At 60.2% G+C, this 57671-nt stretch carries 52 protein-coding genes and 2 pseudogenes (2 of these 54 running past the window's edge); 31 read left to right on the top strand and 23 right to left on the bottom strand.

Features of this window, described 5'->3' with window-relative positions:
- The 4 genes from MF410_RS24335 to MF410_RS24320 form a co-directional block, all read left to right on the top strand.
- On the top strand, positions 1-190 hold the 3' end of the coding sequence (locus MF410_RS24335; protein ID WP_097627960.1) for a hypothetical protein. Its footprint begins 401 nt before the window's first position; only the last 190 of its 591 coding nucleotides appear in the window; its start codon lies beyond the left edge, outside the window; its stop codon occupies positions 188-190.
- A gap of 101 nt (positions 191-291) precedes the next feature.
- On the top strand, positions 292-456 hold the full coding sequence (locus MF410_RS24330; protein WP_003571841.1) for a DUF1328 domain-containing protein: 165 nt from the start codon (positions 292-294) through the stop codon (positions 454-456).
- Positions 457-873: 417 nt separating this feature from the next.
- Positions 874-1395 (top strand): DUF992 domain-containing protein, encoded by a 522-nt coding sequence (locus tag MF410_RS24325; RefSeq protein WP_097627832.1) that lies wholly within the window; start codon positions 874-876, stop codon positions 1393-1395.
- Between the two features lie 90 nt (positions 1396-1485).
- Positions 1486-1956 carry a GNAT family N-acetyltransferase gene (locus tag MF410_RS24320; RefSeq protein WP_097627959.1) on the top strand — a complete coding sequence of 157 codons (471 nt, stop codon included), beginning with the start codon at positions 1486-1488 and terminating at the stop codon, positions 1954-1956.
- Positions 1957-1971: 15 nt separating this feature from the next.
- Here MF410_RS24320 and MF410_RS24315 read toward each other — a convergent pair whose 3' ends face one another.
- On the bottom strand, positions 1972-2901 hold the full coding sequence (locus MF410_RS24315; RefSeq protein WP_097627831.1) for a LysR family transcriptional regulator: 930 nt from the start codon (positions 2899-2901) through the stop codon (positions 1972-1974).
- Between the two features lie 72 nt (positions 2902-2973).
- Here MF410_RS24315 and MF410_RS24310 point away from each other — a divergent pair, with 72 nt between their 5' ends.
- Positions 2974-3891, top strand: a complete 918-nt coding sequence (locus MF410_RS24310) for a DMT family transporter (RefSeq protein WP_097627958.1) — start codon at positions 2974-2976, stop codon at positions 3889-3891.
- Positions 3892-3932: 41 nt separating this feature from the next.
- On the opposite strand, the pseudogene MF410_RS24305 reads toward MF410_RS24310, so the two are convergent.
- Positions 3933-4568 (bottom strand): annotated as a pseudogene (locus MF410_RS24305) (hypothetical protein).
- Between the two features lie 160 nt (positions 4569-4728).
- On the opposite strand from MF410_RS24305, the gene MF410_RS24300 reads away from it, so the two are divergent.
- The 13 genes from MF410_RS24300 to glpK all read left to right on the top strand — a co-directional run bounded on the left by MF410_RS24300 (position 4729) and on the right by glpK (position 20317).
- Positions 4729-8256: an adenylate/guanylate cyclase domain-containing protein gene (locus MF410_RS24300; RefSeq protein ID WP_097627830.1), complete on the top strand. Its 3528-nt coding sequence runs from the start codon at positions 4729-4731 to the stop codon at positions 8254-8256.
- Between the two features lie 41 nt (positions 8257-8297).
- Positions 8298-8558: a DUF4242 domain-containing protein gene (locus MF410_RS24295; protein ID WP_003595804.1), complete on the top strand. Its 261-nt coding sequence runs from the start codon at positions 8298-8300 to the stop codon at positions 8556-8558.
- A 428-nt stretch (positions 8559-8986) separates the two neighbouring features.
- A complete protein-coding gene (locus MF410_RS24290; RefSeq protein ID WP_097627829.1) occupies positions 8987-9451 on the top strand; it encodes an Hsp20 family protein in 465 nt (154 codons plus the stop codon).
- A 52-nt stretch (positions 9452-9503) separates the two neighbouring features.
- Positions 9504-9737, top strand: coding sequence for a hypothetical protein (locus MF410_RS24285; RefSeq protein ID WP_097627828.1), 234 nt, complete (start codon positions 9504-9506; stop codon positions 9735-9737).
- 411 nt (positions 9738-10148) lie between these two features.
- Positions 10149-10922: a DeoR/GlpR family DNA-binding transcription regulator gene (locus tag MF410_RS24280; RefSeq protein WP_097627827.1), complete on the top strand. Its 774-nt coding sequence runs from the start codon at positions 10149-10151 to the stop codon at positions 10920-10922.
- A 143-nt stretch (positions 10923-11065) separates the two neighbouring features.
- A complete protein-coding gene (gene glpD / locus MF410_RS24275; RefSeq protein WP_097627826.1) occupies positions 11066-12580 on the top strand; it encodes a glycerol-3-phosphate dehydrogenase in 1515 nt (504 codons plus the stop codon).
- 41 nt (positions 12581-12621) lie between these two features.
- Positions 12622-13701: an ABC transporter ATP-binding protein gene (locus MF410_RS24270; protein WP_097627825.1), complete on the top strand. Its 1080-nt coding sequence runs from the start codon at positions 12622-12624 to the stop codon at positions 13699-13701.
- A 9-nt stretch (positions 13702-13710) separates the two neighbouring features.
- Positions 13711-14781 (top strand): ABC transporter ATP-binding protein, encoded by a 1071-nt coding sequence (locus MF410_RS24265; RefSeq protein WP_097627824.1) that lies wholly within the window; start codon positions 13711-13713, stop codon positions 14779-14781.
- A gap of 2 nt (positions 14782-14783) precedes the next feature.
- On the top strand, positions 14784-15650 hold the full coding sequence (locus MF410_RS24260; protein WP_097627823.1) for a sugar ABC transporter permease: 867 nt from the start codon (positions 14784-14786) through the stop codon (positions 15648-15650).
- Position 15651: 1 nt separating this feature from the next.
- A complete protein-coding gene (locus MF410_RS24255; protein ID WP_003595819.1) occupies positions 15652-16563 on the top strand; it encodes a carbohydrate ABC transporter permease in 912 nt (303 codons plus the stop codon).
- On the top strand, positions 16563-16859 hold the full coding sequence (locus MF410_RS24250; RefSeq protein ID WP_054184982.1) for a DUF2160 domain-containing protein: 297 nt from the start codon (positions 16563-16565) through the stop codon (positions 16857-16859). The genes MF410_RS24255 and MF410_RS24250 overlap by 1 nt, the downstream gene beginning before the upstream one ends.
- 81 nt (positions 16860-16940) lie before the next feature.
- Positions 16941-18665: an ABC transporter substrate-binding protein gene (locus MF410_RS24245; RefSeq protein WP_097627822.1), complete on the top strand. Its 1725-nt coding sequence runs from the start codon at positions 16941-16943 to the stop codon at positions 18663-18665.
- 149 nt (positions 18666-18814) lie between these two features.
- The gene (gene glpK / locus MF410_RS24240; RefSeq protein WP_097627821.1) at positions 18815-20317 is read left to right on the top strand and encodes a glycerol kinase GlpK; all 1503 of its coding nucleotides are present in this window, start codon (positions 18815-18817) and stop codon (positions 20315-20317) included.
- A gap of 23 nt (positions 20318-20340) precedes the next feature.
- On the opposite strand, the gene MF410_RS24235 is transcribed toward glpK, so the two are convergent.
- The 5 genes and pseudogenes from MF410_RS24235 to MF410_RS24215 form a co-directional block, all read right to left on the bottom strand.
- Positions 20341-21345: an ABC transporter permease gene (locus MF410_RS24235; RefSeq protein WP_097627820.1), complete on the bottom strand. Its 1005-nt coding sequence runs from the start codon at positions 21343-21345 to the stop codon at positions 20341-20343.
- A 2-nt stretch (positions 21346-21347) separates the two neighbouring features.
- Positions 21348-22367 carry an ABC transporter permease gene (locus MF410_RS24230; protein WP_097627819.1) on the bottom strand — a complete coding sequence of 340 codons (1020 nt, stop codon included), beginning with the start codon at positions 22365-22367 and terminating at the stop codon, positions 21348-21350.
- Complete coding sequence (locus MF410_RS24225) at positions 22357-23907, bottom strand: sugar ABC transporter ATP-binding protein (RefSeq protein WP_097627818.1); 1551 nt, start codon at positions 23905-23907, stop codon at positions 22357-22359. Before MF410_RS24225 ends, MF410_RS24230 begins: the two co-directional genes overlap by 11 nt.
- 62 nt (positions 23908-23969) lie before the next feature.
- A complete protein-coding gene (locus MF410_RS24220) occupies positions 23970-24983 on the bottom strand; it encodes a sugar ABC transporter substrate-binding protein (protein WP_097627817.1) in 1014 nt (337 codons plus the stop codon).
- 243 nt (positions 24984-25226) lie between these two features.
- Positions 25227-26028: pseudogene (locus tag MF410_RS24215) on the bottom strand (alanine--tRNA ligase-related protein).
- A gap of 172 nt (positions 26029-26200) precedes the next feature.
- Here MF410_RS24215 and MF410_RS24210 point away from each other — a divergent pair.
- Both MF410_RS24210 and MF410_RS24205 read left to right on the top strand, forming a co-directional pair.
- The gene (locus tag MF410_RS24210; protein ID WP_097627816.1) at positions 26201-26632 is read left to right on the top strand and encodes an antitoxin Xre-like helix-turn-helix domain-containing protein; all 432 of its coding nucleotides are present in this window, start codon (positions 26201-26203) and stop codon (positions 26630-26632) included.
- Positions 26629-27111: an RES family NAD+ phosphorylase gene (locus tag MF410_RS24205; RefSeq protein WP_097627815.1), complete on the top strand. Its 483-nt coding sequence runs from the start codon at positions 26629-26631 to the stop codon at positions 27109-27111. The genes MF410_RS24210 and MF410_RS24205 overlap by 4 nt, the downstream gene beginning before the upstream one ends.
- A 56-nt stretch (positions 27112-27167) precedes the next feature.
- On the opposite strand, the gene pdxA is transcribed toward MF410_RS24205, so the two are convergent.
- From pdxA to MF410_RS24185, 4 genes are all read right to left on the bottom strand, one after another.
- Positions 27168-28154, bottom strand: a complete 987-nt coding sequence (gene pdxA / locus MF410_RS24200; protein WP_097627814.1) for a 4-hydroxythreonine-4-phosphate dehydrogenase PdxA — start codon at positions 28152-28154, stop codon at positions 27168-27170.
- Between the two features lie 14 nt (positions 28155-28168).
- A complete protein-coding gene (locus MF410_RS24195) occupies positions 28169-29302 on the bottom strand; it encodes an iron-containing alcohol dehydrogenase (protein WP_097627813.1) in 1134 nt (377 codons plus the stop codon).
- Between the two features lie 352 nt (positions 29303-29654).
- Positions 29655-30839 (bottom strand): exo-alpha-sialidase, encoded by a 1185-nt coding sequence (locus MF410_RS24190; RefSeq protein WP_097627812.1) that lies wholly within the window; start codon positions 30837-30839, stop codon positions 29655-29657.
- Positions 30836-31756, bottom strand: a complete 921-nt coding sequence (locus tag MF410_RS24185; protein WP_097627811.1) for a dihydrodipicolinate synthase family protein — start codon at positions 31754-31756, stop codon at positions 30836-30838. The genes MF410_RS24190 and MF410_RS24185 overlap by 4 nt, the downstream gene beginning before the upstream one ends.
- 324 nt (positions 31757-32080) lie before the next feature.
- Between MF410_RS24185 and MF410_RS24180 the strand changes: the two genes are divergently transcribed.
- The 7 genes from MF410_RS24180 to MF410_RS24150 all read left to right on the top strand — a co-directional run bounded on the left by MF410_RS24180 (position 32081) and on the right by MF410_RS24150 (position 39608).
- Entirely contained in the window at positions 32081-33718 is a 1638-nt protein-coding gene (locus MF410_RS24180) for an ABC transporter substrate-binding protein (RefSeq protein WP_097627810.1), read from the top strand.
- Between the two features lie 131 nt (positions 33719-33849).
- Entirely contained in the window at positions 33850-34806 is a 957-nt protein-coding gene (locus MF410_RS24175) for an ABC transporter permease (protein WP_097627809.1), read from the top strand.
- 2 nt (positions 34807-34808) lie between these two features.
- Positions 34809-35768 (top strand): ABC transporter permease, encoded by a 960-nt coding sequence (locus MF410_RS24170; RefSeq protein WP_054184967.1) that lies wholly within the window; start codon positions 34809-34811, stop codon positions 35766-35768.
- Positions 35765-36772, top strand: a complete 1008-nt coding sequence (locus MF410_RS24165) for an ABC transporter ATP-binding protein (protein ID WP_097627808.1) — start codon at positions 35765-35767, stop codon at positions 36770-36772. The genes MF410_RS24170 and MF410_RS24165 overlap by 4 nt, the downstream gene beginning before the upstream one ends.
- Positions 36772-37764, top strand: coding sequence for an oligopeptide/dipeptide ABC transporter ATP-binding protein (locus tag MF410_RS24160; protein ID WP_097627807.1), 993 nt, complete (start codon positions 36772-36774; stop codon positions 37762-37764). Before MF410_RS24165 ends, MF410_RS24160 begins: the two co-directional genes overlap by 1 nt.
- Positions 37761-38822 carry a four-carbon acid sugar kinase family protein gene (locus tag MF410_RS24155; RefSeq protein WP_097627806.1) on the top strand — a complete coding sequence of 354 codons (1062 nt, stop codon included), beginning with the start codon at positions 37761-37763 and terminating at the stop codon, positions 38820-38822. Before MF410_RS24160 ends, MF410_RS24155 begins: the two co-directional genes overlap by 4 nt.
- Before the next feature lie 21 nt (positions 38823-38843).
- Positions 38844-39608: a FadR/GntR family transcriptional regulator gene (locus tag MF410_RS24150; RefSeq protein WP_097627805.1), complete on the top strand. Its 765-nt coding sequence runs from the start codon at positions 38844-38846 to the stop codon at positions 39606-39608.
- A gap of 97 nt (positions 39609-39705) precedes the next feature.
- Here MF410_RS24150 and MF410_RS24145 read toward each other — a convergent pair whose 3' ends face one another.
- From MF410_RS24145 to MF410_RS24130, 4 genes are all read right to left on the bottom strand, one after another.
- Positions 39706-40833, bottom strand: a complete 1128-nt coding sequence (locus MF410_RS24145; RefSeq protein WP_097627804.1) for a PAS domain-containing sensor histidine kinase — start codon at positions 40831-40833, stop codon at positions 39706-39708.
- Between the two features lies 1 nt (position 40834).
- The gene (locus tag MF410_RS24140; protein WP_097627957.1) at positions 40835-41635 is read right to left on the bottom strand and encodes an alpha/beta hydrolase; all 801 of its coding nucleotides are present in this window, start codon (positions 41633-41635) and stop codon (positions 40835-40837) included.
- Between the two features lie 167 nt (positions 41636-41802).
- Complete coding sequence (locus MF410_RS24135; RefSeq protein WP_097627803.1) at positions 41803-42255, bottom strand: YetF domain-containing protein; 453 nt, start codon at positions 42253-42255, stop codon at positions 41803-41805.
- A gap of 10 nt (positions 42256-42265) precedes the next feature.
- Complete coding sequence (locus MF410_RS24130) at positions 42266-43495, bottom strand: protein-L-isoaspartate(D-aspartate) O-methyltransferase (RefSeq protein ID WP_097627802.1); 1230 nt, start codon at positions 43493-43495, stop codon at positions 42266-42268.
- A 266-nt stretch (positions 43496-43761) separates the two neighbouring features.
- On the opposite strand from MF410_RS24130, the gene MF410_RS24125 reads away from it, so the two are divergent.
- Positions 43762-44028: a DUF2277 domain-containing protein gene (locus MF410_RS24125; protein ID WP_012560057.1), complete on the top strand. Its 267-nt coding sequence runs from the start codon at positions 43762-43764 to the stop codon at positions 44026-44028.
- Positions 44029-44456: 428 nt separating this feature from the next.
- Positions 44457-44849, top strand: coding sequence for an SMI1/KNR4 family protein (locus MF410_RS24120; protein WP_097627956.1), 393 nt, complete (start codon positions 44457-44459; stop codon positions 44847-44849).
- A 39-nt stretch (positions 44850-44888) separates the two neighbouring features.
- On the opposite strand, the gene MF410_RS24115 is transcribed toward MF410_RS24120, so the two are convergent.
- From MF410_RS24115 to MF410_RS24080, 8 genes are all read right to left on the bottom strand, one after another.
- Complete coding sequence (locus MF410_RS24115) at positions 44889-46187, bottom strand: mechanosensitive ion channel domain-containing protein (protein ID WP_097627800.1); 1299 nt, start codon at positions 46185-46187, stop codon at positions 44889-44891.
- A 140-nt stretch (positions 46188-46327) separates the two neighbouring features.
- Entirely contained in the window at positions 46328-46816 is a 489-nt protein-coding gene (locus MF410_RS24110; RefSeq protein WP_097627799.1) for a cupin, read from the bottom strand.
- Positions 46817-47250: 434 nt separating this feature from the next.
- Positions 47251-48288 (bottom strand): GDP-L-fucose synthase, encoded by a 1038-nt coding sequence (locus tag MF410_RS24105; RefSeq protein ID WP_097627797.1) that lies wholly within the window; start codon positions 48286-48288, stop codon positions 47251-47253.
- Positions 48281-49384: a GDP-mannose 4,6-dehydratase gene (gene gmd, locus MF410_RS24100; RefSeq protein WP_239620468.1), complete on the bottom strand. Its 1104-nt coding sequence runs from the start codon at positions 49382-49384 to the stop codon at positions 48281-48283. The genes MF410_RS24105 and gmd overlap by 8 nt, the downstream gene beginning before the upstream one ends.
- A gap of 64 nt (positions 49385-49448) precedes the next feature.
- Entirely contained in the window at positions 49449-51653 is a 2205-nt protein-coding gene (locus MF410_RS24095) for a polysaccharide biosynthesis tyrosine autokinase (RefSeq protein ID WP_097627795.1), read from the bottom strand.
- The gene (locus MF410_RS24090) at positions 51650-52792 is read right to left on the bottom strand and encodes a glycosyltransferase family 4 protein (RefSeq protein WP_097627794.1); all 1143 of its coding nucleotides are present in this window, start codon (positions 52790-52792) and stop codon (positions 51650-51652) included. The genes MF410_RS24095 and MF410_RS24090 overlap by 4 nt, the downstream gene beginning before the upstream one ends.
- Entirely contained in the window at positions 52786-53886 is a 1101-nt protein-coding gene (locus tag MF410_RS24085; RefSeq protein ID WP_097627793.1) for a glycosyltransferase family 4 protein, read from the bottom strand. Before MF410_RS24085 ends, MF410_RS24090 begins: the two co-directional genes overlap by 7 nt.
- A complete protein-coding gene (locus MF410_RS24080) occupies positions 53883-54833 on the bottom strand; it encodes a glycosyltransferase (RefSeq protein WP_097627792.1) in 951 nt (316 codons plus the stop codon). Before MF410_RS24080 ends, MF410_RS24085 begins: the two co-directional genes overlap by 4 nt.
- A gap of 618 nt (positions 54834-55451) precedes the next feature.
- On the opposite strand from MF410_RS24080, the gene MF410_RS24075 reads away from it, so the two are divergent.
- Positions 55452-56771 carry an O-antigen ligase family protein gene (locus MF410_RS24075; RefSeq protein ID WP_097627790.1) on the top strand — a complete coding sequence of 440 codons (1320 nt, stop codon included), beginning with the start codon at positions 55452-55454 and terminating at the stop codon, positions 56769-56771.
- Positions 56768-57671, top strand: partial view of a right-handed parallel beta-helix repeat-containing protein gene (locus tag MF410_RS24070; protein WP_097627789.1) — the 5' end (the start) only. The gene runs 1223 nt beyond the window's last position; 904 of the gene's 2127 nt are visible here — the first part of the coding sequence; its start codon is at positions 56768-56770; its stop codon lies off the right edge, out of view. Before MF410_RS24075 ends, MF410_RS24070 begins: the two co-directional genes overlap by 4 nt.

The following is a 57671-nucleotide window of genomic DNA, read 5'->3' as shown; positions in this document are numbered from 1 at the left end:
CGTCCTGTTTTCCTCCGCCTGCCTTCCCTTCATCGCCCGCATCGACGATCCGGCGGGAGCCTGTTTCATGCTGGGGGCGAGCATCTGGTTCGTCCTGACTGGGCCGCTCAAGGCCTATCTCGATGCAGCCGAACCTCCCGAGCCGAATGAAGGCGACCGGATGTTCAGCGGCGCCCTCCATTTCGGCTGAACCGGGCCGATGCGACGTTGCATGCGCCGGCCGTGAGAGGGACAGGGAACCAAATGGGGGCGGCTTCCGTTATGTGAGCAGCAACGTAAAAGGAGATTGCGATGCTTTATTACGCTCTGGTGTTTCTCGTTGTGGCCTTGATTGCCGGCGTCCTCGGATTTGGCGGTATAGCAGGTGCTTCAGCTTCTATTGCCCAGGTTCTGTTCTTTATTTTCCTGGTGCTGTTCGTCGTATCTCTCGTCATGCGCTTTATGCGAAGAGTATAAAGCGGATCGAACAAGTATAAAAACCCGGCGAACACATCGCCGGGTTTTTCTTTGTTGCGCCTTTGACGTCCCCACCACTGATGGTTCCCGGTTGCGGTCGGCCCCTGCAAAATCCGCATGAGCCGCTGCATGAATGCCGTCCGCGAAGTGTCGACGGCGAGCAGGACCGTGCCTTTCCGGCAACCATTCCTGACAACATCATGAAATAACCGGATGGCGTGAATTAGTGCCTTCGAAATGTCCCATTGGGGGCTGAACCGTAAACCTGTTTGTCGCTTGCGCCTCCCAGGCGCTTTGACTTGCGATGCGAAAATGGTGCGGGATCGGATCGTTTTGCGGTCCCGTCCGTTATCTGTTGCCGAATCTGGTGGCGAGTAGCCGGGTATGCTCCCGTCACGATTTGAGAAGGAGAGACTTATGAATAAAATTCTTGCGACGGCGTTTGCCGCGGTATCGTTGACGGTTGTCGGCGCAGGGGCGGTCAATGCCGCCGACCTCGTCACCAGGACATATGAAGAGCCGGACCTGCGCAATGGCGTCAAGATCGGTTACCTCACCTGCGATATCGGCGGCGGGACGGGTTATGTGCTCGGTTCCTCCAAGGAGGCCGATTGCATCTTCCAGTCGACCGTCGGCAATGAGCTTTCGGATCGTTATACCGGCGAAGTGAGAAAGCTCGGCATCGACCTTGGCTTCACCACGCGCAGCCGCCTGATCTGGGCGGTGTTCGCGCCGACGGCCGGTTATCACCGCGGATCGCTCGCCGGCCTTTATGTCGGCGCCACCGCCGAGGCGACGCTCGGCGCCGGTGTCGGCGCCAATCTGCTAGTCGGCGGCACTTCCGGCTCGATCCATCTGCAGACGGTCAGCCTGACCGGCCAGCTCGGCCTCAATGTTGCCGCCGGCAGCGCCTCGATGACGTTGACGGCCGACAATTGATATGCCTTTTTGACGCTCCCTGCCGCGGACGGCAGGGAGCGTCACGTCATTGAGGCCGATTTCGTGTTCGCAGCCCAGCCGGATTACGACATGATCGATATTCGAATGGCAACGCCCGATGAGGACGAGGTCCTTGTGGGGCACTATCTGAAGATCTGGGACAGCTACGGTACGCCACCGGAACATTACAGGCCCGATGCGGCGGCGCGGATCTTGTCTTTCATCAGAAGCGGCCGCGAGGAGCGGCGTCTGACGTCGTTCCTTGCCATCGTCGACGGTGAAATCGCCGGTTCCGCATCCTGTCAACTGCACCAATCGCCATTTCCGGAGGTCATCCGGGAAGAACAGCGGCTGCACGGCTACATCTGGTCCGTCTATGTTGCCGACGCCTTTCGCCGGCGCGGTATCGCATCGGCGCTGACCAACAAGGCCGCTGAGTATCTGAAATCGATCGGCTGCACTACAGCCGTCATCCATGCCTCGGATGCCGGCGAGCCGGTCTATCGGGCCGCCGGTTTCGAACTGGCCAAGGAAATGCGCCTGCAGTTTCCGGCGGAGTAACGAAGAATTCTCCGCTTAAGTTTTCGCCCGGCCGGGTGCGACAAAAGCGGCGATCGTCGCTTCATCATGGCCGGCCTCGCGCAGGAAGCGGCTGGCGAATTCGATGGCTGGGCTTCTGAGCGCATCGTCCGGTCGGATCAGATGAAAGGCCACATGATAATCGAGCGTCCGCGGCGACACGGCGACGACGCGCCCGGATGCCAGCGCGGCATCCGATAGCGGCGGCCGGGCGAGCGCGATGCCGAGCCCTTGCGCACAGGCATCGATCACCAGATTGTAATCCTCGAAGCGGCGGTCATGGCCGCGTGGCGTATAGTCGACGCCCTCGCGGGCGAGCCAGCGGCGCCAGCCTTCGATATTGGAATCGTGCAGGATTGGCAGCTCCAGCAGCGAAAGAGCGTCGGATCGCTGGCCAAGCCGGTCTGCCAACGCCGGGGCGGCGATCGGAAACGACTTTTCCTGCCACAGCGGCAAGGCGCGCACGCCGGCCCAAGGGCCTTTGCCGCAGCGGATGGCAAGGTCCGTGCCTTCGCCGAAATCCGCCAGCCGGTGTTCCAGCGTCAGTTCGACATGCAGCTCGTTTCCTTCGAGCTTCGGCAGACGTTGAAACAGCCACAACGAGGCGACGGAGGGCGTCACCGAAAGACGCACCACCGCCTTGTTGCGGCGAGGCAGCCAGCGCTCGCCGCTATTGCCGAGCAGCGCAAGCGCTTCCTCCGCCCGCGCGAAAAACCGCATGCCCTCCGGCGTCAGGCGCACACCTCTGGCTTCGCGTGCGAAAAGCCGCACCCCCATCCAGCGCTCGAGGCGCGAGACCTGCCGCGACACCGCGCCATGAGTGATGCCGCTTTCCTCGGCCGCGGCGGAAAACGATCCGAGCCGGGCAGCGCGGGCAAAGGTCTCAAGTGTATCGAGCGGCGGAAGAACCGGGGAGCTGTGAACCATAGACACATTTGATCATCGATTGCGATGCTTTTCAAGCACGCGTCGAAGGGCTACTCACTGTCACAGGAACATATGGAGGCGAAAATGAGCATGGCGGCAAGCGCACCGATTTCGACGAAACAGCAAGGTGGGTTGGATCTGGTGGCCTTTGCCGCGATCGTCGTCACCATCCTCTTCTGGGCGTCTTCCTTCGTGGTGATCCGTATCTGCCTCGGACCGCTGACGCCGATCGAGCTGGCGACGGCGCGTTACGTTGCCGCCGGAGTCATCGCTCTGGTCTATCTCGCCATCTATCGGCCGATGCCGGAAAAACGCGATTTCGTCCGTCTTTCCGTTGCCGCCGTGCTATTCATCGCCGCTTATGCGGTTCTGTTGAACACCGGCGAGCAGACTGTTGCAGCAGGGCCGGCGAGCTTCATCATCAACACCATGCCGGTCTTCACCGCCCTTATCGCCACATTCGCGCTCGGCGAGCGCTTCGGCCGCTGGGGCTGGGCGGGCACCGCCATTTCCTTCGGCGGCGTGGCGCTGATCGCGGTCGCCTCAGACAGCGGCTTCAGGCTCGATCCGAATGCCGTCCTCATCCTTGGCGCAGCGCTCTGCTCGGCGATCGCCAGCGTATTGCAGAAGCCGCTGCTCGGTCGGCTGCCGGCGCTAGCAGTCACCGCCTGGATCCTGCTGATCGGTTCCGTGCCGCTGTTTCCGGCTGTCCCGGCAACGGTCCAGGCGTTGGCCGCCGCCCCGGCGGAGGTGAATTGGGGTGTTGCCTATCTCGTCATCTTCCCGACGGCGATCGGCTACCTCACCTGGGCGATCGCGCTGAAGCGACTTACGGCCGCCCGCGCTTCGAATTTCCTCTATGGCGTCCCGCCCGTCGCAACGCTGATCGGGTTCGTCTGGCTGGGCGAGACGCCGACGGCGCTCGGTGCAGCCGGCGGCGTCATGGCGATCCTCGGTGTGCTCGTCGTCAATGTGATGCGGAAGCGATAGGCGCAATTTGCCCCGGAAGGTGATCGGGGTCTCATCCAGACCTAGCGGAGCAGCCCGTCCCGCCCAAACTCTTTCCAGCCCCGCAGCTTTGCGGACGCTTCGTCGGTGACGTCCTGCGATGCCGCAGTCGCCTTGCTGTCCTCCTTCAGGGAACGCGTCAGCTTCGCCTTGTAGGCAGCATTCCGCCTGTTTTCCATGGCAGCCGCGGCATCCTCTTCGCGCCCCTCTTCGACAGCGCCCCGGTCGAGCAGATCCTCGACCATCTGTGGTTCGAAGACGTGGAAGGTGATCTGCCTGGCGCGGCCCCGAAGCTTCACGGTTCGCGTTCCCCCGCTGGGCAGACGGCCGTCCTCTAGCCAGCGACGTCTCTCGGTCGTTCAGATTGTGAGGATGTCCTCGATTTCGCGCGGGATGACCGGCAGGCTTTCGATGCCTTCGAGCGACTTCGCAATGATCGCCGAGGCATGCCGAAACTCGCTCCTTGCGTTTTCAGGCATTGCCAGCGTCAAAAACCTCCCGCTGATATCCAGCGATTTTCGCATGGACGACGGGAGGCGCGCACGGATTTCCAAGAGGATGCCCTTGGCGCGCACGGAAGACCCTAGAGTGGCCGCGGGCGATAGCGTCGTCCACGTTTCGAGCAGAGAAGGTATGTCATTCTTCTTGTTTTTCGCCATGCGCACACAGATGGGATCAAGGCGCGGCCCCGTCAACGATCACCACAATTGATACAGTGAGTCCTCGCTTCCCGCCAAGACGAACAGTTCCTGCGCCACGGCGTGGCACGACACCGGCGTTCGTGGTATTTTTAAAAACGGTGGAGCAGGATCAACGTCGATGCAGACGATTGAGGATTGGCTAGGTCAACTCGGTCTCGGCAAGTACGCCGACACCTTCATCGAGAATGACGTGGATCTGCGAGCGCTCCCTCATCTTGCCGAATCCGACCTCCAGGAGCTCGGTGTCTCGCTGGGGCATCGGAAGATTATTCTAGCTGCCATAAACCAACTTGCGGATCAACGGTCGGACGAACAGCCTCCTGCGTCGGTCGCTACCGAGGCCGTATCCGAAGCTGCGGCCGACCGGCGACTGCTCAGCGTGCTCTTTTGCGACCTGGTCGGGTCGACAGCGCTGTCAGCAGAGCTCGACCCGGAAGACATGCACGAGTTGACCCGCCGTTATCAGGATAGCGTCGCCGGCGCCGTCACCCGCTTCGGGGGCTACGTCGCGAAATATCTCGGCGATGGCGTGCTAGCCTATTTCGGGTGGCCAATGGCTTACGAGGACCATGCCGAGCGCTCAATCCGGGCCGGCCTCGCGGCGATGGCCGCCGTCGACGCCCTGCAGCCGCCGAACGCAGAGCGATTGAAGGCCCGCATCGGCATCGCATCTGGGCGCGTGGTCGTTGGCAACACTGACGGCAGCGCGAAGGAGCGGGCATCGATCGCAGGAGACACTCCCAACCTGGCAGCACGCCTGCAGGCCGCGGCCGCCCCAGGCCAGATCGTGATCTCCGACAGCACCCGCCGCCTCGCCGGGCAGTCGTTTGAAATCGAGAGCCTCGGCGCGCAGGAGCTCAAAGGCTTCGCCTCTCCCATTGCGCTGTTCGAAGTCCGCGGTCAGCGAGAGGTGGATAGCCGTTTCGAAGCCGCGCATGCCAGCGGGCTTTCGAAATTTGTCGGCCGCGTTAGCGAGATCGGCCTGCTGCTCGAACGGTGGGAGTTGGCGAAGGCCGGGCAAGGCCAGGCGGTCTTCCTGTTGGGGGAGGCTGGCATCGGGAAATCCCGGCTTGTCGAGGCTTTCGAAGAACACCTGCGAGAGACACAGCATGAACTCATCCGATTGCAGTGCTCACCCTATCACGCTACCTCGGCCTTTTACCCGATCGTTGAGCGACTGAGCCGGGTTGCATCGTTTACGCCGGCAGATGACCGGAACACGCGCATCGAAAAGTTTCGCACGCTTGTGCGCCGCTACGGCGAAAATCCTTCCGACGTTGGCGCCATCTATGCCGAGCTGCTTTCGCTCGACGTCGGCGACGAGTTCAAGCCGCCGGATCTCTCCGCCCACCAGCGCAAGGAGCTTCTCGTTCGCACATTGGTGAACCGCTTGCTGCTTGCAGCCAGGATCGCACCAGTGCTCATGGTTTTCGAAGACGCGCACTGGATGGATCCATCCACCAGCGAAGTGCTGAGAGAACTCGTCAGCCGGCTGCACGGCGCCGCCGCCCTCGTCGTTGTGACCCACCGACCGGAATGGAGCGCGAACTGGGCAGGCGGACTGGCGCAGGTGACGACGCTCTCCGTTAGCCGCCTGACCAGGCAGCAGATGCGTGAACTGATCGAATCCATGGTGTCCGACATTCCCGAACAGCTCGCCGAAAAGATTGCGGAGCGGACGGACGGGGTGCCGCTGTTCGTCGAGGAGTTGACCCGCTCGGTCGTGGAGAGCGGAAAGCCGTCGTCGCTCAACGCAGAAATCCCGGACAGTCTGCAGGGCTCCCTGATGACACGTCTCGATCATTTAGCGCCGACGGCCAAGGAGATCGCGCAGATTGCCGCCGTAATAGGCAGGGAATTCGATCGCGGCCTTCTTTCGAAGATCGCAGGCGTCGACGACCGAGCGCTCGAGACAGCACTGAACCAGCTCGAGTCCAGCCAGATCGTCGTCGAAGGCGGCGTCTTGCATGATGCGCTCGTTTTTCGACATGCGCTCATTCAGGATGCGGCTTACCAATCGCTCCTCAACCGGCGCCGGCGGCATTTCCACGAGAGGATCGCAAGGGTTCTCGTCGAACATTATGACGATGTCGCTGCCACGCAGCCCGAACTCATCGCTCAGCACTACGAGAAAGCCCAACGGATTGAGCTCGCGCTTCCCTACTGGATGAAGGCTGGAGAGCGCGCCCTCGCACGATCCGCCAACTACGAGGCGGTCGACAATTTCCAGAACGCCTTGGCAATTGCAGAGCAGTTGCCTGAAGGGCCTGAGCGGCAAAGAGACCTGCTCACCGCGATCCTCAAACTCGGCGACGCCCTGTTCGCTGCGGGTCGCATGACGGATTCGCTGGCGAAATATAGGCTGGCCGCGCCATTGGCCCGCAAAGCGGCCGACACACAAGCCTTTATTCGTGCAGTGATTGGTCTAGACGGTACCAAATTCCTCTCCTCGAATTCGCTTGCCGAAACGATGCCGCTTCTCGAGGAAGCCCTCGAGATGGTTGAACCAGCGGATATGAGTTCACGGTGCCAGATTCTCAGCCGCCTTGCGCGGGCATACACCTATCTCAGCGACGGCCAGAAGGCTGCAAAATGCCATGATGAAGGAATAAAGCTGGCTCGACGCGTTGGAGATAAGACTGCGCTTGTGGAGCTTTCCGCTCTGCCATTCCTGACGCCGGCACCGGTCAGGTCCGCCACGGAAAGAAACGACCGAATCGCTCGTATCGATGAAATAAGGCGCCTCGCGGATGAGATCGATGACGACGATGTGCGGAGCCGAGCGCTTTCCGTTGACGCCTATGTCTCCACGGAACTCGGCGATCGCGCGCGAGCCGATCGGGCTGTTGACGCGCTCGACGAACTTGGTACCGCGCGGCAGCATCTCAACGTCCAGTTCTACGCTCGCACCGCAAAAGCGATGATGGCCATCCTCGATGGAAGGTTCACCGTCGCCGAGGAATTTGCAGAGGAAGCGCTAAAGCTGGGTATGCGGATCCTTGGCGCTGCGCCGGAGGGCGTTTACGGCATGCAGATGTTCGCGATCCGACGGGAGCAAAGCCGCCTCTCGGAGGTTGCACCCGTCATCAAGCTGTTGATTGAGGAAAGCCCGGAGGGAACCACCTGGTTGCCGGGTTTTACGTTGGTTGCCTTTGACCTCGGCTATCGCGATGCGGCCCAGCGGAGGTTGAGCGAGCTTGCCCGCACCGGCTTTGCCCTTCCGCTTGACGGAAAGCGAAGTGCGTCCCTCTCGTTCCTGACGGAAGTCGCCGCCGGTCTCGGCGACGCAGATGCTGCCCAGACCCTCTATAAGCTTATGCTCGACTACAAGGAGATGACCGTCACCATCGGTATGGCGACCGTTTGCTTCGGCGCGGCAAGCCGCTATCTGGGCGTGCTGGCAGCGGCGCTGGGTGAATTCGACAGAGCGTCGGAGCACTTTGAGCACGCACTTGAGATGAACGCGGCGATCGGCTCGCGGCCGTGGCTCGCACACACTCAGGCAGATTATGCGGACTTGCTAATGAAAATAGGTAGCCGGGCCGCGATAAAGAGAGCAATGTTGCTATCCGAGAATGCCCGTTCAACCGCGGCCGACCTGGGAATGGTCCGGCTGCAACAGCGACTGAAGCCAACGATTCATTAGAACCAACAGTTCGTTGCTTTTGGTGGGAAGAAGGTCTCGTCATGCCACGCTACATCATTGAAAGAAACTTCGCGGAACAACTCGATCTGTCGAAAGAGGGGGTAGAGCAAATCAACCTGATCAATGACCAGGAAGGAGTGAAGTGGATCTTTTCCTTCCTCAGCGCCGACAGGAAAAAGACTTACTGCCTCTACGAGGCGCCTAGTACGGAAGCCATTCTCGCTGCGGCCCGGAGGAACAATGTCCCCGCGGATGTGATCATAGAAGTCAGCGAGGAGATCGGTCCCAATATGTTTGCGTAGCGCTCCTCGGCCACGCCCGGAGCAAGGCATTGCCGCGCTTCCAGTTAGAAAATTCACCAAACCGTAAGGGCCGCTTCGGTCGGCCGGCGTTGTTGCGACCGCAGGATCTAGGATCCTGCGAATGCCCAGAAGCCATCTCCTTGGCATGCACGCGCTCGTGTCCTGCCAGGGGTCTGCGACAACTGCCCGAGCTTCCTGGATCATAAAAACCTTCGAGGCGGTGCCCGTGAGATTATTCCACATTTTCAGTCTTCACGAGCTGTCCTGTGGTCCAATATGCGAGGTCCAAATTTTTTCAAAAGGGCATCTTGAAACCGAAAATACCGAAAACCAAATCGATATCGTCGGCAGCCCAGAAGGGGGCCGACAGCCGGGGACGCAGGTTTCCGCCGCGTTCCTTTCCATCTCGCTTCTAGGAGGTTTTGGTCATGAGAACTGAGTTTGACTTCGCACCGCTCTACCGCTCCAGCATCGGCTTCGACCGGGTTTTTTCGCTGCTGAACAATCCGCAGCGCCTGCAGGCCGTCGACGCCTGGCCGCCCTACGACATCCTTAAGGTCGGTGACAATGAGTACCGCATTGTCATGGCAGTCGCGGGCTTCGAGGATGGCGATCTCGATATCACGCAGGAGCGCAACGTGCTTCTCGTCAAGGGCGGCAAGGCCGATGACACCAAAGCTGAATACCTGCACCGCGGTATCGCCACGCGGGGCTTCGAGCGCCGCTTCGAGCTTGCCGACCATGTGAGCGTGGAAAACGCTTCGCTGAAAAACGGTCTTTTGCACATCGATCTGAAACGCGAGATTCCAGAGGCGATGAAGCCACGCAAGATCGCGATTGGCGACGGCGCACAGGTGCCGCTGCAGATCGAAGGTGAGAAGCAGGTCGCGTAAGTGTCGATCGAGGGAGGCGGGCGACGCTTAAGGCGTCGCCTGCTGCAAAACGATGAATACATCCGGTTTCGATAAGCCAGACTACTTCGGAGCTGCCGATCTGCGTATTTGCCAGGGCGTCTTCGACATTGTCACTTCGGAAGCAGGAGTGGAGCCGAGGTCTGAGGAGGGCGAGCGCATCGCGGCCATCGTCGTGCAGCTCTATCGCCAAGGAGTGAAAGAGCCAGACCGCCTGCGGGTTGTGGTCGAATCCGCCCGCGGGATTAATATTGCGAAAGCTGCGTAAGGGGTAGGACGCCGCACGACAGCGGCGTCCTTCATCCCGCCTGGTCATAATCCCGTCGTCATCTTGAGGTGGCGGTTCCAAGCAGCCCGGCTCTCGCGGCTCAAGCCTTCGTTTTTGGTCATGAGGCGGCGGCGACTTTACTTGGACGCTTTCGGAGCGGATGTGCGTCCGGCGGGTCGATCCGTACGTAAATCTCAAAATCGTGAATCAGATCGGCTGAATTACCCTATAGCACGGGTCCGAGGAAGAAGGTTTAAGGTGCAGATGTCGTTTAAAGACGATGTCCATCCGGCAAGAGCTTCGCACCGCAAAAATGGTTATCTTACTCTCAGGTTGAGAGCAGGTGACAGATAGCCATTGCGCAGGCGTTCGCTTTCTTTAAAACGAAAGCTGATCGAAAGGTGCGCGCCCATGTTCTTGACCGACCGGCAAACTGAAATCGTGGCGATAGCGAGGTCGAGCGGTAGGGTTCTGGTCGAAGAGCTCGCTTCCCGCTTTTCCGTAACGCCGCAGACGATCCGCAAGGATCTGAACGATCTCTGCGATGCGCAAGTGCTCACGCGCATCCATGGCGGCGCCACATTCCCGAGCGGAACCGAGAACGTCAAATACGAGGCGCGCCGCCAGATCGCCGCCTCCGAGAAACAGGCGATCGGCATGGCTGCGGTCGAGCTGATTCCGAGCGGGGCCTCGCTTTTCATCAATATCGGGACGACGACCGAAGCGGTGGGCGAGGCGCTCGCCAACCATCACGAGCTGATGGTCATCACAAATAACATCAATGTTGCCAATAGGTTGCGCTTGCTTCCGGCGATCGAGGTGGTGATAGCCGGTGGCGTCGTGCGCGGTTCAGACGGCGGCATCGTCGGCGAAGCGGCTGTCGATTTCATCCGCCAGTTCAAGGTCGATTACGCCGTCATCGGCGCATCGGCGATCGATATGGACGGCGCGCTTCTCGACTATGATTTTCGCGAGGTCAAGGTTGCTCAGGCGATCATTGCCAATGCCCGACACGTCATTCTCGTTGCTGACTCCACCAAGTTCGAACGCACCGCGCCGGTCAGGATCGGCCAGCTTTCCCAGGTTCACACCTTCATCACCGACCACTGTCCGGTGCAGTCCATCCGCAATCTCTGCCTCGAAAACAATGTGAAGCTGATCGAAACGAATGGCAGGTTTCGCTGAGGGCGAGCCAGCGAGGCGTTCCGAAACGAAGATCCGCGAAACATTCGTTTGACATTCGTATTCCTTTCGTTTTAACTGCCCTCACTTTCGCAATCGCGCAATTTTTGTGCGATGCGAAATCCGCAGCGGGCTCGGAGGGGATATTGGGCCGAGAGATCTACGACATATTCGTCATCGGTGGCGGCATCAACGGCTGCGGCATTGCGCGCGATGCCGTCGGGCGCGGTTATTCCGTGGCGCTGGCCGAGATGAACGATTTCGCCTCCGGCACCTCATCCGGCGCTACGAAGCTGATCCATGGCGGGTTGCGGTATCTCGAGCACTACGAATTTCGCCTGGTGCGCGAATCGCTGATGGAGCGCGAAATCCTCTGGGCGATGGCGCCGCACATCATCTGGCCGCTGCGCTTCGTGCTGCCTTACCACAAGGGCGGCATCCGGCCGGCTTGGCTGATCCGGCTCGGCCTCTTCCTCTACGATCATCTCGGCGGCCGCAAGCTGCTGCCGGCGACTGCGGTGCTCGACATGCGCCGCGACCCGGCCGGCAAGCCGCTGAAGGCGCTATTCGCCAAGGCTTTCGAATATTCCGACGGCTGGGTCGATGATGCCCGCATGGTGGTGCTGAACGCCCGCGATGCCGCCGACAAAGGGGCGACCATCATGCCGCGCACCAAGGTGATGTCGGCAAGGCGCGAGAACGGCCTCTGGCACATCGAGACCACCGATACGGTGACCGGCCGCAATGACAGCCACCAGGCCCGCATGCTGGTCAATGCCGCCGGCCCCTGGGTCGATCATGTCATCCGCTCCGCCTTTGGTCAGAACGAAGCTCACCATGTCCGCCTCGTCCAGGGCAGCCATATCGTCGTGAAGAAGAAGTTCGACGACCCTCGCGCCTATTTCTTCCAGAATCCCGACAATCGCATCATCTTCGCCATTCCCTATGAGGGCGAGTTTACCCTGATCGGCACCACCGATCGCGATTACACCGCTGATCCCAGGGATGTCAGGATCTCCGAGGAGGAGACCGTCTATCTCTGCAATGCCGCCTCGGAATATTTCAAGGAGCCGGTCAGGCCGGAGGATATCGTCTGGACCTATTCGGCGGTCCGGCCGCTTTATGACGACGGCGCCTCGAAGGCGCAGGAGGCTACGCGCGACTACGTGCTGAAGCTGGAGGGCGAAGGAAATGCCGCGCCGCTGCTCAACGTGTTCGGCGGCAAGCTCACCACCTATCGCCGGCTTTCCGAACATGCGCTGGAGAAGATCGGCGCTGCGATCGGCGTCAAGGGCGCCCCGTGGACGGCCAAAAGCCATCTGCCCGGCGGTGACTTCCCGGTCCGAGGATACGATGCCGAGGTCGCCGATCTGAAACGGCGCTATCCGTTCCTCGCCGATCGGCATGCCCGCCGGCTGGTGCGCCGCTACGGCACGAGGACAAAGGCACTGCTCGGGGAAGCCCGTAGCCTCGACGATCTCGGACGGCTCTTCGGCGGCGATCTCTACGAGGCCGAGGTCACCTATCTCGTCGAACATGAATGGGCCCGGCACGCCGAAGACGTGCTGTGGAGAAGGACAAAGGATGGTCTGCGCCTTTCGAAGGAGCAGGCTCAGTCACTGGAGGAGTACATGGCTGCCATACCGGCGATGGTCGGATAGGCGGCGTGTGGTCCCCGCTGCGTGGAGGCACGGGAACAGGAATGCTGGAACTGCGGAAGGCCGCAAAGATGGTGGGAGGAGACTATCATATCCACCCGACCGATCTTGTTTTTGAAAGAGGAACGCTGAACGTTCTGCTTGGGCCGACCTTGTCGGGCAAGACCTCGTTGATGCGTCTGATGGCCGGTCTTGATCGACCGACAACCGGTACGATCCATTTTGATGGTGCTGACGTGACAGGTATGCCTGTCCAGAAGCGCAACATCGCTATGGTCTACCAGCAGTTCATCAACTATCCGGCATTGACGGTCTACGAGAATATTGCCTCGCCCCTGCGGATTGCCGGCAAGGACGCCAAGGTCATTGATCTGGAGGTGCGCAAGGCTGCCGAACTTCTGAAACTCGGTCCCTATCTCGATCGCACGCCGCTCAACCTCTCCGGTGGCCAGCAGCAGCGCACCGCGCTTGCCCGTGCACTCGTGAAGAATGCGAGCCTTGTTTTGATGGACGAGCCGCTTGCCAACCTCGACTACAAGCTGCGTGAGGAACTGCGGCAGGAATTGCCGCGGATCTTCGCGCTGTCCGGCGCGATCTTCGTCTATGCCACGACGGAACCCTCCGAAGCCCTGCTGCTCGGCGGCAATACGGCAACGCTTAGCGAGGGCCGGATCACGCAGTTCGGCCCGACGGTCGAGGTCTATCGCCATCCGCTCGATCTGACGACGGCGAAAACCTTTGCCGATCCGCCGCTGAATTTCATTGATCTGGTCAAATCGGAAGGCAATTTCCTGCGCGACGGCGCTCTGATTTTTGCGGTGCCGCCGCATCTTCAGAATGTGCCGGACGGGCCGGCAACCATAGCGTTTCACCCGCATCATCTTGCACCAACAGCTCAGACGGCTGCTTCGGCGCGAATGACGGCGCGAACACAGGTTTCGGAGATCACCGGGTCGGAAAGTTTTGTCCACCTGCAATTTGCCGACACCCGCTGGGTGATGCTTGCGCACGGCATCCACAATATCGAGCCGGACACGGACATCTCCGTTTTCATCGATACACGCCACCTGATGGCTTTCGGCGCGGACGGCCGGGCGATCACCACCGCCAGGCAAGGGGGCTAGGAGAAAATCATGGCACGTATCACCCTCGATCATATTCGCCATGCCTATGGGCCGAACCCGAAGAGCGAGAAGGACTACGCTCTCAAGGAAGTGCATCACGAGTGGAACGACGGCGGCGCCTATGCGCTGCTCGGACCTTCGGGCTGCGGAAAAACCTCGCTGCTCAATATCATTTCCGGCCTCATTCAGCCGTCCGAAGGGCGGATTCTCTTCGACGGGCAGGACGTTACGAACCTGCCGACGCAACAGCGAAATATCGCGCAGGTCTTCCAGTTTCCGGTCATCTACGACACGATGACGGTTTACGACAACCTCGCCTTTCCCCTGCGAAACCGCGGCGTGGCCGAGGCGGATGTCGACCGGCGCGTCCGCGAAATCCTCGAAATGATCGATCTTGCCGGCTGGGCCAAGCGGCGCGCGCGAGGCTTGACGGCGGACCAAAAGCAGAAGATTTCACTCGGCCGCGGCCTCGTTCGCTCGGATGTGAACGCCATTCTCTTTGACGAGCCGCTCACTGTTATCGATCCGCATATGAAATGGGTGCTGCGATCGCAGCTGAAGCGCCTGCATAAGCAGTTCGGTTTTACCATGGTCTATGTCACGCATGACCAGACGGAAGCGCTGACCTTCGCCGACAAAGTCGTGGTGATGTATGACGGCGAGATCGTGCAGATCGGCACTCCGGCCGAACTCTTCGAGCGTCCGAGCCATACCTTCGTCGGCTACTTCATCGGTTCGCCGGGCATGAATTTCATGCCGGCCAAGGTGGAGGGCAGTACGGTTCGGGTCGGCGAGCACGCGCTGACGCTCGACTATGCGCCAAAGACGTCGACAGCGGCCAAGGTAGAGCTTGGAATCCGGCCCGAATTTATCCGGGTCGGCCGCGAGGGTATGCCTGTGACGGTCAGCAAGGTGGAAGATATCGGCCGGCAGAAGATCGTCCGCGCACAGTTTGCCGGCCAGCCGATCGCGATCGTCGTTCCTGAGGACGAGGAAATTCCGGCTGATCCCCGAGTGACCTTCGAGCCATCGGGCATCAGTATCTATGCCGACTCTTGGCGCGCCGGACGGGAGGCTTGATCATGGAAAAAACCTGGAACAACAAAGCCTGGTTTCTGGTTCTGCCAGTCCTCGTGCTGGTGGCTTTCTCGGCTGTCATTCCCTTGATGACGGTTGTGAACTATTCCGTTCAGGACACTTTCGGAAACAACCAGTTCTTCTGGAACGGAACAGACTGGTTTGTCGAAATCCTGCATTCCGACCGTTTCTGGGCCGCCCTGCAGCGAAACCTGATTTTTTCGTTGATCATCCTCGCCCTGGAGATTCCGCTTGGCATCTTCATTGCTCTAAACATGCCGAAATCAGGTATCGGCGTGCCGGTATGCCTGGTTCTGATGGCACTGCCGCTGTTGATCCCGTGGAATGTGGTCGGCACGATCTGGCAGGTGTTCGGCCGCAACGACATTGGTTTGTTCGGCTATTACGTCAACGCCCTCGGCATCGATTACAACTATGTGCAGGATCCGCTCGACGCCTGGGTGACGATCATCATCATGGATGTCTGGCATTGGACGAGCCTCGTCGTCTTGCTCTGCTATGCCGGCCTCGTTTCCATTCCGGATGCTTTCTATCAGGCAGCCAAAATCGACGGTGCGTCCCGTTGGGCGGTGTTCCGCTATATCCAGCTGCCGAAGATGAAGCGCGTTCTTCTGATCGCCGTGCTGCTGCGTTTCATGGATAGTTTCATGATCTACACCGAGCCTTTTGTCGTCACGGGCGGCGGTCCGGGCAACTCGACCACTTTCCTGTCGATCGATCTGGTCAAGACCGCCCTGGGACAGTTTGACCTCGGTCCGGCCGCTGCCATGTCGCTGATCTATTTCCTGATCATCCTGCTGCTTTCGTGGGTGTTCTACACCGTCATGACCAGCCACGACGCGGAGAATTGAAATGAGCGCCTCCAACGAAACGACAGCGAGCCGAAACGTCCCGGGCGTTACCAGTGTCGCGAGCGGTCTCTCCGCCGATGAGGTCAGCCGTCTGATGCGCCGGCGCGGCGAAGAATCGCGCTGGTGGTGGCTGGTTCCGACCATCTATATCATCGTGCTGCTGCTGCCGATCTATTGGCTCGTCAACATGAGCTTCAAGACCAATGCGGAAATCGTCAATTCTCTGACGCTTTATCCTCATAACCCGACGATCGCCAATTACGTGACGATCTTCACGGAAAAGGCGTGGTATTCCGGCTATATCAATTCGATCAGCTATGTCGTCATGAACATGGTGATTTCGGTGGCAGCCGCGCTGCCGGCGGCCTATGCCTTCTCCCGATATCGGTTCCTCGGCGACAAGCACCTGTTCTTCTGGTTGCTGACCAACCGGATGGCGCCGCCGGCAGTCTTTGCCCTGCCGTTCTTCCAGCTTTACTCGGCCTTTGGACTGATCGATACGCATATCGCCGTGGCATTGGCGCATTGCCTCTTCAACGTCCCGCTGGCGGTCTGGATCCTTGAAGGCTTCATGTCCGGCGTGCCGAAGGAAATCGACGAGACGGCCTATATCGATGGCTATTCGTTCCCGCGGTTCTTCCTGAAAATCTTCACGCCGCTGATTGCGAGCGGCATCGGTGTCGCCTGCTTCTTCTGCTTCATGTTCTCTTGGGTCGAGTTGCTGATTGCACGCACGCTGACGACGACCGACGCGAAGCCGATCGCCGCCACCATGACCCGCACCGTCTCTGCATCCGGCATGGATTGGGGCCTGCTCGCCGCCGCGGGTGTTCTGACCTTGATCCCAGGGGCGCTGGTGATCTGGTTTGTGCGCAATTACATCGCCAAGGGCTTCGCCCTGGGGAGGGTTTGATGAGCTTTTCGCTTCCCGATTTTTCATGGATGGCATGGACCTGGCCGACGGCCGCTTTCTTCATCGTCATCGTATTGCTGCTGATCGGCATGGGTGTCTGGGAGTATGCCGTGCCGGGCGGCAATCCGCGGATCGGAATCCTGCGCTTCGAGACGACGCGCGGTGACCGACTTTTCCTTTCGCTGCTCGGCAGCGCCTTTATCCATCTTGCCTGGCTTGGTCTCGCGGGATCAAGCCTCTGGTGGGCTCTCGCTCTCTCCGTGGTCTACGCCATCGGCGTATTCCGTTACGTGTGAGGCAAACTGATGCAGACGGCCGGGGATTTTTCTGGTCGCCTGAGACGTGAAGACTGCAATCGCAAACCCTGGGAGGATATTATGCGAAGGCATTTATTGACGACGACAGCAGCGGTACTGCTGGCCATGACCGGGTCGGCCTATGCCGGCATGGACGAGGCAAAGACTTTCCTGGATAAAGAGGTCGGCGACATGTCGACGCTCTCTCGCGCCGACCAGGAAAAGGAAATGCAGTGGTTCGTCGATGCTGCGAAGCCCTTCGCCGGCATGGAGATCAAGGTCGTTTCGGAAACGTTGACCACCCACCAGTATGAGTCCCAGGTTCTGGCTCCGGCCTTTACTGCGATCACCGGGATCAAGGTCACTCACGACGTCATTCAAGAGGGTGACGTTGTCGAGAAGATCCAGACTCAGATGCAGACCGGTCAGAATCTTTATGACGGCTGGGTCAACGACTCCGACTTGATCGGTACGCATTGGCGCTATCAGCAGGTGCGCAACCTGACCGACTGGATGGCCGGCGAAGGCAAGGACGTTACCAACCCCGGCCTCGATATCGACGACTTCATCGGCACCAAGTTCACGACGGCACCGGACAAGAAGCTCTACCAGCTTCCCGACCAGCAGTTCGCCAACCTCTATTGGTTCCGCTACGACTGGTTCAACGACGAGAAGAACAAGGCCGACTTCAAGGCGAAGTACGGCTACGACCTCGGCGTTCCGGTCAACTGGTCGGCCTATGAGGACATTGCCGAATTCTTTACCGGCCGTGACGAGAACGGCAAGAAGGTCTTCGGCCACATGGACTACGGCAAGAAGGACCCGTCGCTCGGCTGGCGCTTCACCGACGCCTGGCTTTCGATGGCCGGCAACGGCGACAAGGGCCTGCCGAACGGTCTTCCGGTCGACGAATGGGGTATCAAGGTCGACGAGAAGTCGCGTCCCGTCGGCTCGTGCGTCGCTCGCGGCGGTGACACCAACGGCCCGGCTTCCGTCTACTCGATCCAGAAATATCTCGATTGGTTGAAGGGCTATGCACCGCCGGAAGCTCAGGGCATGACCTTCTCGGAATCCGGTCCGGTGCCGGCACAGGGTAACGTCGCGCAGCAGATCTTCTGGTACACGGCCTTTACTGCAGACATGGTCAAGCCTGGCCTGCCTGTCATGAACGAAGACGGTACGCCGAAATGGCGCATGGCACCGAGCCCGCATGGCGTTTACTGGAAAGACGGCATGAAGCTCGGCTATCAGGACGTCGGCTCGTGGACGCTGATGAAATCGACCCCGACGGACCGTGCGAAGGCCGCCTGGCTCTATGCACAGTTCGTGACCTCGAAGACGATTGACGTGAAGAAGAGCCAGCTCGGTCTCACCTTCATTCGCGAATCCACCATTCGCGATAAGAGCTTTACGGAGCGTGCTCCGAAGCTCGGCGGTCTGATCGAGTTCTATCGTTCGCCTGCGCGTGTTCAGTGGTCGCCAACCGGCACCAACGTTCCCGATTATCCGAAGCTGGCTCAGCTTTGGTGGCAGGCAATCGGCGATGCGTCTTCCGGTGCGAAGACACCGCAGGAAGCCATGGATTCTCTTTGCGGCGAGCAGGAGAAGGTCATGGGCCGTATCGAGAAATCGGGCGTCCAGGGCGATATCGGCCCGAAACTGGCCGAAGAGCATGATCTCGCTTATTGGAACGCGGATGCGGTGAAGAAGGGCAACCTTGCGCCGCAGCTGAAGATCGAGAACGAGAAGGAAAAGCCGGTCACCGTCAACTACGACGAACTCGTCAAGAGCTGGCAGTCGAAGTAAGGCGGACCTCGGCCGGAGGCAACGAGGCTTCCGGCCGTCACTTCCTGCCACCGGCCACGGCCGGTGGCACCCACAATCTTTCTCTCATGAAATCTCCGCATCCGCCCTCCTTGCCGGGCGGAGCGGTTTCGTGCGAGCCGGAGACGGATATGAGCGGCTATATTCTTTCAATTGACCAGGGCACGACGTCGTCGCGCGCGATCATCTTCGATGGCGGCATGAAAATGGCCGCCTCGGCCCAGGCGGAGATCACCCAATATTACCCGCAGCCCGGTTGGGTGGAGCATGACGCCACTGAGATCTGGCAGTCCGTCGTCGATACGGTGCGCAAGGCGATTGCCGATGCCGGCACGAATGCCGCTGCCATTGCCGCGATCGGCATCACCAACCAGCGCGAGACGGCGGTCGTCTGGGACCGACGGTCGGGCGCGCCGCTTCACCGGGCGATCGTCTGGCAGGACAGGCGCACGGCCGAAATGTGCGAGAGCCTGAAGGCCGACGGATATGAGAAGCTGTTCAGCGCCAAGACCGGCCTGCTGCTCGACCCCTATTTCTCCGGAACCAAACTGCGCTGGCTGCTCGACAATGTCGACGGCCTGCGGGAGAAGGCGGAGGCGGGCGAGGTCTGCTTCGGCACGATCGACAGCTGGCTGATCTACAATCTGACTGATGGTCGTGTGCACGCCACCGATGCGACCAACGCGTCGCGAACCCTCCTTTACAATATCGACGACGGCGTTTGGGACGAGGAGCTGCTTGGCATTCTCGGCATCCCGGCCGTGATGCTTCCCGAAGTCCGGGAATGCGCCGATAATTTCGGCCGTGTCGACAAGGCGCTGTTCGGCGCGGAGCTTCCGATCCTCGGCGTCGCCGGCGACCAGCAGGCGGCGGCCGTGGGCAATGCCTGCTTCGAGCCCGGCATGATGAAATCCACCTATGGCACCGGCTGCTTTGCCCTGCTGAACACCGGCAGGGATCGTGTTTCCTCATCCAACCGGATGCTGACGACGATTGCCTACCGGCTCGACGGCGAGACGACCTATGCACTCGAAGGCTCGATCTTCATCGCCGGCGCCGCCGTGCAATGGCTGCGCGACGGGCTCGGCATCATCGGCCAGGCGTCGGAGGCGGGCGTGCTTGCGGCCAAAGCCGATCCGGGGCAGCAGGTCTATATCGTCCCCGCCTTTACCGGCCTCGGCGCGCCCTACTGGGATCCGGGAGCGCGCGGCGCGATCTTCGGTCTGACGCGAAATAGCGGACCGGCGGAATTTGCCCGCGCCGTGCTCGAATCTGTCGCCTACCAGACACTCGACCTGCTGGTGGCGATGAAGAAGGACTGGGGCGTCAACCAGCTGGAAACCGTGCTGCGCGTCGATGGCGGCATGGCGGCTTCGGATTGGACGATGCAGTGCCTGGCTGACATGACCGGAAATCCCGTCGACCGCTCGGCGATCCGCGAGACGACAGCGCTGGGTGCCGCCTGGCTTGCCGGCTCGAAAGCCGGCATCTGGCCCGGCAGACGGGATTTTGCGCAGGCCTGGGCCTGCGACCGCCGCTTCAGCCCCGCGATGGAAGAGGGCGAACGGCAGGCCAAGATCATCGGCTGGAAGAATGCCGTCTCGCGGATGATTTCGGACGCCTCGGCGGGCTGACACCTGTCCCGTATGGCTTTCTCTTATACGCTGCCGGCGGCTTTCCTGTTGATGAAGCTGAGAGCCAGCACCGCGAAGATCAGCGTTCCCGTGCCGACCTGCTGCCAGTAAAAATTCAGATCGGTCAGCAGCAGCCCGTTGGCGACGATCCCGAGCAGCAGCGCACCGAGAACGGTGCCGGCGACATTCGGCCGTCCGAGCGGGCTGAGCGTCGTGCCGATGAATGTCGCGCCGATGGCGTTCAGCAGGAAGGCATTGCCCGAGGAGGGGATGTAGGTGGTGACGGTCGCGGTCAGGATCAGGCCGGCGATCGCCGCGATCAGCCCGACCAGGATGAAGGTCACCGCGACATGGGCCGGTGCTGCGATGCCGGAATAACGCACGACGCCCGGCTGGATGCCGATCGACAGAATGACGCGGCCAAACCGTGTACGGGCAAAAACGACCGCGACGGCCGCGATGACGACAATGGCAATGGCAAGCGGCGTGGGAAAGCCGCCGATCGCACCGTGGCCGAGGAAGCGGAAGGCTTCCGGCACGCCGTTCGGCGGCAGATAGACCGGATTGCCGCCATTGGTCAGCAATTGCTGGACGCTGCGGCCGATGAACAATGTGCCGAGCGTTGCCAGGAACGGCGACACGCCGATCCCGGAGATCAGAAATGCGTTGAAGGCGCCGACGAACGCTCCGGCCGCCAGCCCCGCGATCGCGGCGATCGCCACCGGCTGTCCGGCAAGCACGAGTGAGACGAAGGCGAAGCTCGCAAAATCCATCGCCGTGCCCACCGAAAGATCGATGCCGCCCGACGCGACCGCGAAGGTCATGGCAATCGAGACGATGACAAGCAGCGTAAAGTTATTGACCAGGATGCTTTGCAGGTTCGCAAGCGTCAGGAATGTCGGCGTTGCCGCGGAAAAGGCGGCAAAGACCGCAATCAGCGCGAGGATCAGCCCATAGCGCAACAGGCCGCCGGTGATAAGGCGCCGCAGGCCTGTCGTTGTGGCGGGGGTAGGGGTCTGGAGCGACATGGTCAGGTCTCCTGCCGGCGCAGCAGCGTGGTCGCGGAAACGACGATGAGAATGAGTACGCCCTGGACGCCGCTGACGAGCGTGCTCGATATGTTCAGCAGCTGGAAGCCGTTGGTGAGGAAGCCGACAAGCAACGCCGAAAGCAGCGTTCCTGTGACCGTCGGAACCAGTCGGCGCGAAAAAACCGCGCCGAGCAGGGCCGTCACGACGACAGGCAGCAGCATCTCGCCGGCACCGGTCGTGCTGCCGCTCAGATAGGCAGCGGACAGGATGCCGGCGATGCCGCCGCAAAGGCCGCTGGCGACGAAGGCGCCGGCGAGCAGGCGGCGAAGCGGCAGGCCGGCGGCACGCGCCGCATCAGGAAATTCACCGACGGCATAAAGATGCAGGCCAAGCGGCGTATATTGCACGATCGCCGCCGCAATGGCCGTGAAGCCGAGGAGCACATAGGCAAGAACCGGTATGCCGAAAGGATCCGAAGCCGAAAGCGCCGATAGGAAGGGCGTCGAGGCCGGCAGGACGGTATTGCCGGTCAGCACCAGTTCCAGGCCGGCGACGATATTCATGACGGCAAGCGTTGCGAGGAGCGGCACAATGCCAGCATAGACGACGGCAATGGCATTGACCGAGCCGATCAGCGCGCCGGTAAGGAGCGATGCCGCGATCGCTGTCGCATCGCCATAGCCAAGTTGCGTCAGGCTGGCATAAACGGCGGCGCTGAGGCCCATATTGGCCGCCAGCGACAGGTCGATGCCGCCGGTGACGACATTGGAGCCGCCGGCGATCAGCACGACCGTCAGTCCGATGGCAAGCACGCCCGAGATGGCCGACTGGCCAAGCACGTTGCCGATATTGCCGATGCTGAGGAAATAGGGCGCGGTCAACGAGAAGATCGCCAGGATGGCGGCAAAAGCGATGAGCGATCCGAAGCGCAAAGTCGCAGCCGCAAGATTGCCGGCCGGCCGGGCCGGCGGCTCAGCAGCGGCAAAACCGGAAGGCGCGAATTCAATTTCAGCCGACATGGCGCTGTCCCTTAGATGATCCGGTCGATTGCGCCAACACGGCATCCGCGCTGGTTTCCGACGAGATGAATTCGCGCGCCACGCGGCCGCGGAAGAGCACGAGGATGCGATCGGTGATGCCGACGAGTTCCGGCAGATCCGAAGACAGCACGATAACGCCGGCGCCGCGCGCCGCGAGTTCGCCAATCAGCCTGTAGATCTCGACCTTGGAGCCGATATCGACTCCAACAGTCGGCTCGTCGAGGAGATAGACCTCGGAGCGGCGGCTCAGCCATTTGGCGATGGCGATCTTCTGCTGGTTGCCGCCCGAGAGCGTTCGCAGCAAAGCATCGCGGCCATTGGTTTTCACCTGGAGCCGCCCAATCAGCGCCTCGACCTCGCTTTGCTCGCGTCTGCGATCGAGAAAGCCGAAACGCGTGAAGCGGGCAAGGCTGGAGAGGCTGATATTTTCCGCGACGCTGAGGTCGAGCGCGACGCCGTGGCGGCGGCGATCTTCCGGTACCAGCGCGATTTCGCGACCGGCTGCCTGCGTTGGATTGGCGAAACGGGCAGGCTTGCCGTTGATTTCGATGCGGCCGGAAACGGGTGTCTCCAGCCCGAAGAGGGTGCGAACCAGCTCCTTTGCGCCGGAGCCGAGCAGGCCGGTGAGGCCGAGCACCTCGCCGCGGCGAAGCGTGAAGCTTATGTCGCTGTATTTTCCCCGCGCCGACAGCTGCTCGACCTTGAGGATCTCCTCACCCGGCGTCACCTCAGGCTTCGGAAACATCTCCTCGATGTCGCGCTCGACCATAAGCCGGGCAATCGCTGCGGCCGACGTGTCCCTGATCGGCAAGGAGGCGACATCAAGCCCGTTGCGCAGCACGGTGACCTGGTCGCAGAGTTCTTCGATTTCGTTCAGATAGTGCGAGATATAGATGATGGTGACGCCTTCGTCGCGCAGCCGGCGGATCAGCCGGAAGAGGATATCGGCCTCGCGGGCCACCAAGGCGGCCGTCGGCTCGTCGAAGATCAGCACCTTCGGCTGATTGAGGAGAGCGCGGGTGATTTGCACGATCTGCTTTTCGGCGGTCGACAATTCGCCGATCAGGGTGCCGTTCGGCAGACGGAGACCGAAATATTCGTTGAGAATATCGGATGCGCGTCGTTGCATCAGACGCCGGTCGAGGAAGGGCGTGCCTGATATCCGCGGTTCCCGGCCGAGGAAGAGGGTTTCGCCGACGGTGAATGTCGGCACCAGCAGCCGGTCCTGGTGAATGAAGTGGATGCCGAGTTCTTCGGCAAGATGCGGCGTCAGCCTGTCGAATATCTGTCCTTCGATTTCGATCCGGCCGTCATCGGGCTGGTGAAGGCCGGCCAGCAGCTTGATCAGCGTCGATTTGCCGGCGCCGTTCTGGCCGACGAGACCGTGAATGGTGCCGCGCCTGACGATCAGCGACGCACCGGCCAGCGCCTGCGCGCCCCCGAATCGTTTGACGATGCCTTCGAAGCGGATGATGTCGTCGCTCGCCGTCACCGGCTGCTTCAAGGAAATGGCCGTCATACGATTTCTCCGGTCATCCTGCCGGGGCGATCCAGCGAGGCTGGATCGCCCATCAGACAAGCTCAGCCGATGCCGAGTTTCTTGGTGACTTCGCCGACATTGGCCTTGTTGGCGATGAGCGCCGGAACATAGGTCTCGCGCGGCAGGGTCTGGCCGGCGAGCAGCTTGGCGATGTTGCGGATGGCGGTGCGGCCGATTTCCGCCGGCTGCTGGGCGACATCGGCGCCGGCCGGCGAATTCGGATCGGCGACAAGCTGCAGAACCTCGGGGCTGCCATCGACGCCGTAGGTACGAATCTCGGTCCGCCCGGCCGCCGCCAAAGCCTGGGTTGCGCCAAGCTGCGGAATATCCCAGGCCGACCAAATCGCCTTGATCGAACCTTTTTCCGGATATTTGTTAAGGATTGCGGTGATCTGGGTGAAGGCGTCCTGCACGGTGTTCGGGATGACGTCGCGCAGTTCCGGCTGGAGGATTTTCACCTTCGGGAAATATTTGACGACATTGACCAGCTGGTCATAGCGGATCGCGCAGGGAGTGACGCCGTAGAAACCGTTGAAGACGACGATATTGCCTTCGCCGCCGATATCGGAGACGAGCTGCAGCGCCAGGTCCTTGCCGATGCCCCAGTTGTCGGAGGTGGTATTGTTGATCGAGTTGGTCGAGCCGACGTCGACGGTCAGAACCGGGATACCGGCGTCACGCGCCTTCTTCAGCCAGGGGTCGATAACGCTGAGCGTGCCGAGGATTTGAACGATCGCATCCGGCTTCTGGGCGATCAGCGTCTGCAACTGCGACACCAGCTTGCCGTCATTGCGCCCGGCATCGACGGCGATCGGCTCGCCGCCGAGGCGTTTTACCTCTTCGATCTGGGCATTATAGGCCTGCAGGTCGAAGAAATGATCGGTGCCGGTCGCGCTGATGGCGATGCGCTTGCCTTTCAGCGACAGCTCTTCGTCTGCTGCCAAAACCGCCTTCTGCCCGACCAGCGAAGCGCCGGCGACGGCGACCCCGGCCGCCGCGGACAGTTTCAACAGGTCTCGTCTTCCGAATCGGCTTCCGGACTTTTCAATGCTCATGACCACTCTCTCCGATTAAATAATTTCTATAAATTAAGTAGACTAATGGAAATGAGGAGAAAGGAATTTCCAAAAAGTCGCTCTCTAAGAAAAAGAGTGAGCGGACGGCATACTTTTCCTGGCCGGGTTTGCCGCAACGATTGATGGTGCGGGACATGGGATAATGGCGGCGACGAACGTCGCCGGAAAATGGACGCTTTCGCGTGAGGGAAGGCCTCCCGTGCCCGGACGGCCTTGTTCAAGCTATTCGTCAAGCGTCTCGCCGAGTTCGGAAAAGTCGATGCCGTGGGTGTCGAACCACCAGTCGGGACTCATCTCGGCGTGACGGTCACGCAGGCGCAGATATTTTGCGCGTAGCCGCTTCTGGCGTTCGACCTCTTCGGTGAGCGTGCCGCCGATCTTGTGGATGCGGCGGAGCAGCTTTCGCAGGACGTATCCCTGCTCCTTGTTGCCCGGCCGGTAGCCGCGTTGCACGATCGTGCATCGTCTTGCTGCGTCCCGTTGACGATCAAGTTGAGACGTTCGGCGCCAAAGCCGACGTCGATGCAGGTTCCGAGCGGATTGACGATGTCCGGTCTCGACGCCATGCTTGTAGAACTCGGTGCAGTATCCGCTGATGCTGCCATCGCTCCAGGTGCATTCCGGATCTGCAACTATGGCCACACCTCCGCGATAGAGCGGCGTCCATTCCATCAGGCGATCGGGATGGATCGTGACATGATCCGGCACGAGCCCCAGCGTTCCCAGAAATTCGAGCCAGAAATCGATGGCGTTGCCGACGGTCATTTCCCTGAAGGAGAAAAAGGCCGAGCATGGTGAAGTGCAGAAGATGCGTTCCATCGCCGATCTCGTCGAGGTCGCCCATGCGCAGGCAGGCCTGGCTGTTTGCGACAGTTCCAATGTAGGAAGGATCGGAGAAGAGGGGTTTATATTGCTGCATGCCGGCGCTGCAGAAGAGCGTGGTGTTACCATGCGGCCGTACGGATGCGATGCGTGTGAAATCGATGCCCTTGAAAAGGCAGAAGTCTCCATAGTGCTGGATCAGGCGTCCCGCGGTGACATAGGCAGCCTCCTTCGTCTTTCGTGTGCCTTCCGGGAAGATAGCGATCTCCCGCACGCGCGGCAATCCGTCTCCATCGGCAACTCGGCAAATCACGGTCTTGATCATTGGGCCACTTGAGACTAAATATAACCTCAAGTGAAAAGGAGCCATTGTCATGATGGGATTTGCTGCCGTTGCCGATGTTCTCGGGCTACCCTCCAGGGAGCCGGCGTCGCGCTCGGCCTTCGGCCTGCTCTCCAGCATCGAGGCGGGATTGCCGGTCAAGGCGCTAGACCGCATGGCGCTGCTTCTGGCGCCTGATGACACCCAGTTCAAATACAAGCTCGTTCCCAAGGCCACTTATGAGCGGCGCAAGTCCAAGCATCGGCTCTCCTCCGACGAGGGCATAAGGCTCGCCCGTCTCGCGCGGGTCTGGGGGCTGGCGCTCGATGTCTGGCAGACCGAGGCGGAGGCGCGGGATTTCCTGTTTCGCCCGCATGCGATGCTGGAGGACAGGCGGCCGATCGATGTCGTCATCCAGAGCGAGATCGGCGGCGAGCTCGTGCTCGATATCCTTGGAAGCCTGAAATACGGCAGCGCTGCGTGAGCGCACAGCTTCTTGACCGAACGCTGACATCCGTCCGCATCGGCGATCCCAACGGAACCTACCCTATCTTCGATGCCACCGGCTCGACTATCGCGCCGGGACGGTGGAACACCTCGGGCAGCCCGATCATCTATACGAGCGAGCACTATTCGACGGCGCTGCTCGAAAAGCTCGTCCATGGCAGCGGTAGGCTGCCGCCCAACCAGCACTATGTCACGATCACCATGCCGCGCGGGCTCAGCTACGAGGTCTTGTCAGAGCCGGCGCTGCCTGGCTGGGACAGTATGCCGGCTTCTGTCAGCAAGGCTTTCGGCGAAAAGTGGTGCCAGGAGAAGCGCAGCGCCATCCTGCTGGTGCCAAGCGTCGTCGCCCGCGTCGACCGGAACGTGCTGATCAATCCGGCCCACCCGGAATTCCGATCGATCACGGTCAGCCTCCACCAACCCGTTTTCTGGGATCGCCGTCTGTTCGGCATGTGATGGGGTGTCGGTCGCAATCGCGCCCTTCCGCGCCGTCACCCTTTACAATGTTGGGATCACACCGTCTGCCGCGGAGCGCGCGCCATTAGTCGGGCATAGGCGATGGCCGAGAGCATGTTGACGTGGTTGGCTTTTCCCGTGCCGGCGATGTCGAAGGCGGTGCCGTGATCGACCGAGACGCGATCGATTGGCAGGCCGAGCGAGACGTTGACCGCCGTCTCGAAGGCCACGAGCTTGATCGGGATGTGGCCCTGATCGTGATATTGGGCAATGACGAGATCGAAGGCGCCGTTATAGGCGCGGGCGAACACCGTATCGGCGGAGATCGGGCCGACGACGTCAATGCCTTTAGCCTGCGCCTGCTCGACGGCGGGTGCCAGGAATTCCATGTCTTCGGTGCCGAAGAGGCCGTTTTCGCCGCAATGCGGATTAAGGCCGGCAACGGCGATGCGCGCCTTCCTGCCGAGACGAAGGAAATGCCCGTGGCCGGCTTCGATGGTGGCGAGAACCCGTTCGGTCTTGGCGCGTTCAATTGCGCCTTTCAGCGAGATATGGGTCGACACATGGATGGTGTTCAGCCGTTCGGAGGCAAGCAGCATGAAGGAGCTCTTCGAACCGGTGAGATGGGCGAGAAGCCCGGTGTGGCCGTCATGGTGGTGGCCGGCCAGATTCATCGCCTCCTTGTTGATCGGGGCGGTGACGATGACATCGGCCTGACCTGACATGGCGAGATCGACGGCGCGGGTGATATAGCGCACCGAGGCGTCGCCGGCGACGGGGCTCACCTTGCCGATCTCCGGCAGGGCCGCGCCGAGCGCAACTTCATCGACGGCAATCCTGTCATTGCCGCCGGCATCTGCAGGCCGGAATGTCAGCCCGGTGCCGCTGACGCGGTTGGCGCGCTCCAGCGCTTCGACATTGCCGACGATGACGAAATCGCGGCGCTCTTGGCTCGGAAGGGCCGCCAAGGCCTTGACGATCACCTCGGGACCGACGCCGGCGGGATCGCCGAGCGTCACTGCGACTTTCGCATTCCTGTCCATCGTCAAAACCCCTTCTAGAACGCGGCTGTGTAAATCGAGCGAATGTCGGCGCGCGTGAGATCGCGCGGATTGTTGTCGAGCAGGCGGCGGATGGCAAAGGCATCGTCGGCCATGGCGTCGAGGTCGCTTTCCGGAACGCCGAGGGCGGAAAGTTTCATCTCGATGCCGAGCTCGGCGCAGAAAGCGTAGGCCGCATCGAAGACGGATGCGATGTTGTCAGAGGTCTGGCACCCAAGCGCCTCCATCACCGCTTTCGTCTTCTCAGGCGCAGACGGCGTGTTGAAGGCAAGCACATGCGGGAAGATCAGCGCATTCGCCGCGCCATGCGCCACATGCCAACGCGTGCCGAGTGGATAGGCGAGCGCATGGCCGCCGGCGGTGTTGACCGGGCCGAGACAGAAGCCGCCGTAAAGCGAGGCGAGCGACAAGCCGGCGCGCGCTTCGGCGTCGTTGCCATCCTTGACGGCGCGGGCGAGATATTTGCCGACCAGTCGCGTTCCCTCGATCGCATAGATATCGACCATCGGGTGGGCCTTGCGGTTGGTGAAGGCCTCGACGCAGTGAGCCATGGCATCGACGCCGGTGGCAGCCGTGGTGCGCGCCGGCACGGTAAAGGTCAAGGCGGGATCGATGACGGCGATGTCGGCCAGCATGTGCAGGCTTTCGACGGCAAGCTTCGCCATCGTCCTGGGATCGGTGACCAGCGCGCGGATGCCGGCCTCGCTGCCGGTGCCCGAAGTCGTCGGCACCTGGGCGAGCGCTACCTTTCGCGGCCCATGCACCTTGTTCGGGCCGACGACATCATGCAGCGTCTGCGCGGAGCCGGCAAGAACGGCGGCAAGTTTTGCCAGGTCCATGGCGCTGCCGCCGCCGAAGCCGACGATCAGCTCGGCATCGGCGCCGTTCGCCGCCGCGAGCACCTTTTCGAGATTGGCCGTATCCGGCTCGGGTGTCACTTCAGAGAAGACGGCGACTTGGCCCGTGAGTTCCAGCACGTCGATGCGTGAGGCGTTGAAAGCGTCGGAGATGACAAGCGTGCGCCTATAGCCTTTTTCGGCAGCCCATTTGCCGAGCTTGCCCGCCGTGCCGATGCCGAATTCGATCAGATGCGGCCGAACGATCGTGATCGGCGAATCCAAGCTGGCCATGAACCAGTCCTCCCTGCAAGATCTAGCGGCAACAATGTCGTCGCCCTCTTTATTGTAAAGTTGTAAGATCAATGTCAAGCTGGCATTCCAAGACGCGGAAATTTTTATCGTTAGGCATATGGTCGGCAAACGTTTTCAAGCGGCGTTACTGCGTCATAATATACAGTAATATCAGTTTGTTAAGTATGTCAGGCGATGGAAATACCTTTTTGAGCACGAAGGGCCGGACGGCCATTCGCGGGCGCACCTCTCTTGTCAATTTCCTGGCGCTGAGCCAGTCTCACGCCGGCGGCCCCGCATCCTTTCGCACGCGATCGGATGCAGGTTTACAATCTTCCCGCTGCCACGTGGTTCAGGGCAGCGATTGCGGAGCGAGACGCACATATTTGATGGCGCGCCGGTAGTAGGTGTAGGCGATATGCAGCGCGCCGTCGCTGCCTTGGATGACCGAGGGATAGGAGAATTCGCGGTTCAGCGAATCCTTCGAATTGTTGCTGAGGCAGAAACCGTCGCCGGTATCGAGATCGACGCGATGCGGAAAACTCTTGCCGCCATCCCTGGAGATCGCAAGGCTGAGCGGCGCCCGCGGAACGCCCCAGACCGCTTTGCGGCCTATATCGGCGACAACAGTGGCCTCTCCTGTCTCGCCGCCCTCGATTTCGTCATAGAGAGACTGGCGCCGAGCATCCGATGTGCTTGCATTCGAATGGTTATAAACCATTGCAATCGCTCCATCATTTAGGACCGTGGCCTGAATCGAGGAGTTGTTGTTCGGCAGTTCGGTCGGCTCGGGCGCGCTCCACGTTTCGCCGCCATCGGACGATCGGCTGGAAAGAATGCTCTCGGCGAAACGATTGCGGTAGAAGGCGATCATGTCGTCGCCGTCGAGCGGCAGAATGTTCATGTGCACGGCGCCAATGCTGTCTGCAATATCGCGCATCTGCCAACTCGCGCCGCCGTCCCGCGAGATCAGCACCGCTGCGGTGTCGGCATCGCCGCTCCAGCGCTGGCCGCTAAGGCCGACGCAGCGAAAGACCGGAAGCAGCCAGTCGCCCTTGCCATTGACGACGATCTGCTGGCGAACGAATGTGCCGGGGCTGTCGCAGAGGATCTTGACCGGGCCGAAGCTTTTGCCGCCGTCATCCGATAGGCGGCATTTGACAACGGAACCGTCCTGATTGCCCGAGGTTTGCGAGGTATAGAGCAGCCAAGTCTTGCCGTCCGGAGCATTGAAAATCAATGGGTTCTGCTCGGATTTCTCCGGATCGTCGCTCATCTTCTCAGGCTCCGACCAGCGCTCGGAGCCCGGGGCCAGCCGCGACATGTAAATCGAAATATCGCCCATGCCCTCCATCGTCCCGCCGAACCAGACGCAGCTCAGCGTGCCGTCGCGCAGAAAGGCGAGATTTGCCGCGTGGTTCTGGATGCAGGGCGAGGGCAGATAGGCATCGGCACGGCCCGCGACAGAGGGATGAGCGGTGATGACCCCGGTCATCAAATCGGGCACGGCTTCGGAAGGCAGGCCGGTAAAATTCATCGCGGATCTCCCCAAGGCAGCTTGGCATAGCTTTCGGCGAGTGCGGCGTAATCCGCCTCGCTCAGCGGCATCAGCGGCGCGCGGGTGCGCTTCCAGGCGGGATTGCCGGTCTTCAGCCCCACCATTGCCTTGATGGTCGGGATCTGGACGTAGGAATTAGAAAGCGTGCGATAGGCGTTGATGCGCGCCTGCGCCGCCTCGACATCGGCGGCGCGCGCCTCGTCACGGACATGGTCATAGACGGTGCGCAGCGAATCCGCCACCAGATTGGAGGTGGCGGTGATGCAGCCGGCGCCGCCGGCCTTCATCAGCGGCAGCAGCAGCGGATCGGCGCCCGCCAGCACCGAAAAGCTGGGATAGGCGGCGATAATGGCCTGCATGTTATTGAAATCGCCGGCAGATTCCTTGATGCCGACGACCGTTTCCGGAAAGGCCGCAATCAGCCGGCCGATCAGCGGAATGGTGAGCGGAACACCCGAAACCTGCGGGATATGATAGAGAATGACCTGCAGACGCGTGTCGGCGACTTTTTCCAGAACCTGTGAGTAGGCAGCGAAGAGGCCGTCGTCGGAGATGCCCTTGTAATAAAAGGGCGGCAGCATCACCACTTTGGTGACACCGAGCGACAACGCGTGCCGGGTCAGTTCCACGGTTTCCGGAATGGCGACGACGCCGGTGCCGGGCAAAAGCCTGTCTGCTGGAATGCCCGCCTTCACAGCCGCCTCCAATATGGCGCGGCGCTCCGCTCCGGAAAAGGAATTGGCCTCGCCCGTCGTGCCGAGCAGGGCCACGCCGTGACATCCCTCGGCCAGCAGTTGCCTGCAATGGTCGATGAAAAGCGCGAGATCCGGCGTATTGTCAGCCGTCAGCGGCGTTGCGGCCGCGCTGAATACGCCTGTGATCCTGTGATGGCTCATTTTCCCCTCCTTCGGCGTGTTCTATCTCGCCGATCCGTGTTCAACCCGTCCGGCTGCGCATCCGATTGTCATGCATCTGCGATGGAGTGCTAAGAACTTTTCCATTGCAGCACTTTTGTCAAGAAGACAAAATGCATTCATGCCGAATGCAAAAATTATCTCGCTGATATTGCAGTGATATTTTTCGAGTTAAATTTTATTGCAGCAAAAAATGCGATTTTTTGTTGACATATTTACAATAACGAGAGAACGATATGAGACGGATTGTGCTGCGCCTGGCAGGTGCAGGGAGAGCGCTGCCGAATTCACCTGGGAGGGAATGCCATGTCTTTTGATCCATCTGATAATACCAATCTATCGCGTCGCAACGCACTGAAGCTCGGTCTGGCGGCCGGCGTCGGCCTCACCGTATTCGGGATGAATGCGCGCATCGTGATGGCCGATGAAGGCCAGGTCCTGAAGGTCGCACATCCGGCCTTCGATCAGGACTGGTCGCCGCTGCGCGGCGGCGGCAGAACCTTCCGCTGGAATTCGATCTGGTGGGCGGCGCCGATGTATTTCGACAGCCAGGGCAATATAAAGCCTTACGTCTTCACCAGCTGGGAATCGGCCGACAATACGGTCTGGACCTTCAAAATCGACCCCAAGGCCGTCTTCTCCGACGGCAGCAAGATCACCGCGGCCGATGTCAAGGGATCGTGGGAAGTTGCCTCGATGCCGAACACCAAGAGCCAGCGCGCCGACCAGGTGCTGAGCAAGGTCAAGGGCTACGCTGAAATCGCCGCCGGCTCCGGCAAGGAGCTGACCGGTGTCGCAACACCTGACGAGGGAACGGTCGTCGTGACGCTGGCTGCGGCCGACCCGATCTTCTTCATGCGTCTGGCAAACCATATCGCGCCGATCACCAAGGCCTCGCAGTCGCGCGGCAGTGACGGCGAGGAGATCATCGACTGGTACAAGCCCGACAGCAAGCCGGTCTTCTCCGGCCCCTTCAAGCTGACGAGCATCGATATCGACGCCGGCAAATTGACCTTCGAGCCGAACGAGAATTTCTTCGGGCCGAAGCCGAAGCTTGCCCGTATCGAGGTCACCTCGATCGAAGACAATGTGACGGCGACATCGCTGATCAAATCCGGCGAGTTCAACGCCCATACCGAACTCGTCACCTCGACGATCATCCAGGATCTTGGCCCGGAATTCTCGGCCGGTCCGCTGATCCCGACCAGCCAGCACTTCTGGTTTAATATCTCGCGCGCACCGATGGACGATCCGAAGGTCCGCCAGGCACTGATCATGGCCGTCGACCGCGACGGCCTGTTCAAGGCGTCCTATCCGGATGGACCGCACAAGAAGGCCGACCAGATCCTCAACTCGGTCCCGGGCGCCGAAAATTCCGGCTTCGAGCCCTTTCCATACGATCCGGCAGCCGCCAAGAAACTGCTTGCCGAATCGAGCTATGGCGGGCCTGAGCGCCTGCCGAAGATCATGTTCGTCGGCGTCTCGGCGCCGGCCATTCAGGCCGCCGCCCAGTTCATCGCCGAGCAGTGGCGCCAGAACCTCGGTATCACTGCGGTCGACATGAAGCCGCAGCAGGACGCCTATGCCGGCCCCGACCAGAACTCGGTCCAGATCTTCCGCGATGACGTCGGCACCCGCGTTCCCGATGCCGTCTCCTACCTGGCGGGCTGCATTGCCTCGACCTCGTCGAACGCGCAGAACAAGCTCGGCGGATACAAGAACGACAAGGTCGACAGCGCCCTTGCCGAGGCGACGACCAAGGCCGCGGACGATCCGCAGCGCATCGCTCTCGCCCAGCAAGCCCAGAAGGCGTTCCGCGACGATTGGGCCTTCATCCCGTGGTATTCTCAGGCGATGTCGCGCTGGGCTACCAAGGAGGTCAAGGGTCTGGACAAGAACCTCGACTGGCAGATCGTCGAGCCGTGGAACATTTCGATCGGCTGAATCGGAACTATCGTTCCTGGCGATAAACGCGCGAAGGCCGCAAGGTCTTCGCGCAAATTTCAAGAAGAGATGCGATCTGTCGGGCGTCGGCCAAAGACGGGAACGCATTGAACAACAGGTGGGAGGTGGCCTTGCTGCGCTACGTGCTAACCCGTTTTGCCATCTGGATTCCATCCGTTCTGGTGGTGATGCTGGCCGTCTACGCGTTGGCCTTCTACGGCGCCGGCGACCCGATCAAGCTGATCTTCCTCCGCGCGCCGGGCGACGTCGCCTACAATCCGCAGCGCATCGAAGCCATCCGCGAAAGTGCGGGCCTCAACCGGCCCTTCATCGAGCAGTTCGGCCTCTACATCTGGAATCTGCTGCATGGTCAGTTCGGCAATTCGCTGACTTCGGGCCGCTCCGTCTGGGCAATGGTCTCGGCCGCAGCGCCAGTTTCGTTCCAGCTTGCCCTCTGTTCCGTCATCCTGACGACCGTGGTCGCCATTCCTCTCGGCATGATCGCGGCGCTGAACCAGAATTCGCGCCTCGATTACGCCATTCTGGGCTCGGCGCTTTTCCTCTGGGCGATCCCGGCCTATGTCGCAGGCCCCTTGCTGATGGTCGGCCTCATCGTGCTGCTGCCGGGTGCGAGCGTGCCCTATGGCTGGGGCGGCATTTTCGATGTGCGCATCCTGCTGCCCCTGCTGGTGCTGTCCTTCCAGCCGATCGCGCTGATCGTGCGCCAGACGCGCGCCGCCGTCATCGAGGTGCTGTCGGAGGATTTCGTCCGCACCGCCCGCGCCAAGGGCGTGCCCGAGATCGTCGTGGCGGTCCGCCACATCCTCCGGCCGGTGCTGACGCCTGTCGTGACGCAGCTCGGCCTGATCATGATCACCATCGTCAACGGCGCGATCTTCGTCGAGCTGGTCTTCGGCCTGCCGGGCCTCGGGCGCCTGACGGTGCAGGCGCTGATCAATTCCGATTATCCCGTCATTCTGGCGATCACGCTGATCGGGTCGTTCCTGGTGATGGTGTCGAACCTTTTGGTCGACGTGCTCTATCCGCTGCTCGATCCACGCGCCAATGATGCAAGAAGGAGCCGCTGACCATGTCCGCAATCCCTCTTTCCACCCCTGAAACCGTCGAGGAACAGCCGGTCAGCCTGTGGCGCGACGCCTGGTATCGGCTGAAGCGCAACAAGCTCGCCGTCTTCGGTCTCGTCATCGTGTTGATCCTCGCTTTCACGGCGATCTTCGGGCCTTACCTGACGCCCTATGACTATCTCGGCCAGGACCTCAACGCTCGCAACGCCCTGCCGTCGATGAGCCATCTCTTCGGAACCGACGATCTCGGCCGCGACGTCTTCAGCCGCGTGGTCTTTGGCACGCGGACCGCTTTCCTCGTCGCGGTCATCGTCACCTTCTTCGCGGTGCTGATCGGTCTCACGCTGGGTGCCGTAGCGGGTTTCTTCGGCAATCCCTTCGACCGCGTCATCATGTGGCTGACTGACGTGACGATGTCGGTTCCCAACCTGCTGCTCGTCGTTGTCATCAACGCCTCGCTGAAATCGCCGATCACCCGTTGGATGGAGGCGCGTTACCTCGAGACCCTCAATCCCTTCTACCGCCAGACGATCTGGGTGGATTTCATCCTCGTCTTCGGGTCGATGGCGCTGATCTCCTGGCCGCCTTACGCGCGCCTGGTGCGCGCCCAGGTGCTGTCGATCCGCAGCCGGCCCTATATCACCGCGGCCCAGGCGCTCGGCCTGTCGAATTGGGTCATCATCAAGCGTTATGTCGTGCCGAATGCGCTCGGGCCGCTGATCGTTTCGGTCAGCGCCGGTCTCGGCACGGCGATGGTGCTGGAAAGCGCCTTCAGCTTCCTCGGTGTCGGCGTCAACCCGCCGACGCCCAGCTGGGGCAATATGATCTCGGACGGCCTTCGCGTCTGGCAGCACTATCCGCATCTTCTCGCCGCTCCGGCGGCCGTGCTCGGCCTTGCCTCGGTTGCCTTCAGCTTCCTCGGCGACGGCCTCAACGACGCGCTCAATCCGCGGGGCAGCAAATGATGGACACGCAAAACAGAGAACGCCTGCTCGATGTCAGGAACCTCACCGTCGAGATCGACGGCCGCAATGGTCCGGCCGTCGTCGTCGACGGCATCGATCTCCATGTCGACAAGGGAGAGACGCTGGGTGTCGTCGGCGAATCCGGCTGCGGCAAGAGCCTCACCATGCTGAGCCTGATGCGGCTCCTGCCGAACAAGATCAAGGTCACCAATGGAACCGCGACCTTCGACGGCCGCGATCTGCAGACGATGTCGAATGGCGAGTTGCGCAAGGTGCGCGGCGGCGATATCGGCTTCGTCTTCCAAGATCCGATGACCTCGCTCAATCCCGTCATGCGCGTCGGCGACCAGATCTGCGAGCCGCTGATCTATCACTGCAAAATGAAAAAGGCTGAGGCCCGTGCCCGCGCTGTCGAGCTTCTACGCCTCGTCGGCATTCCTGGCCCAGAAGAACGGCTGCAGGCCTTTCCGCACGAACTCTCAGGCGGCATGCGCCAGCGCGTGATGATCGCCATCGGCCTTGCCTGCAATCCCAAACTGCTGATCGCCGATGAGCCGACGACGGCGCTCGACGTCACCATCCAAGCCCAGATCGTCGATCTGGTGAAGGATCTGCGCGCCAAGCTCGGCATGTCGGTCGTCTGGATCACCCACGATCTGGCATTGATTGCCGGCCTCGTCGATCGCGTTGCCGTGCTTTACGCTGGCACGGTCGTCGAGGACGCCCCCGTCGACGAGCTCTATGCCCGGCCAAGCCATCCCTATACGCGCGGCCTGCTCTCCTCGATCCCAAAACTGTCGGACCCGCCGGCAAGCCGGCTGAGCTCGATCGGCGGCACGCCGCCGGAGCCTGGCCGCCGGCCGAAGGGCTGCCCGTTTGCGCCGCGCTGCCCACTCGTCGAGGCGATCTGTCATGAGAAGGTGCCGCGGCTCGAACCCTTGAGCGGCAGTAGTAACCATCGCGCCGCCTGTTTCGTCGTCCAGAGAATGCAGGAGGCCGCGTAATGGCTGCGCAACCGCTGCTTAAGGTTGAAAACCTGGTCAAGCATTTCCACGTCAGGCTCGGCGCCTTCGGCGAACGCTCGGCAACCGTCTATGCGCTCGACAATGTCAACCTCGACATCATGGAGGGCGAGACGCTGAGCCTCGTCGGCGAATCCGGCTGCGGTAAATCGACGACCGGCTTCACCATCCTCAATCTTTACAAGGCGACCAGCGGCAGGGTCGTCTACAAGGGCCAGGATCTCGCGACGCTCGACGAGAAGCAGATGCGGCCGTTCCGCCGCGACCTGCAGATCGTCTTCCAGGATCCCTATTCGACGCTCAATCCGCGCATGACGGTGGGCGAGGCGATCGGCGAGCCGATCCTCTTCCATAAGCTTTGCACCAAGGCCGAGCTGAAGGAGAAGGTGGCGACGCTGCTGACCGATGTCGGCCTGCCCACGCGCTTTGCCCAGCGTTATCCGCACGAGCTTTCCGGCGGCCAGCGCCAGCGCGTCGTCATTGCCCGGGCGCTGGCCTGCCAGCCGAAATTCATCGTCTGCGACGAGGCGATCTCGGCGCTCGACGTATCGATCCAGGCGCAGATTATCAACCTGCTGCTCGATCTGCAGGAGAAGTACGGGCTGACCTATCTGTTCATCGCCCATGACCTTGCGGTGGTGCGCCATATCAGCACCCGCGTCGGCGTCATGTATCTCGGCCGGCTTGCCGAACTTGCGACCCGCGAGGAGCTCTTCGACAATCCACTGCACCCCTATACCAGGGCGCTGCTATCGGCCGTGCCGGAGACCGATCCCGAGCATGAACGTACCCGCCAGCGCCAGATTCTGCAGGGCGACGTGCCGAGCCCGCTCAACCCGCCGTCAGGCTGCCGTTTCCACACGCGCTGCCCGATCGCGATGGAGGTCTGCAGCAAGGTCATCCCTGTCTGGAAGGAAGCCAAGCCCGGCCATCTCGTCGCCTGTCACGCCGTCAATACGGAGCAGATTGCATGACGCTCAAGGCCGCGATCATTGCCGACGATCTGACGGGCGCGCTCGATACCGGCACGCCCTTTATCGCCGCCGGCCTTTCGGTGGCGGTCGCCGTCGATGTCGCGGCGGCCCGGGATGCGATTGCCACCGGCTGCGACGTCGTGGTCATCAACACCGCCTCTCGCGCCCTTGACGAGCGCGAGGCGGCCGAAAGGATCCGACTGGCTGTGGAGATGCTTGGCGGCGCGAAGCCCGGCATCGTCATGAAGAAGATCGATTCCCGGCTGAAGGGCAATGTCGCGGCGGAAAGCCTGACGCTGGCAGCTGCGCTCGGCCTGAAGAACATTCTTGTGGCGCCTGCCATTCCCGATCAGGAGCGCCTGACCTACCGCGGCTGCGTCGTTGGCCGCGGTGTCGACAGGCCGCTGCCGATTGCCGATCTGTTCGCGGGGGCTGACAATATTGTCGTTGCCGATGCCGAAGACGATACCGATCTCGATCAGATCGTCGAGGGTCATGTCTGGCTGACGACGCTTGGCGTCGGTGCGCGCGGCCTCGGTGCGGCGTTCGCCCGCCGGCTCGGCGAAATGGGGCGGCGGCCGGCGACGGAATTTACGGCGAGCCCGCGCACGCTGTTTGCCTTCGGCTCGCGCGATCCGATCACCTCAGCCCAGATGAACCGGCTCGAAGCCTCGGGCGCCTTACGCATGGTGGTGGATGCGCCGAAGGGGCAGATCGAATGCGGGGAGGGCCTGGCGCTGCCGGTGCTGCTGCGCTGCAGCGGCGAGATGGCGGCCGATGCGACGCTTGTCGCCGGTGACTTTGCCGCAGGCGTCAAAAGGGTGATCGACGATACCAGACCCGATATGCTGATGGTCGGCGGCGGTGATACGGCGCTGGCGGTTTTCCGTGCATTGGGGGTGCGGGTGCTTACGCCGAAGGGCGAGATCGAGGCCGGCATTCCCTGGTTCGATGTCACGGCCGCCGACGGCCGGTCTTTTCGGTGCGCCGTCAAGTCGGGGGGCTTCGGTAAGCCGGATAGTTTGTTAAAACTGGTTCTTCGGAATCAGGCGGCATAAGATACCGCCGGGGAGAATGACGTGGTTGAAGTGAATGGCGAATCGTTGAACGCGGAAGCCGGCCCGCCGGGCAAGCCCGAACGCGGCAAGGCCGTCAAGCTGGTCGACCGCGTCTTCGACCAACTGCTCGAGCGTATCCGCGGCGGGAACTATCCGCCGGATTCACGCTTGCCGGGTGAGCATGAACTTGCCTCGATCCTGGGTGTTTCCAGGCCGATCGTGCGCGATGCGCTGGCCCGCTTGCGCGATCAGGGCATGGTCTATGCCCGGCAGGGCGCCGGCACCTTCGTCAGCGCCCATGGCTCGCCGACAACGCAGCTCGCCTATTCGCCGGTCAAGACCATCGCCGACATTCAGCGCTGCTACGAATTCCGCCTGACCATCGAGCCGGCCGCCGCCTATTTCGCCGCCAAGCGCCGCAATGAGCAGGCGATCCAGAAGATCGCCAGCGCCCTTGCCGATCTGCGCGAGGCGACCAGCCACCAGCTCCACCGCACCGATGCCGATTTCATCTTCCACCGCGCGGTGACGGAGGCAGCCAACAATCACTATTACACCGCTTCGATCGATGCGCTGAAGGCCCATATCGCCGTCGGCATGCATCTCCACGGCCTTTCCCTCCTTGGCCCCCGCCAGGGGCTGGAACAGGTCTATGAAGAGCATAACGCCATCTACAAGGCGATCGCCGATGGGCGGGCCGACGACGCGCAAAGGCTGATGAAGGCCCATCTCGAAGGCTCCCGCGACCGTCTGTTCGAAGGCAGGGCGCTCGACCTGTCCTTCTGAACGCGCCCGGAGAGCGAAGCGCTTATCGTGGTCGGATCGGAGTATGATACCGATGACAGTCACTTCGCGACGATGCTTTCCGCTCCTGCCTTGAAGCTCACGTAGGGACTTCAAGGGTGAACACCGTCCGCGTGTCGTCGGATACCACCCGCAGCCGACCGCCATGCGCCTTGGCAATTTCGCTGGCGATATAGAGGCCAAGCCCGAGCCCTTGCTTGCCGCCATCCGCGACCCTGGTGAATGGCAGGAATAACCGCTCAACGGCATCGGCCTGTATCGGTTCTCCGGTGTTAGCGACCGAGAGCTCGAACCCCGCCGCCGTCGAACGGGCGGTGATTGTTATCGGGCCGTCCGGGGATCCGTGTGCGACGGCGTTGGCAAGGAGGTTCGACGTGAGCTGTGCGAGTTTCGGACCGTCGCACATGATCGGCAGTGAGAGTTCGACGTCCGCTTCGATCCTTCTGCCGGGACGGGCTCCGGAAATCTCGTTGACGACCTGATGCAGGACAGCAGACAAATCGGTCTCGCTCAGCCTTACCGGAATCCCGCCGCCAAGTCGCCCGCGGGCAAAATCCATGATGTCGTCAATGAGACCGCTCATCCTTTTGACCGTCGCCGCCACGAGCGACACGATCCTTTCCTGCTGTTCATTGAGGGGTGATCTGGCGATCGCGCGCATGCCGCCGTCGATCGCGGCGAGCGGGTTTCTGAGGTCGTGACCGAGGACGGCGATGAACTGCTCGCGAAGCGCCGCCGTCTCCCGTTCGTCGAGAAGCGTCCCCTCGACCGTTGCAAGGGCTTCGCGTGCCTGTTTGCCCGCCTTTCGCAGGTTCTGCTCGTAGGTCAGCCGGTTCGATGCCCGTATGATGGTCAGCCTGAGGAACAGGGGTTGCCCTGCAGCATCGCGTTGCTCGAAGCCATTCATCAGAACCGGAATCTTGCCCCCGTCGGAGTGTCGCATCTCAAGCATGATTTCTTCGAACTCGCCCTGCATCCTGAGCATGGGCGCGAGATGGGTCTCGAGATAGATGCTGCCGCCGACGCTCAGCAGGTCGGACAGGCGTTTGCCTGCCAAATCCTGCGCCGAGCGGCCGAGCCAGCTGGCAAGCCGACTGTTCGCTCGAAGGACGACGCCGCCAGGCGAGACGACGAGATTGCCCGCCATTGTATTTTCGAAGAGGTTCTCGAAGTCGTCCTGAAGGTTTTTCGGCGCGGCTTGATCCATCTTATGCGGCCTTGCCGAGGAAGTTTTCGATGGCGGAGATAGTCTCCTTGGGTGCGCTCAGATTGGGGCAGTGTCCGGTCGCCTTCATGATTACCAGGCTGCTGTTTGCAAGATGCCTGTGCACGTACTCGCCGACCTCGACAGGGGCAATCACGTCGCTCGAACATTGAAGGATCAGTGTCGGGATGTCGAAGCCCTGCAAGAGATCCCTGCAGTCTGACAGAAAGGTCGTCCGGGCGAAATGGCGCGCGATCTCTGGATCCGTCCTGCAGAAGCTCTCCGTCAGTTCCTCGGCGAGCGCTGGCCTGTCCGGATTGCCCATGATGGCCGGCGCCATCGCGCCGGACCATCCCAAGTGGTTGGAATCCAGGAACTCCATCAGCTCCTCGATCTGACCCTGTGAGAAGCCGCCGACATAGCCGTCGCTGTCGATATAGCACGGGGAAGGGCCGACCATGACCAGCGACTTGAAGAGATCAGGACGCTTCCTGGCCGCAATCAGTCCGACCATCGCACTGACCGAATGGCCGACAAAGACAACCTTCTTCAGCGATAGGGCATCAATGATCTCCACCGCGTCGTCCGCATAGCCATCGAGGGTGGCGTACTTCTCGAAGGAATAGGCCTTCAGGTCGGACTTGCCGGCACCGACATTGTCGAACAGGACGACGCGGTATTTGTCCTCGAAGGCCGGAGCCACGAGCCGCCACATGTTGCTGTCGCAGCCAAACCCGTGCGCGAAGACCATTGCTTCGTCGCCCGTGCCGCTGACGATTACGTTGTTTCTGTCGATGATGTCCATGAACATAACATAAACCAACGGCCCCAAAAAGATAGCTTGATATAACGCCGCAGAGCAAGCTTCGCTCAAGTTGTTCGGAACGATTTGGATGGATCAAGCGAGGTGAATGACAATCAAGGTACTGATAGTGGGGGACATCTAGGATAGGCCGAGATTTCCTCTTCTTGTCAGCCGGATTTCTGTTTCTTGATGATGCTGATGTTGCCGCTCACCTCGAGGATGGCAAATTTTATCTCCGCCACGCTTTCGATGCCCTCCTGGCTTCGAGCCGCTTGCATGACATCTTCCTTCTGCAGGCGGGCTCCTTTGAGCGCGCGTTCGTCGTAGACGCCATCCGTTACCAGAACGGTCGGAACCCCATCGATGATATGAGCTGCGCGCGGCCACCACCTCTTCACGTAGGAGAGGCCGATGTCTGTGGTAAACAGCGTCAGGATCAAGATAACGGCGTTGGTGATGGAGAAGTCGTCGCCCAGCATTGCCTGCTGCGTGGTTTCGGAGATAACGAGAACGATGACCAGGTCGAACGGCGTCATCTGGGCCAATGTCCGCCGTCCCGACAAGCGGATGATCACGAGCAGCGTGAAATAAATTGCCAGTCCGCGGAATACTGCATCCACCGTGCCGCCCTCAAGGAAAGATGAAAGTGGATTGGGTCCGGACCTCTTCGCCCAGGCCGATGGTGGCGCGGCGAGCGCCGGGTTGTTGTGTTTGCAGACGGAACACGATCTGTGTCGGCTCTGCCGGGTCGGCGGCGAACACGTAACCTATCCGGCCATCACGCGCGAAGGTCGCCTTCTGGGGCGGGTCGATGCCCTGAACCGAGAAGGTTCGAAGAAAGGCGGCATCGATCGTGAAGACCCTGTCTTCGGATGAGGCTAGGAAATTCACCGTCATATCCTCGGGAGCATTCCACCGGGAGATGACGGGAAAGTCCACGGACCCATCTGATAACATCAATGTTTGCCGCGAAAACGGGCCGCCTCTTCCAAGTAAACCGAGCAAGCAGATCGCCAGAAGAAGCGTGAACATGATCCAGGAAAGACGTTGAAGGGCCCAGAACCGTTGCTGGAATTCGGTATGATCGAGCACGCCTTCAGGCAGCGCCGGCAACCTGTATGTTGTTTCCATGCCCGCTCCCTGTACTCTTGGCTGAGAACCTGGGCCGGCCGCAAAAGTTCCCGGCGATGGCACCGTCGCCGTGTACATCGGATGTGCCGCAGTCCAGGCGTCTTCACCGATCAGGGGAACGAAGACCACCCCGCCGAGATCGTCTTCCTCGAACGCCGCGGGCCCGGTGCGCGTGACGCGTTTCAGGCGCTGCTCTTGACCGCGGCCGACCGGGATGATGAGCCGCCCTCCGAGGTTCAACTGTTCCTTCAAGGCGGACGGCACCTCGGGTGCTGCCGCAGAAACGACAATGGCGTCGAATGGGGCGGCGTCCGGCCAGCCCTTGCTGCCGTCACCCACGCGGACCTCAATATTGTGGTATCCGAGCGTCTCGAACCGGTCCCTGGCCTGAAGCGCCAGCCTTTCATGGCGCTCGATGGAATAGACCTGCCTTACGATCCGGCTCATCAGGGCTGAAGCGTAACCCGAGCCCGTGCCGACCTCGAGCGCCTTGTCGCCGGCTTTCAGACCGGCCTTTTCGAGCATCAGAGCCACAATGAACGGCTGCGAAATCGTCTGGCCGTCGCCGATCGACAGCGGCGCATCCTCATAGGCAAAATCCTCGAAGCCTGGAGCGACAAATTTTTCGCGGGGCACCGTGCGCATCGCCTCGATGACGCTTCGATCATCAATGCCACGTCGCGTCAGTTGGTGCTCCACCATGTGATCTCGGATGCGCGTCATATCCATGGATCAGTCTACCGTCGCCGTTAGCACCTTGGCTTCCGGGCCGGGCAGGATGGAAACAACGGGAGAGCCCGTGATTGCGATGCGTTGCTCGGTCCATTTGGGGAACTTAGTGTGAAGAGCAAAGTTCGACAGGCATATGCGAACCTGGAGGCATCAAATCAGTAGTCGCGGCTACACGGTACGTTGGTAAATCACGCTCCCGCGACTACTTTATGTGCGGTCATCCCTCCTCTCGGTGGAAGAGAGGAGAAGAACGGGAGCAGCTCATGTGCCGAAATATCAAACCACTGTTCAATTTCGATCCGCCAGCGACGGACGATGAGATCCATGACGCCGCGCTTCAGTTCGTGCGAAAGTTGAGCGGAACCACCAAGCCGTCGAAACGCAATGAGGCGGCGTTCGAGCAGGCGGTCATGTCGATCGCCAAGTGCGCTCACGAGCTGCTGAGTTCGCTTGAGACCTCCCAACCTCCTCGTGATCGAGAGGAAGTTGCCGCAAAGGCGCGGGCGAGAACGGCGATCCGCTTCGCGTAAGACAACTCTTCGGCTTACCTTGCCCCATGATCCGAGCAGATGCGCGCTGCTTGCGCTTCGACGTCTTTCGGATCCAAGGTCGCCGTACCGCCCTGGCGATAGATGTCCGTCGAAACGGTTTTCAGGCATCGATCGAAACCAGTCCGGCGAAGCAGAATGGCACCCGCAACGGTGCCGGCCGACAACAAGGCCACAATGGCCGGTAAAATAGGATTTCGCATCGGCGCCGTTCCTAAGATCTCGCTGGCACCCGGAAAGTGCCGACAGAATCCGGCGACATGTGGCCGACGTCAGCGTGCCGTCAAGACGCTTCGGCGACTTGCCCATCACTTCACGCTATCCCAGTGCGATAGTCGAGGCGGGTTGCCAAGCGCCTTGGATCGCTTACCTGATAGCGATGGATGTGCGGGTTCGATGGAGTAGGCTCCTTGTTCGAAAAATTGCGGCATGGATTTCAACCGCCCGGAGCCAGCTTGGCTGAAATAGAAGAATGCGAAACCGAACTCGGGATCATATTGCCTGACGACTATAAGGCATTCCTGCGTGTCTCAAATGGGTTCAATGACGAGATAGGTCGGGGCTACCTGGTTGTTTGGAGCATCCAGGAGCTTGCATTGGCTGCCGGGTACGACATGTTTGAGCTCCAGGAGCGTCGCTTTCTGATCGGTTCGAACGGCGGGCCAGCTGCCTATGGCATCATAGATGGAAACTACATCTCGATCCCGTTTGTGTTCGCCGGCCCATGGGAGGATGAGGTGAGAGTGCTCGGGGGCGGCTTCGAGGAGTTCATCATGGCGATCGAAAATGGAGAGGGTTGGTAACGGCCGCCCGTTTTGTGTTTGAACGAGAGCCTGATCTGCTTAGTCCTCGCGCGATTGCTTGATCTCGACAGGCGTCTTCATGATGATCTCCCGATGCGGGAACGGGATGGAGATGCCGGCTTGCTTGAACGCGTCCCAAAGCGCCATCAGCACCTGACCCCTGACATTCGTCAGGCCATTTGCGGGATCGGAGATCCAGAAGCGGAGCCGGAAGTCCAGCGACGAAGCACCAAAGCAGATGAGCCAGCATACCGGCGGCTTGTATTGATTGGCGACGCGGTCCAGCGTCGAGGCGGTTGCGATTGCGATGCTGACGACCTCATGCGGGTCGCTGTCATAAGCCGTGCCGAAGTCGACGTCGATCCTGACGTAGTCGCTGGAGAACGACCAGTTGACCACCTGTTGGGAGATAAAGTCCTCGTTGGGGATGAGGTATTCTTTACCGTCACGCGTGATGACCGAGACGAACCGCGAACGCAGATCGCGGATCGAACCGAAGGTATCGCCGAGCGTGATCGTGTCGCCCGGCTTGATGGATTTGTCGAGGAGGATGATGATGCCGGAGATGAAGTTCGATACGACCTTCTGAAGGCCGAAGCCTATGCCTACGCCAAGGGCACCGGAAAAAACGGTCAATGCGGTGAGGTCGATGCCGGTGGCTGATAAGGCGATTGCGCCGGCGATTATGATCAAGCCGATTTTTATGAATTTGCTGATTAGAACCTTGATCGATGGCGAAAGGTCGCCCGACCTCTGCACCCAATGGGAAAGGACATTGCCGACGAGAACCGCGACCCAGATGAGCGTGACGGCCAGGACGACGGCTTTGAGCACAAGAAGCAGTGAAAGGCGCACCGCGCCCAGATTGACAGCCAGCCCATCGAGCGCGGAGAGCACGGGATCGTCAAGCCGAAGTGCGTACAACGCGACGTAGCTCCAGCTGAAGATTGCGACGATACGCGACAATGTGGGATTGCGGATGATCTTGGTCAGGACGGAGATGATGAACCACGCCGCCGTCAGCGTCAGGGCGGTCGAGACCAGCCACCGTCGCGACGGCCAGGTCGTTTGTGTGAGAGCGACGTTTGCAAGCCATAGCCATACGGCCAGAAAGAGCCACTTCAAGCGGCGCATGAAAGCGATTATGACGCGCAACAGGTCCGGATTACCTTTGATGCGCCTCGCTTTCGATTCCAATGCAGGCTCGGTGCGCGATGCCAGAAAAGACGCAGCGAGGTAACCGACGGCGATGATCCCGAATTGGTAAAACGTCCATTCGCTCAACACGAACGTTCTGAGCCACTGTTCGACCGCGTCGATTGTCTGCCTGACGTCCATGGTCCTGGCCTTTAGCAAGCTTCAAGGCAGATAAGGCGTCGACACGAGTTTTGTTCAATTCACCCAAGGATGGCCGGTGCTCCCCGGCGAGGCCATTGATCGGGTCTACGACCGCGACATCGGTCGGGTTCCGCGAATGACTACCGCCATGTCTCGGTTAGAAATCCCGACGGGCCTTGAACGGGATCGCTGTGGGGTAGGGGAACGGACGAGATTTTCGCCAGCATTTCGCTTGAAGCAGCCGAAGTCTGGATGTCGGCATGCTGTCCCTTGGGATAGGCGCCGACGACCTGGAAGTCCGCTGTGCAACCGAGATTTTGGTGCCCCGTCCCGGCTGGAAGCACCAAACAGTCTCCCGCAGCGACCTTGAGTGCCTGACCGCCGGGACCGCCGATCAGCAGGGTAGCGCCACCAATTGCAATCCCAAGCACCTCATGGGCGCCGGAATGGTAATGCTGATAATTGAAGACGCCGTTTGTCCAGATGCCTGTCCAACCATTGGCTACGAAGCGATTTTCGAAATCAGCTGGTCCACCGTAGCCAAAAAGGCCTCGATAAATCAACACCGGAAGACGCGGATTGTTCGGAACCCAGTCGCTCGGCTCGAAAATTATCGTCTCGGCGTGCATGTTGAATACCTAAGATTGCCATTGATTGCCACGGAGCGTTCAGCTGTTCTTGCAGGTTTCGACGCATTCTCATTGAACGCATCTGTGCTGCCGCCTCAAAAAGCTAAACCGGGATGTTCGCCAAGGGTTCCTTGATAGGCTGTAGCTTCGGGAAGGATGGCTACCTCTCAGTGAAAGGTAATCTCGCCGAGACATCCGACGCGGACTATCTATGCAATAGAGCGACAAGCGACATCGGTATGTCGACCGCGAAAAAATCCATTGCCGTACCGATAATCACCGCCCACACGACTATGAGGAAAATGAGCGCTGCAATCCTGATTTCTACTGGTTGCATTATCTGCTCCATCCCAGCATATGCGTCCCCCCGGACAAAGCTTTTTATTCCCCGCGCTAATTCGCTATGCGCGAGGGTGAGCGACCGTAGCAAGCGTCTAAACGTGCAGCGCCGAAGTCTCGGCTCTCTCCAAACCGATGTCGCTTCCACCCATCACGCCCCCGGCCATAACTTCGCTGCTGCCGCGTTCGAGATAATGACCATCCAGGAAGGAGCGATAGGCGTCTTCGATGCCCTCCTTCAGACCTATCTTGGGTGACCAGCCGAGTGTGCGAAGCTTATCGACATTCAAGAGTTTTCGTGGCGTGCCGTCTGGCTTGGTGAGGTCGCGCCTGATCTTGCCTTTGAAGCCAACGACCTTGGAGACGAGATGCGCCAATTCGAGGATGGCAATGTCTTCGCCGGAACCGACGTTCACATGACTTTCGGCGGAATAGGTCTTCATGAGATGGACGCAGGCGTTGGCGCAATCGTCAACATGCAGGAATTCGCGCAGCGGTGTGCCAGTACCCCAGATGCATATCTCTTGCTGCCCGTTGATCTTGGCATCATGCGCCTTGCGTATTAGCGCCGGCATCACATGGCTGGATCCGAGGTCAAAATTGTCCTCTGGGCCGTAAAGATTGGTGGGCATGGCCGAGATGAAATCTCTGCCATGCTGTTTGCGATAGGCTTGGCAAAGCTTTAATCCGGCGATTTTGGCAATCGCATACCATTCGTTCGTAGGCTCAAGCGATCCAGTGAGAAGTGCCTCCTCGACGATCGGTTGGTCGGCGAGTTTCGGATAGATGCAGGACGAACCTAGAAACATCAGTTTTTCGACGTCGACTCGATGGGCCGCGTGGATGACATTGGCTTGGAGAACGAGGTTGTCATAAAGGAAGTCGGCCGGATAGGTCGCGTTTGCGAGAATGCCGCCGACCCTCGCAGCAGCGAGGAAGACAGCGTGGGGACGATTCTTGCTCATCCAAGCTTCCACCTCCTCCTGCCGTCTGAGGTCGACCTCGGCACGGGTCGCCGTCAAAATCTCGCAGCCCTCCGAAGCAAGACGCCGCACGATCGCAGAGCCCACCATGCCGCGGTGGCCCGCGACATAGACCCTTTTTCCAGCAAGGCTGTAGATCACCTCAGGCATAGGCAAAACCCTTGGTTACACCTGCCGACGGAACATTTCGTGCCATGACTTTGAGGTCCTCGCGAACCATCTCCGCAACCAGCTGATCAAGACTGGTCTCATGTTTCCAGCCAAGCTTCGTGTGCGCCTTCGTCGGGTCGCCGATCAGAAGATCAACTTCAGTCGGACGGAAATAAGCGGGATCGATCTCCACCACACACCGACCGGATGTCTTGTCGTATCCCTTTTCCTCAACGCCGTTCCCACGCCAATCAATTTGCATGCCCACCTTGGCAAAAGCCTTGTCGACAAAGGAACGAACCGAGTGCGTTTCGCCGGTTGCAAGGACATAGTCCTCCGGTTGGTCCTGTTGCAGCATCAGCCACATGCCGCGGACATATTCTCGTGCATGTCCCCAGTCGCGCTTGGCATCGAGATTGCCGAGATAGAGCCTGTCCTGCAGGCCAAGATGGATCGCCGCCGCCGCCCGGGTGATCTTGCGGGTCACGAATGTTTCGCCGCGGATCGGGCTTTCATGATTGAACAAGATGCCGTTCGAGGCGTGCATGCCATATGCCTCGCGATAATTGACCACAATCCAATAGGCGTAGAGCTTGGCGGCCGCGTAGGGTGATCGAGGGTAGAAAGGCGTCGTTTCGCTCTGCGGGACTTCCTGGACTTTGCCGTAGAGTCTGGAGGTGGACGCTTGATAGAAGCGGGTCTTCTTGGTCAGCCCCAGGAGGCGAATTGCTTCAAGTAACCGAAGGGTGCCGGTTCCATCCGCGTTCGCTGTGTATTCCGGCGTCTCGAAAGAGACTTGAACGTGGCTCTGTGCGGCGAGATTGTAGATCTCGTCCGGCTGCGTTTCCTGAACGACACGGATGAGATTCGTTGAATTGGTCATGTCCCCGAAATGCAGGATAAAGCGAGGATTCTCGATGTGGGGATCCTCGTAGAGATGCTCGATGCGACTGGTGTTGAAGGATGATGAGCGGCGCTTCAGGCCGTGAACGATATAGCCTTTCTCCAACAGCATTTCGGCCAGATACGCGCCGTCCTGACCGGTTATGCCGGTAATCAGCGCAACTTTTCGGTTCTCTCTCATTCCCGTATCCATGGTTCCTCCAACTCGATACCAATCCAGAAGCAAATTGAGCGTTTAAACACTGCGTGTGATGTATTCATGCTTTGAATTTGTAGTATTTCATCAGAGATTTCGAAAACAATTCCGAGTCGCTGAAATTATACAATGCGTGCTTTTCGGGGTTTACGTTGTTGATCGCGACGATGATTTCCGAATTTCGTGAGCTTTTCATTTGCTGCAGGCTGAACTCGACTGCGCGTCGGCTCGTCTTCCCCCATCTAACGATTGCCAGTGTTCTTTCCGCCAGGGAGGTCAAAAGCACGGTATCTGCCGAGGCGAGTACAGGCGCGCTGTCGAAGATGACAATCTGGCCGGCCGCGACCGCCATCTCGATGATTTCTGCCAGGCCGTTCGGACGGACCCGCCGCTGGAGACTGAATTTTCCAGATGGAATGAAATCGATGCCGCTTGGATGGTGGTAGACGATGTCGCGGAAATCGGCCTGACCGTTCAGGAATTCGTTCAGTCCGCACATGACCCCCGACCTGAAAAACGCATCGAGTTTTCCCCGTCGGAGGTCGCCATCGACCAGCAGGACCGGAATCGCGGCAGCGGCAAGTTCCATGGCCAGCGATCGCGCGACAAGCGACTTGCCATCTCCGCTGTGAGCCGAGGTAACGACAATACTGTTCGGCAATTTGCCGCCATTGGACTGCTTGAGTGAAAGCACCACGGTCCGGATTGCTTCGTCAAACATCGGGACCGGCATATGTGCGAACATCGTCTTCGAATTTTCACTCCGCGCCAGACGTGGGATAAGTCCAGCCGGTAAGGTGCGCGCCATTCCAGCTATTTGGTCGAAACTGCGAACCGTCCGGTCCCACATTTCGATCACGAAAGCAGCCGTTACGGCGGCAGAGATCGCAGCCAGGAGGGCGCCCACCAGATAGGAGAGCCGTCCACGTCCCGTTGACGTGAGCGGCACTGTAGCCGGTGTTAGAACTTCCAACTCCGCCCCCGGCAGCATGGCTTTCGCGGCGAGGTCACGGCGCTGGTTCTCAAGCTTGTCGAGTGCCGTTTGTTCCTTTTCGGCGATTTTCTGCAGTCGCAACAATTCCGTCTGCACCAGCGCATCGCGTATGCGTTTTTCATTAGCAACAACCAACCTGGATTGTACTGCTTCAGCTTCATGATCAAGTGCGACGAGCTTGGCGCGCATTGTCTGGAGATACTGTTTGGTCGCCAGTTCGAGACCGGCACGGGATTCTTGGATCTCTCCACGTAGCTCCACCACGGCCTCGGCATTGCCGTCATATGTCTCGAGAAGACGGGCGAGATCCTGCTCCTGTCCGCGAAGATCGCGTTGCTTTATGGCAATGCTGTCAGGGACGACGATATTCTGCGCAGCGACCGAAGCGTTATCCGCTGATTCCAGCGTCGAGATCACCGCCTCTACCTCAACCCGGCTTTCTTCGATTTTCCCTTCTCGGCCAGTGAGTTCCAGAAATGACTTGATCCGTTCCTCCTGAGCGTCCTCTTTCGAGACGACGTCCATCGATTCTTGATAGTTGCGGGCCGCGTCGCGAGACGTGTCAGCGCGAACCTGCTGTTCCGTGATGCGCTGTCGTATCCACTCTTCCGCTGCATCCAGGCGGCCACGCACGCTCTCCTTCCGCTCATCGAGGTAAATGCCGATGACCCGGTTCGGCACCACGGCTGCCAGTTCAGGATCAGTCGAATTGAAGCTGATCTGGATGACGTCACTCTTATCTTCATGCCACACGCCGAGCGCCCTATAATATTCTGGGATGATGGCGTTGATGTTGTCCCGTAAAGGCGAGGTGGGCTTTTTCGTGTCGAACAGGCCGCGCAGCTTCGTCCGGATCCTTTCGATGAGGGAAATCTCCCGCAGCGCCGGATTGAATTCCTCCCGCACGTTAAGCTGCAGTTCGCGGACAACTCGCTCTGCGATGCTTCTGGATAGAAGCCGCTCAGTCTCCGATTTCGCGTCAAGCAGATCACTGTGGCTGGAATCATCCGCATCAAGTGATGTTGCAAGGGGCTGGTGGACAATCAACCGGGCCCAGCCCTGGTAGGTGGGCTTCAGCCCAAAGATCATAATCGCCGCGGGCGCCATGAGCAGCATGGTTATCGTGATGATCATGATCATTCTTCGGCGGACGAGACGGTAAATCGATGCCAGATCGAAGTTGTCCGCCTTGGTCTCTACCTGAAAGCGCGGGTCATAGCGCATCGGCGAGATCGGAAGATTGCGGTCCGGCGGAAGAGTGGAAATCGTCATCGGGCGCCAACCACTGCTTGAGGTTTCGCGGAAACGGTTTCGTATAGTTGCTCGAGCGACCGCATATAGGCCTTCATGCTGAAATGGTTGAGGTAATGCATGCGCCCCTGGACCGAGAGGCGGATGCAGGTTTCCGGATCGGTCACCAGTTTCGCCAAGGCTGCAGCCAAGGCATTCGGATCTCCGATGGGCACGAAGATCCCGGTTTCACCGTCGGTAATAACTTCGTCGTGCGCTCCGACACGCGTCGTGACGACTGCGAGCCCGTGGGACAGCCCTTCGAGCACGGCCATTGCCAGACCTTCGGCGTGCGAAGGCAGGACCAGGATATCTGCACGCGCACACAGGGCTCGCGCCTCAGCTGCGTCGAGCCAGCCGGGCATCTCTACCAAATTGGAAAGCGACATGGCGTCGGCCTGACGGCGATAATCCTCGACGGGCCCGTCGCCTGCCAATACAGCCCTCCACTTGAGGTCTTTCATGACGGGGTGGCTGAGGGCCAGCAGAAGCTCCGTGACGCCCTTGCGTTCGCTCAACCGGCCAAGGAATATGATCAGCGGTGTCTGGCCGGCGCGAATATCGTGCGCCCCGGGATCGGGGACGCAATTATGGGCAACGACCGTGCGGCGCTCGTCAACGCCCAGAAGGGTCGTCAGCGTCATGCGGTCGCGCCGGCCCAGCGCCACAACGCAATCGGCATTCTGGAACATCCGACGGATGAGCCGTTGTTGGCGCGGCGAGCGTTGCGCAAAGTCGCCGGCATAGTCGTAGTCGTGCAGGTGCAACATGTGGCAGCATCCGAATAAACGGGCAGCCTCCGTCAGGATCAGTTTTCGCGAGGTGCTGCCGCGGCCGGCGAGATGGATATGGTGAATGCGGTCGGGTGCAACGATCCGGTCCTTCGCCATCGTCAGGATGGCGCCGATGAGGCGCGCCGGCGACGTCAATTTGGACCATCGCGCCCCTCTCGTATCGGTGACGAAATGTTTGGCGCCGGTCTCTTTCGCCGTCTCGGTTATATAGCCGACCAGCCTGCCAATGCCGCCGCCGTTTTCGCAGCCGCCTGGAACATAGTGGCGGACGCTAGCTGCGCTCCGTGCCGCCAGCCGACTTCTGTCCGTGAGCGCCTCCATCAGCATGACCCGACCACCTCTCGATAAACGGCCGCGGCCTGACCGCCGACCCGTTCCGGCGAATTCGGTCCTTTGGCCCATTGAAGCGCATTGGTGCCGAACTTGTTTCTAAGCTCGCCGCTGTCTGCCAATGTCCTCACCGCTGCCGCGAGCTCTTTGGCATCTCCGGGAGGGACCACCATTCCCAACCCGTTGGGCTGAACGGTGCCACCCAACTCGCCGACATCCGTAACGATGACCGGTTTGCCAAATGCGGCCGCAAGGTTGAGCACACCGCTTTGGGATGCTTCCGTGTAGGGAAGCACGACGATGTCGGTGTCGAGGAATAGCTGGGCGACCTCCGTATCCTCGATGAAACGATTGCGAATATCGTAACGGCCGGCATCGCCCATAAGCGCCTGGAATATCCGCGGGTCGTCGCCGCGGCCCGCGACCGTGATGCGCAGGTTGGGAAGCACATCCTTGAGTATCGCTTCGGCCCGGACCAGATGTTCCAGACCCTTGTAGGCAAAAATCCGCCCGAACAGCAGCACGCGTATAGTTCCATCGGCTTCGCGCGGCGTCATCTTCTGTCGCCGGGCGAGTTCCGCATAACGAAGGATGGAGGGATGCGACAGGACATGGACGTGATCGGCGGATTTCGCGTATCGATCGAGAACCAGTTGCTTCAGTCCCTCCCCGTGGACGACAAGATGTCCGGATTGCCTTACCATCAGTTCGGGAGCCCAGCCGGGCAGCGTGCGCGTCTCCATATCGCCGGGATGGATTTCCACGTCATGGATGGTCGTCACAAGCGGGATCGGGCGCCAGAACGGCACGGCGAGGTTCAGCCAAAGCGTCGAATTGCTAAGGAGATGAATAAGGTTCGGCTGCTCCCGCCGGATCAGGCGCGTGAGCTGGTACAGAAACCAGGGATTGGAGAGAGAACGGTGTCTCGGCCAGTCGAGAAGGTGCAGATCAACAGCCGGATCGAAGGAAGAGGCGAGATGCGCATAGCGCCGGCGCGGCACGGCAAGCACAACGTCCAGGTGTTGGGCAACGCCGCTGGCGAAGGAGATGGTATAATCTTCCAGTTCGGAAACCAATAACAGCGCCTTCATTTCGCTGCCTCCGACAATCCTACATCAAGACCGATCCGTGACAGGCCGCGCGCCGAGCGCAAACTATCGCGCGTCCGCCTGAGCAGGTTCGGTTCGCCGGCAAAGAAGAGGCCTTCGACCGCAAGCTTGAACCGGCTGAGAGCGTCGGCGCCCTGCAGCTTCGCCGAGGCAACGCGATAGGGATAGTGATCCGCCAGATGTAGTCTTGCCGGCAGGTCATGGGTTGAGAGAAACAGGTTCGTTACCTCAACGGTATGCCGCCAGTGCGTCATCCGCCGCCGTAGCGTGGTGGCGTCCTCGGTTGAGCGATGCCAGTTGTTATTGTGGATGCGGTAGAATCCAAGCGGATCCGGCATGGCAATCACGTCCCCCAGAAACGGATAGATGCCCACGAGCCAGGCGTCGGCTGATATGCGGAACTGTTCTGGAATGCTGCCCGCAGCATCCCATGCGCTTCGACGTACCGCGACGGCCGACGTCATCGGAAAAGGCCACCAACCAGCCGATCGTGTGAGTAGCGGCGACAAGGCGCCGGAACACAGCGTTCGAGGGATCGGCTTGGAAGTCGGCGTGCCATCGACAAGCGTCGGCTGCAGTCGATGATAGACGAGCGATGCCTGAGGGTTGGCGCGGAACGCTGCAGCCATCGCTGACAGCTTGCTCGGCGCCCACCAGTCGTCGGCATCCAGAAAACAGAGGATCTGGCCCACGCTTGATCTCACGGCGGTATTGATCGCGGCGGCCTGTCCGGCGTTCTCCTGAAAGATCACCTTTACTCGGCCGTCATACGCTTGCAGAACAGACCGCGACTGGTCGGTCGAGCCGTCATCGACGACGATGATCTCGACGTTGCACGCGTCTTGGTTCAATACGCTGTCTATGGCCCGTCCGACAAAGCGAGCGTAGTTGTAATTGTTGATGAGGACACTGAGGGCCGGCCGCTCCATGGCGCGCTCTCAGGCGGGCTGCCGCGATGCACCGCTGTGCAGCGCAACTTTGCTTAAGAGATAGCCCTTTGCGCAGCCATCGCGGTTTGGAATGGTGATATCCAAAATACCTCGTCGGCCAAACGGCATTTCGCGCCGAGCCGATGAGATCGCTGCTGACAATGCCACGACGAGTAGAGCGCCCGTCGTGTTGCATAGAGAACTAGGATCATGACGCAGAAACATAGCAATCCTAACCTTCCAGGCTTCGACTGCAGAGATAGACTCTGTCAGAATTGTTGCCTCATTGCAGTGGAACCGCGGCTTACCCACCACGCTTCATAAGACATTCATCGCCACGGTACCGGTGAACGGATAAGCGCAACATCTGCTCTTAAGGGCAATTCGCGGACATGAAGACCCGCCTTTTGGGTAAAGACCGGCTGAAAGCTTAGGCGCAACATCGCCTTTGGGTGGAGGCAGGGTGCATTAGGCGTAGCCGGCCCTTCACTAGGACAGGTTGACCGCGGATGTGGCTGGATGATTGCTTGAGAGCAGCGCGGCCACGAAGGCCGACAGCTGTTTTTGATCTGCCGCGATCGACAGTCGCTTGTCTGTTCAATTCAGTCGGGACGGATAATGAGAGTAGATAGACTTAGAACTGCCAGCGGACCAACCATCAGTTGGCGGGTCATAGAATGCTGGGGCGCCGGCATATCTCTATTTCTTCAGGCAGGCGCCTTTCTGCCGCTTGTCCTTTCAGATGCGGACGGAACGCTCAGTGAATCTGCCAAATCCATGCTGCGTCTTCCTTGCCTTCCTATATATGCATTTACAGCCGTGATCCTGCTACGCAATTTTCCGCAGTTTCTAACGGCGCTCAGGCGAAATCTGATTGTTCCCCTGATGCTTGCCTTGCCGTTTTTGTCTACCCTGTGGTCCATATCACCGCCAACGACCTTGAGGCGCGCAATCGGCCTTTTGTTTTGCGTGCTTCTTTCCTATGTCCTCGCGATACGTTTCACGCCAAGGCAGTTGCTGTTCCTGGTATTTGTAACGCTTGGAGCCTGTATCACCCTCAGTGTGGTTGTCGCCGTGGTGTCACCAAGCCTCGCCAGTATGCCGGATGGTGCCATGCGGGGCGTCTTCATTCACAAGAACGTGCTCGGCTGGTACGCGTCGTTGATGATCCTGGTGGCGACGGCCATGCTGATCGACGGGACGTTCCGCCTGCGGCGAACCGCATTCGTCTTGTTGGCGGCGGGTGTGATTTGCCTTGCAAGCTCCGGATCGATGACAGCGATTATTGCAACGTCAGTGGCGTTTTGCCTGATCGGCTTTTATTCCCTGCTGCAAAGAAGCAGCAGCATTGGCCGCGTCGTCATCGTCCTGTTTTTCGTTCAGCTGTCTCTCGGCATTCTGATTTCGCTGCACGAGTTCCTGGTTCCGGCCCTTGAAGCGCTCGGCAAGGATGCGACCTTGACGGGTCGGGTGCCACTGTGGGAGCTGGTTGATCGCGAAATATCCGATCGTTGGTTGCTTGGCTACGGCTACCAGGCTTTCTGGACAGTCGCGAACCCCGAAGCGACGCATATCTGGTTGAAGATCGGCTGGCCGGCGCCCCACGCGCATAATGGATACCGCGATATCTTGATGAGCTTTGGGATCATGGGAATGATTCCGTTTGTTCTGATGGTTCCCTATGCAATCCGCCAGGGTGGGTTTCTTCAATGTCATGATCCGCAGTACGGGTGGCTCTGGCTCAATGTCCTGACGATCATGATTTTGGTGATGAACCTGACAGAAAGTATTTTTTTCGTTCAGAATGACGCCATCTTCATCCTGTTTACCACAGCCATCATCATGTTTTCGCTGTACGCGCCCGTCGTTTCGGTCAGCCATTCGCCACCTTGGCAGGCGCCCGCGCGCGGCCTTACGAGCGGGTTGCAGACATCATGAACCGGCGTTTTGGACTGATCCTGAGCATTTTACCTGTCATGCTCTTTCCGCGGTCCAGCAATCCGGCTCCAGTCGAGACGGAGATAGATGCGCCAGAGCGCCTGCAGATGCTCGTCAGGGAGGCGACTTGTGCGGAAGCTTCCCCGACGATGTCAGCCAAGTTGAATGGGACTTCCTTAAGTGATGTATTGAGCAGCAGCACCGGGGGGCGAACGCTATTTTACGTTTCTCCCGATGGCAAAGACAGCTGGAGCGGTCTCCTTCCGACCGCAAATCAGCAGGGTGGCGACGGCCCTTTTGCCAGCATCGAAAGAGCTCGTGATGCTGCCCGTGAGAAGGGCGGCACCAACACCATCGCGCTCGCTAAAGGCGATTACTATCTTACGCAGCCGATCGTCTTTGACACTCGCGATGCGGGCTTGATCCTGACGGCAAGATGCGATGAAGCGCCGATTTTGCATGGGGGGCTGCGCGTTGACAACTTTGCGCAGCAGGCGGATGGCGGGTGGACGGCGCCACTGAAATTGCCACCGGATGAAGCGGTCGGTGACCTTTTCGTCGACGGGATACGCCAAACCAAGGCGCGATTCCCCAACGCCCCCGACGATGGCGATCCGCGCAAGGGATGGTTGTTTGCCGCAAAGTGCGAGCCTGCCATCGACGTGTCGGAAGCAAACACGCGCTTCTGTTTCCATGCCGGCGATCTTCCGGCAGTGGATGATACAAGTGGACTGGTCGCAGACATCGTTGGCGGGTATCGCCCCGGAAGCCAGTGGGGCAATGATACGCTTCCAGTTGTATCCATCAATGGCGCCAGCCGGACTGTCTATACGGAAGGCACAGGCTATTTCTTTACTGCAGAAGGGAGCCGCTATTTCCTTGCCGGAGCAAAGGCATTGC

The sequence above is a fragment of the Rhizobium sp. C104 genome (assembly GCF_022354505.1).
Lineage (GTDB): Bacteria > Pseudomonadota > Alphaproteobacteria > Rhizobiales > Rhizobiaceae > Rhizobium > Rhizobium redzepovicii.
This window is presented reverse-complemented; position numbering and strand designations above follow the sequence as displayed.

Coding starts and splice junctions, on each gene's coding strand:
- MF410_RS24330 (WP_003571841.1), top strand. CDS start 292: ATGCTTTATTACGCTCTGGTGTTTCTCGTTGTGGCCTTGATTGCCGGC.
- MF410_RS24325 (WP_097627832.1), top strand. CDS start 874: ATGAATAAAATTCTTGCGACGGCGTTTGCCGCGGTATCGTTGACGGTT.
- MF410_RS24320 (WP_097627959.1), top strand. CDS start 1,486: ATGATCGATATTCGAATGGCAACGCCCGATGAGGACGAGGTCCTTGTG.
- MF410_RS24315 (WP_097627831.1), bottom strand. CDS start 2,901: ATGGTTCACAGCTCCCCGGTTCTTCCGCCGCTCGATACACTTGAGACC.
- MF410_RS24310 (WP_097627958.1), top strand. CDS start 2,974: ATGGAGGCGAAAATGAGCATGGCGGCAAGCGCACCGATTTCGACGAAA.
- MF410_RS24300 (WP_097627830.1), top strand. CDS start 4,729: ATGCAGACGATTGAGGATTGGCTAGGTCAACTCGGTCTCGGCAAGTAC.
- MF410_RS24295 (WP_003595804.1), top strand. CDS start 8,298: ATGCCACGCTACATCATTGAAAGAAACTTCGCGGAACAACTCGATCTG.
- MF410_RS24290 (WP_097627829.1), top strand. CDS start 8,987: ATGAGAACTGAGTTTGACTTCGCACCGCTCTACCGCTCCAGCATCGGC.
- MF410_RS24285 (WP_097627828.1), top strand. CDS start 9,504: ATGAATACATCCGGTTTCGATAAGCCAGACTACTTCGGAGCTGCCGAT.
- MF410_RS24280 (WP_097627827.1), top strand. CDS start 10,149: ATGTTCTTGACCGACCGGCAAACTGAAATCGTGGCGATAGCGAGGTCG.
- MF410_RS24270 (WP_097627825.1), top strand. CDS start 12,622: ATGCTGGAACTGCGGAAGGCCGCAAAGATGGTGGGAGGAGACTATCAT.
- MF410_RS24265 (WP_097627824.1), top strand. CDS start 13,711: ATGGCACGTATCACCCTCGATCATATTCGCCATGCCTATGGGCCGAAC.
- MF410_RS24260 (WP_097627823.1), top strand. CDS start 14,784: ATGGAAAAAACCTGGAACAACAAAGCCTGGTTTCTGGTTCTGCCAGTC.
- MF410_RS24255 (WP_003595819.1), top strand. CDS start 15,652: ATGAGCGCCTCCAACGAAACGACAGCGAGCCGAAACGTCCCGGGCGTT.
- MF410_RS24250 (WP_054184982.1), top strand. CDS start 16,563: ATGAGCTTTTCGCTTCCCGATTTTTCATGGATGGCATGGACCTGGCCG.
- MF410_RS24245 (WP_097627822.1), top strand. CDS start 16,941: ATGCGAAGGCATTTATTGACGACGACAGCAGCGGTACTGCTGGCCATG.
- glpK (WP_097627821.1), top strand. CDS start 18,815: ATGAGCGGCTATATTCTTTCAATTGACCAGGGCACGACGTCGTCGCGC.
- MF410_RS24235 (WP_097627820.1), bottom strand. CDS start 21,345: ATGTCGCTCCAGACCCCTACCCCCGCCACAACGACAGGCCTGCGGCGC.
- MF410_RS24230 (WP_097627819.1), bottom strand. CDS start 22,367: ATGTCGGCTGAAATTGAATTCGCGCCTTCCGGTTTTGCCGCTGCTGAG.
- MF410_RS24225 (WP_097627818.1), bottom strand. CDS start 23,907: ATGACGGCCATTTCCTTGAAGCAGCCGGTGACGGCGAGCGACGACATC.
- MF410_RS24220 (WP_097627817.1), bottom strand. CDS start 24,983: ATGAGCATTGAAAAGTCCGGAAGCCGATTCGGAAGACGAGACCTGTTG.
- MF410_RS24210 (WP_097627816.1), top strand. CDS start 26,201: ATGATGGGATTTGCTGCCGTTGCCGATGTTCTCGGGCTACCCTCCAGG.
- pdxA (WP_097627814.1), bottom strand. CDS start 28,154: ATGGACAGGAATGCGAAAGTCGCAGTGACGCTCGGCGATCCCGCCGGC.
- MF410_RS24195 (WP_097627813.1), bottom strand. CDS start 29,302: ATGGCCAGCTTGGATTCGCCGATCACGATCGTTCGGCCGCATCTGATC.
- MF410_RS24190 (WP_097627812.1), bottom strand. CDS start 30,839: ATGAATTTTACCGGCCTGCCTTCCGAAGCCGTGCCCGATTTGATGACC.
- MF410_RS24185 (WP_097627811.1), bottom strand. CDS start 31,756: ATGAGCCATCACAGGATCACAGGCGTATTCAGCGCGGCCGCAACGCCG.
- MF410_RS24180 (WP_097627810.1), top strand. CDS start 32,081: ATGTCTTTTGATCCATCTGATAATACCAATCTATCGCGTCGCAACGCA.
- MF410_RS24170 (WP_054184967.1), top strand. CDS start 34,809: ATGTCCGCAATCCCTCTTTCCACCCCTGAAACCGTCGAGGAACAGCCG.
- MF410_RS24165 (WP_097627808.1), top strand. CDS start 35,765: ATGATGGACACGCAAAACAGAGAACGCCTGCTCGATGTCAGGAACCTC.
- MF410_RS24160 (WP_097627807.1), top strand. CDS start 36,772: ATGGCTGCGCAACCGCTGCTTAAGGTTGAAAACCTGGTCAAGCATTTC.
- MF410_RS24155 (WP_097627806.1), top strand. CDS start 37,761: ATGACGCTCAAGGCCGCGATCATTGCCGACGATCTGACGGGCGCGCTC.
- MF410_RS24145 (WP_097627804.1), bottom strand. CDS start 40,833: ATGGATCAAGCCGCGCCGAAAAACCTTCAGGACGACTTCGAGAACCTC.
- MF410_RS24140 (WP_097627957.1), bottom strand. CDS start 41,635: ATGGACATCATCGACAGAAACAACGTAATCGTCAGCGGCACGGGCGAC.
- MF410_RS24130 (WP_097627802.1), bottom strand. CDS start 43,495: ATGGATATGACGCGCATCCGAGATCACATGGTGGAGCACCAACTGACG.
- MF410_RS24125 (WP_012560057.1), top strand. CDS start 43,762: ATGTGCCGAAATATCAAACCACTGTTCAATTTCGATCCGCCAGCGACG.
- MF410_RS24115 (WP_097627800.1), bottom strand. CDS start 46,187: ATGGACGTCAGGCAGACAATCGACGCGGTCGAACAGTGGCTCAGAACG.
- MF410_RS24110 (WP_097627799.1), bottom strand. CDS start 46,816: ATGCACGCCGAGACGATAATTTTCGAGCCGAGCGACTGGGTTCCGAAC.
- MF410_RS24105 (WP_097627797.1), bottom strand. CDS start 48,288: ATGCCTGAGGTGATCTACAGCCTTGCTGGAAAAAGGGTCTATGTCGCG.
- gmd (WP_239620468.1), bottom strand. CDS start 49,384: ATGGATACGGGAATGAGAGAGAACCGAAAAGTTGCGCTGATTACCGGC.
- MF410_RS24095 (WP_097627795.1), bottom strand. CDS start 51,653: ATGACGATTTCCACTCTTCCGCCGGACCGCAATCTTCCGATCTCGCCG.
- MF410_RS24090 (WP_097627794.1), bottom strand. CDS start 52,792: ATGCTGATGGAGGCGCTCACGGACAGAAGTCGGCTGGCGGCACGGAGC.
- MF410_RS24085 (WP_097627793.1), bottom strand. CDS start 53,886: ATGAAGGCGCTGTTATTGGTTTCCGAACTGGAAGATTATACCATCTCC.
- MF410_RS24080 (WP_097627792.1), bottom strand. CDS start 54,833: ATGGAGCGGCCGGCCCTCAGTGTCCTCATCAACAATTACAACTACGCT.
- MF410_RS24075 (WP_097627790.1), top strand. CDS start 55,452: ATGAGAGTAGATAGACTTAGAACTGCCAGCGGACCAACCATCAGTTGG.